A 57,671-nucleotide genomic window follows, 5' to 3' on the forward strand; every position below is an offset into this window, starting at 1 on the left:
CTTTTATCGCTTCCTTTTCCTCAAATTCGGTATCAGGTTGGATAGAAAATCGTGAACCACTTTTCTGGTTAGTCATAAGTAGTGGAACAGCACCCACTTTAGAGTGAATCTGAAATGCTTCACCATTTTTACCAAATGCTCCATGCGCCATGTAGTTTCTTACCTGCTTTTTAATCAAACCTAACTTATCATAATGTGGTCTAATCAACTTGTTTTGAACATCTAAACAAGCTTTAAATTTGTTTGCCCAGTTATCTTGAGCAAGTCGTTCTACATCTTCTCCTGTTAATAAAGAACCTTTTAATATTGCAGCATGAATAAATATATGTTCAGTAAAACTATAGAACGCATCAATGGCTGATAACGCTAACCACTGTTTCTCCTTTTTAAGCTTTTGAGAATCTGAATACACACTGAAGTAGTTTTCAAAATTCCATGACTCTTGTACTGTGTTGTTATGAGATATACTTTCTTGCTCTTTTCTTTTGTACTCTTCAATAAGAAAGGTATATCTATCATATAACTTCAGACTATGATTTAACACGTTGAGCTGAGAGTCCTTTGCAGCTTCATTTGCAACCCAATCGAAATATGGTTTAGCTACTTTCACAGCATTATTTATTTTTCTAACAATCTCTTGGCATTCCTTTTTTTGACTTTCCTTGTCTGCTACAAAGAGTCCCATCCCTAGTTTCCTATGTTCTAAAACATAAGCAACTCCGTTATAATCAATTGGTATCGACCAAGCAACTTTTTCAAATCGACCTAAGTTTTTGAAACCCAGTAAGTCAACGAAAAGAAAGTATATTAAGTAGTAAGGAGGTAAGTCATCTCCTACGTCTGCTCGAACAGCCTTAAAAAGAAAGTCCTTATCTGCTTTAGTGCCTTTTTCAACAGCACAATCAATAGGGTTAAGAATTTTTTGAATTTTATTTTTTAAAATATCTATATCATTCGGTAATGTCATCACGTTTTTTAGCTCCTAATTAGTTCTACTCTATTTAATTACCAAACACAAAAACCTTAGTCACTAAATTACCTTAATTTAGTATAGCTAAATACAGCTTTGGTTTTTACATTTACCTCATTAATTCGCTGGACTAAAAGCTCAGCCTACGACTGATCATGCTACTAAGAAAATCCCATCATCGTTAGGTTGGGTAAGCAAGAAAGGACTGCTGACTCCAGTAGAAGGCTTTCATTTAGGGCTGGATTTGAGACAGTATGTCACTGAAGTGAAAGATTTTTTAGGTGGTTTGCTCGTATCATAAAGGGGTGTTTGTTCATTATCGGCTATCCGTCAAGAGCTTACTAAGAGTGCGTTTTGATTTTTGGCATGGTTGAGGCAACGTGTGAATTGGCTCAAGGGTAAAGCTAAAAGGCTGATCTACGTTAAACACCCAATAATTTCCTATTAATTTACCATCTGTCGTTTGCAGATTATCTCGTGGTACATGGTTGATAGAGAAATGATTTTTATCAGCGTTATACCAGATACCCATCGCGCGCAAATCTTTCTCATCGTTATAACTTAGCGTTAGCTGTGGCTGAATTTGGTTGTTTACCGTTGCTAGCGTTATCGTCTTACTAGGAAAAGGCGCTAATGCTTTTGCCCAGCCAGTACCCTGCTGTGAGTGAGCAGATACGCTAGCCCACTGTTGTCTGACGTAGGTTGCATCTATATCCGAGTGGACAATAGCAAATAAGTCTTATTGAGTGATTTCTATTATTTGGCGCCGAGGGTATACCGTCACAGTCGTTTTATCGGCCGCAATGGTATTGTTTTCCATTCCCAAAAAAGAAGTCAGTGCAAAGAAAATAATGGCGATTTGTTCCATGAGTTACTCTACTTTTTTAACGGATCAACTTTAAATAGCTACCTCTAAAATGCTAAGGCTAAGATGCAAATATCTACACAAGATCAAGATATCAGCAGACTAAAAGTTAACCTTCCATCTCACCAACCAACCACTGTTCAAAATCATTCACCTGCGCTGCCAATTCAGATTGCGCTTTTGCTAGTTCAGCGAGCGCATGTTTTATCTCATGCTTATTATATTTAACACCAGTCAATGTATTTTTAAGCAGGTCGATAAGCTCAATATTTAGCGCATCAGAGAAGATGACAACTTCGGTAATCACGGCTTGCTTCACATCCATATGCACATCCATCATGCCCCAATCAAAGCGCGTCTCAATATGATGAGTAAATTCAGGCGTTTTACCAAAGCGCCAATCCCAATCCGCCATTTGTTGATAGTAAGCGTTTAGCGTCGGTTGCTTAGCAAGGCTAGCCTCATCTAATTGCTCGACCTGTGTAGTCTCTCCATGATATTCACAAAACGCTTCGATAATCGCCTCAGACAATGTCTCGTGATTGATAGCCTCATTAAAATCTACCAAGTTTGCCACACGAGCGCGCACAGATTTGATGCCTTTCGCTTTTAGCTTTAGCGGATGCGGGTTTAGATAGTCGCCAAGCTTTTGCATGTTGGCATTGACCAGCAATGTGCCATGATGAAAGCTGCGATCGGCGGCATGTCTAAATGCGCTGCCCGATATTTTGCGGTCGCCGACCTGCATATCGTTACGACCAGACAGCGTGGCGTCTATGCCGAGTTTTTTAAGTGCATTGATGATGATAGTGAAGTTTGCTTCTTGATCGTAAGCATCACTGGGCGATAAAAAGGTAAAGTTGGTGTTACCCAAGTCATGGAATACTGCGCCGCCGCCGCTCTGACGCCGTGCTAAAAATACATCGTCTGCGTCCATCTTATCGGTTTTGCACTCTACCCATGGATTTTGTGAGCGTCCAATGACCACGGTCTCAGAGTTACGCCATAAAAATAGGGTATGTGAGTCGGGATTGAGCGTATTAAATATCCAATCTTCGGTGGCAAGATTAAACCAAGGATTGGTCACAGCAGATTTTAGGATGCGCAGTTTCATGTATTTGACTCTTTAATAAACTGGGTTGGTGAGTAGGTTTTATGAATAGGTAGCATCATTCTTACCGATGCAGGGTTGTAATTCAATGGCTGTCTAACAGGAAGGTTGATTTTATCAGTGGCTTTGACAGTAGTGAAGACGTTGAGCATATAGAGAAAACGGTGAAAAAATTTTATAGAGGATGGGGCTAAGGTTGATGCTTCAGTTTTTAGCAGGCGGCAATAAAAGCCAAGCAAAACGCTCAGCTTTATTGCACTATAAATTGCCAGAGTATTTTGTTCTATTTAGCACAAATCTCCCACTGCGATTTTGTACTAAGATAACATTGCATAACCGCTTTACCAGACTGCGCATAGGCATCACTGACGATACGCTGATTGGTTGGCAGACGATATCTGATGATTGCTGGCTCGTCATTGACGGTGGTCGTCCATCCAGTCACTTCATTACGGTCATTATAATTTGCACTGGTAGAGGTTGCCATTTTGCCAAATCCTGGCAGGTTATAGGAGACCTGTCTAAAACTATAACTCATCGCTGCACCCTCAGCGCCCTCATACTGACAGTTTAGCTTTTTTTGCAGTTTATCTTGTTTATAAACATAGCAGGTGGTCTCATCTGAGAACTGACCAACCCCGCAAAAACCTGCCGTTGCAACTGACATCATACCGACAAATAACGCTATCCTTTTCATAATCATTCCTCAATAATTTATAAATCCTACTAATGATGTTTGCCATCTATTTTTTGTATTGCCAAATACTAACCAATACCTTTTAGATAGTAGAAAATTAGTAAACAAATATCAACTAATATATTTTGAGAAAATCTTGAATTGATTTATCAGAGCTACTTTTAACATCAGTATTATTAAGAGTAGCTGTTATAAGGTAGTGCTATAAGCAGGATTTGCTATGATCGTGAATCTGTTTTTATAGGTATTGAACGGATGACTTACTTAAGGGTGACTTTGGAGTTCTTTAGTATGTGAATAGAAAGGTGCTGGGATAGGCTAAAGTATAAGAAATATAGGATAGGCGCTGCTTACTGCATGGTGCTCAATAAAAGGGATTTGTCCAAATTTACAGATTATCAAAAAGGTGAAAGTCTTAAAGCTGTGCTAGAAAAATTAATAAGCGGATAAAAACTCACTATAAATTTTATAAAAAATTACCCATCAAACAATTAAAAAGTTATCATCATGAATTTTTAATCACATGATAGTTTTTACAACGCATCAGACGCTTATGACCGACACGAGTTGGCAAACGCAGTCTAAGCGCTTAATAGGATTACCCAATGACCAACCGTGATCTCATCATCTTTGTGACACTCTCTTTTATGTGGTCACTCTCCTTCGTTTTTTATCGTATCGGCGTGCCTGAGTTTGGCTCATTGGCATTCGCCAGTTTGCGTGTGATATTCGCCGGATTGGTCATGTTGGTCTTTGTATTATTAAATAAGAAAAACAGAGTCGGCATCAAGGAGCATTGGAAAATGCTGGCGCTCGTTGGCTTGTTTTCAGCAGCGCTGCCTTTTGTGTTGTTCTCGTTTTCCGCGCAATCAGTGAACGCAGGCGTGCTAGCCGTGCTAAATGCTTCTGTACCGATGATGAGTGGTTTTATCGCTAGAGTCTTCTTTAAAGATAGGCTATCAAAAAAACAAGCACTCGGTTTGGTCATTGGGGTGATTGGGGTAATCGTACTGATGAGCGAAAGCTTGTTTGGTGGCGGCGAGCCAGGCAAAGGATTGATCGAAGGACTCCTACCGATGGGCTACGCGCTACTAGCCTGTGTAGGTTATGCGCTTGGGGCCAACATCACCAAGAACTATCTGTACGAAGTATCGCCAGTCGCTATCACTGCAGGCTCGCTCATTATCGGTAGTATTATTATGCTGCCTGTGGCTTTTAATGAGTTCCCTTATGGTAAAGATGTCAGCATAAAGGCGTGGGTATCCGTGATCTGTATCGGTGTATTTTCGACCGCCATTGCGCTTATCTTTATGAATCAGCTGATTAAAAATATTGGCCCGACGCGCGCCACCAGTATTACTTTAGTCATCCCAATTTTTGCTATTATTTTAGGGTATCTATTGCTTGGCGAGGCGCTAAATATACAAGCTATCATTGGTTCGATTGTGATATTGATCGGCACATATCTGTCATTAGAGCTATCAATTAAGAAAATGCTAAAGCCAAAAGACAAGACCCAGACGAACAGTATTTAAGGCTTAGTAAACAGTCTTCGTAGTAAACAGATACGAATATTTGTATAGGTGAATATTGTTGTATCTGTTTGTAAATATTGCTTGGAATAATGAAATCTATCCCCTATAAATGTAGGCGCTAAACGTAGATTTACTAATGATATTATAAGTTTTTCTAAACAGCATTCGATAATAATCAGTATGAATGATGGTTGCTATAACTAAAGATCATAAATAGCGACAATAACCAATAGGACAGATTATGGCACACGATATTTTATTTGAGCCTGTAAAAATGGGCACACAAACGCTAAAAAACCGCATTATGATGGCCCCACTGACACGTCTGCGTGCCGTTGAGCCAGGCGATGTCCCTATCACATGGGCAGCAGAGTACTACTCGCAGCGTGCAGGGGCGGGCCTTGTCATCACTGAGGCAACGCAAGTATCGTTTCAAGCAAAAGGCTATGCAGGCGCACCAGGGCTACATACTCAAGATCAAGTCACTGCATGGAAAGCCATCGTTGACAATGTCCATGCCAAAGGTGGCAAGATCGTCGTCCAGCTATGGCACACAGGACTTGTCTCACATGAAAGCGTACAACCTGAACGCCGTGCGCCAATTTCAGCCTCAGATGTCGATGTAGGTATCCGTACCTCATTGCGTGATAGTGACAACCAAGCCATTCGCGCGGATGCCACGCCGCCGCGCCCAGCCAGTCTTGATGAGATTCAGCAAGTGGTTACTGACTTTGCGCATGCAACCAAGTGCGCGCAGGAAGCGGGGTTTGATGGTATTGAGATTCATGGCGCGCATGGTTATTTGCTGCATCAGTTTTGGGCCGAGCATACCAATCAGCGTGACGATGAGTACGGTGGTAGCCGCGAAAACCGCGCGCGTCTAACCTTGGACGTGATTGATGCTTGCGTAGAGGCATGGGATGCTGATCACGTGGGTATTCGTATTTCACCACTTGGCACGTTCAACAATGTTGAGGGAGGCTACGAAGAAGACGATAACATTTGGCTGATTGAACAAATCAATAAGCGTGGTCTAATGTATTTGCATCTGTCAGAGCCAGACTGGGCAGGGGGTACGCCGTATAGCGAAGACTTCCGTAAGCGTGTGCGTGCTGCTTTTGATCAGACCATCATCGCGGCGGGTGGCTATGATGCGGACAAAGCTGAGAAGAACATCAAAGCAGGCTATATCGATGCGGTAGCATTCGGTCGTGATTATATTGCCAACCCTGATCTCGCTGAACGTATTCAAGAGGGCGCACCGCTCAACGAGCAGCATCCAGAGAGCTTCTATGGTGGCAGCACGGTTGGCTACACTGATTATCCGTTTCTAAAGCAGGCGCAGTAATCTAGTCATCAGTTTTGATGATTAAGTAATTACTGACGTATAAAAGAAGCCACCTGACGATAGCCGTTAGGTGGCTTCTTTTTGCGTAAGCGTTAAGGTTTATCAGAACGTCTTATTTAGTAGAAATGTTTATTCACATTGGTTTTTTACTTACCAAAGTTGCCGATCTGATAATCGCGAAAAGTCTGTCGTAGCTCTTCCTGCGTATTCATCACAAAGGGGCCATAACCTGCGACGGGTTCTCCAATAGGCTCGCCGCTTAGCAGTAGCAGTTTGACACCTCCCTGCGCGTCTCTAGAGTAGGTGAGCTCAATGCTATCAGTAGTCGAATGAGAGGGAGTTTTAGATTCTGTATTGATATGGATAGGCGCTGAAAACTGAATCAAGTCGCCCGCACTGACGGCTGTGCCATTGACCAGTAGCTGACCTTCTTGTATCAGTAGCAGCGTATTGTGTGTATTTGGAACTTGTATCGAGGTCGTGCCTGCGGTATGTAGCGCGACATCCCACATATTAATCGGGGTAAATGTCGTTGCCGCACCTGTTATACCGTGCCAGTCACCGGCAATGATAGCAACTTGGCCTATAATGGTTTGTTTCTGAGCGTCTTGATCATTGATATCTTGATCGTCTATCAACTCGATGATAGGTATGTCGGCCCGTTTGATAGACTGATATTTGGGGTCAGTCAGCTTGTGCTTACTTGGCAGATTGACCCACAGCTGCACCATACTGAAGATGCCACCGCGCTGCCCAAATGCCTCAGAGTGAAACTCTTCATGCAAGATACCGCGTCCAGCAGTCATCCACTGTACATCACCTTCTAAAATATCACCGCGCCCACCTGTCGAATCTACATGACTAATCTCACCTGCATAAGCAATGGTGACAGTTTCAAAACCTTTATGTGGGTGTTGACCAACGCCATGTGGCTGCATTTTATAAGCGGGGTTGGGTGAAAACGTTGTTGGCTTGGCATAGTCTAATAATAAGAAAGGATCAGTACGGCTATAATCAAGGTCTGGATTGTCATCTAGATGACTGATCAGAGTTTTTACAAAAAAGCCGTCACCTACCCAGTGCGACTCTTTTTCACCGTGAATGTGTTTAATTGAACGCATGGGTCACCTCATTAGTCTAATTAGAATTACTATCAATAGAAAAGCTATTATTAAGTAATACTACTATGAATATAAGAGTAGATTGTATGAGTTTTTATTACTATTTCATTCCTAGGGCTGTCAGCAGCGATTAAGCAAATGTTAAACACTTATAAGTGTCCATGATTAGACGGTCTCACCACTCACAAAACCACTTGCCCATGCCCACTGAAAATTATAACCACCAAGCCAGCCGGTCACATCAAGCACTTCACCGATAAAGTATAAGCCGTCTTGTAAATTGCTTTGCATCGTTTTTGAAGAAACCTCATCAGTTTTGACGCCGCCGCGTGTGACCTCAGCGGTACGGTAGCCTTCCGTGCCAGAAGGTTTGAGCTGCCAACCATTAAGGGTAATACCAAGCTCTGTGAGACGTTCGTCTTTAATATTAGCAAGCTCCGTATCTTTGATGTCTTCCCACAGATGCGTCTGTAGTGCTGCTAATAGCTTCTTGGGTAATGCATTATCTGTGTTTTCTGCCAATACGGTACGAATAAGCTGGCGTGGATGTGACTTTTTGCGAGCAAGTAAAAGCTCAGTGACGTCTATTTCAGGCAACAAATTGATACTGATGGTTTCCCCAGTCTGCCAATAGTTGGAGAGCTGTAGCATGGCAGGGCCAGAGAGACCACGATGGGTAAATAGGACGGGCAATTTAAAAGAGATACGCTCATTACTGGCAATAACTGGCAAACTGATACCAGCCAAAGCACGAATAAGATCGCCTGTTTTGTCAGTGAAGGTAAAGGGTACAAGGCTAGCGTCAGTTGGCACAAGAGTATGCCCGAACTGCTGCGCCAACTCATAGCCGATACCACTTGCTCCCATGGTCGGGATAGATAGTCCACCAGTGGCGATGACTAAAGACTCACAGCTATAGCCTGTTTGCGAAGATTGAGTGCCGTTCGCAATGTCTTTTTTACCAAGCTTTTTACTCGTCGTTAGATAAAAGCGTTCGCCTTTATCATGAGCAGCAGTTTTAACGTGATCAATCTGAGCATTAAGCTTTACTTGTACGCCTACAGCCGTGCATTCATCTAGCAGCATAGACAAGATATCTTGTGCCGAGTCGTCACAGAACAGCTGACCGTGTTCGCGTTCATGGTAGGCAATCTTATGCGACTCTACCATGCCGATAAACTCCCAACTTGGGTAACGACTTAGCGCTGATTTGCAGAAGTGGGGATTGGCACCAATAAAGTGCTCAGGCTCTACAAAGTAATTGGTGAAGTTGCAGCGACCACCACCTGACATCAAAATCTTTTTACCAGCTTTATTGGCATGATCCAAAACCAATACGCGGCGACCGCGCCGTCCGGCAGTCAGTGCACAGTACAACCCTGAAGCGCCAGCACCAATAATAACGACATCATAGTGAGTATGGTTTTGTGCATTGCGTTGATTAGTCATTGCGGTCTCGTAAAACGATGGGGTGAAAAAAGTATAACCAGGCCAAGCATTGTTTTTATTAAAAACGCGGCTGACATTTTGTTAAATGAAGCAGTATGTTTAGTGTAGCTATTGTCCATATTTCACTAAAGGTTACAAGGATTAAATGCCCTAAGCCATACGCTGTTACCGTGTGATCACAACCAGCTGTCATTTTAGTACTATCGTTATGATAGCTGCCCCTATAAATAGCATTATACGTACCAGTATAAGTACTAATATAATTATCTAAACATACAGATGTACAGTGAAATTGTTATGTTTGGCTTTTGATGTCTTGCAACGGTCACGCTTATTTGTCAAACTAACGATGAGCGTCACACATTATGGAAGATGACTCTTATCGCTTACATGGGGCGCGTCATAGACGTTTATCCGTGTAGGTCATAATAATTAAAAGGGACCCAACACTATGACTCAGAAATCATTTCCTATCTCAGCCGAGTTTATGGCTGCTGCCAATACCACACCTGAACAGTACCTCAAAGACTACGGACAATCCATCGAATCAACAGAAGCAAGTGATGCTTTTTGGGCGAAGCGCGCTGAGCTAATCGATTGGATAAAGAAACCGACCAAAGTCAGTAATGTCAATTATGACTTAGACGATTTTAGCATTAAATGGTTTGAGGATGGTGAGCTGAATATTTCAGTCAACTGTCTCGACCGTCACCTCGAAGAAAACCCATACAAGCCTGCTATCATCTGGGAAGGCGATCACCCTTCGTTGCACAAAATTATTTCTTTTAAAGAATTGCACGAAGCTGTCTGCCGCTTAGGTAATTCATTGCGCAAGCTTGGCGTTGTAAAAGGTGACCGCGTAACTTTATATATGCCGATGATACCGGAAGCCATGGTAGCGATGCTGGCATGTGCGCGTATCGGTGCGGTACATTCAGTGGTGTTTGGTGGTTTTTCTGCCGAGAGTTTGGGTAATCGCTTGATAGACAGTCGCTCAAAAGTTGTTATTACCGCTGACGAAGGTTTACGCGGCGGCAAGCACACACCGCTCAAAGCCAATGTCGATCACGCACTCGACATGGATGGCACTGAGAGTGTCGAAAAAGTCATTGTCGTTCATCGTACGGGTAACTCTATACCGATGAGTGGGCGCCGTGATGTGTGGTATCACAATTTGGTCGATGGTCAATCAGAGATCTGCGAGCCTGAAGTTATGAATGCCGAAGACCCACTATTTTTATTATATACTTCTGGCTCGACTGGTAAGCCAAAAGGTGTAGTGCATACTACAGGCGGCTATATCACCTATGCTATCTCAACGTTCCGTGATGTTTTTGATATCAAAGAAGATGACGTCTACTGGTGTACGGCAGATGTAGGCTGGATTACTGGCCACACGTACTCAACCTATGCACCATTGGCCAATGGCACGACAACGGTAATGTTTGAAGGTGTACCAGAGCATCCAACATGGGCGCGTATCGGTCATATCATTGATAAGCATGACGTGACTATTTTATACACTGCACCGACAGCCATTCGCGCGATGATGAAAGAGGGCGACGCTTTCGTTCGAGAGTCGGATCGTTCTAGTTTGCGTCTGCTAGGGTCGGTCGGTGAGCCGATCAACCCAGAAGCGTGGGACTGGTACTACAATGTCGTCGGTGATGGTAAATGTCCTATCGTCGATACATGGTGGCAGACCGAGACTGGTGGCATCTTAATGGCACCAATACCAGGCACGGTCGATCTCAAACCGGGCGCGGCAATGACACCACTATATGGCGTCAAACCAGAAGTCGTCGATAGTGATGGTGCGATTTTAGAAGGCCCTGCAGAAGGCAATTTGGTGATCAGTAGCGGCTGGCCAGGGCAGATGCGTACTATCTACAATGACCATCCACGTTTCTTAAAGACCTACTTTAGCGATTATCCGGGTCATTATTTCACGGGTGATGGCGCTCAACGTGATGAAGATGGGCATTACTGGATTACTGGTCGTGTCGACGATGTACTCAACGTGGCAGGGCATCGCTTGGGCACAGCAGAGATCGAGAGCGCCGTGGTTGCGCACCCTGCAACTGCTGAAGCTGCGATTGTCGGTATGCCGCATGAGATACGCGGTACCGGCATCTGTGCATTTATCATTCTAAAGTCAGGTGAAGAAAAGACCGACGATCTAAAAGCAGAATTAAAACGCCATGTGCGTGCCGAGATTGGACCAATTGCGACGTTAGATGCCATCTATATGGTTGATGCACTACCAAAAACGCGCTCAGGAAAAATCATGCGCCGTATCTTGCGTAACCTTGCAGCAGGTCAATATGTAGGACTGGGCGACCTATCTACGCTTGCCGATAGCTCAGTGATTAATGACTTGGTTGAAGAAGTCAAAGCGGGCCGTGGAGAGTAAGTCTGCTAACGACCCTGTAGTTTTAAGGATAGTTATTCAGTACTAGCCATTGATATTTGCATATCGAAGTTGAATAAAGGCCATGTTATCGAGAATAGCATGGCTTTTTTACGTAGACGATATTGATATTGGCTTATTTTGAAGGTTCAATAATGCTAACAAAACAATATTATTATTATATTAATTGGTGAGACACTCAGTACTTACTAGGCTAGCTAATTAATATAGTAGCGATTCATAAATACTTCATAAGGTCTACTGTCATCATGACTAATCATACTTCGTGCTCAACTGTTCTATCTGCCCCAAAAATCGCTATCATCGGTGGTGGCCTAACGGGATTGCTTACCGCAACACTATTAGAGCGCGCGTCAAACCAGACAGGCTCGTCATCTAACAGCCCGCAAATCACTATCTTTGAAAAATCACGTAGTGTAGGCCGTTTAGCGACCCGCTATCGCAGCGATAGTGAGACTGGTAAAAACTGGCAATGGTCGTTCGGCGCACAGTTTTTTACTGCGAAAACTGCTGACTTTCAACAATTTATCGCGCCTTGGTTAGATACAGGGTTGCTACAGCCGTGGTGTGCCGAAGTGGTTGAGTTAACGCCAGAAAGTGACAATGGTCAGTCACCTAATATCAAAAGCAAAGAGCAATGGGATGCAGTGCATGCACGCTACATTAGCACACCAAAAATGACCAGTTGGGGCCGTGAATTGGCCGCCGCGCTCAAGTATACGACCATAGTATTTAAGACCCGTGTCGCACCGCTCGCTCAGTATTTGCACCATCAAAACCCGCAGCAGTCTCAGCATCAGATCCAGAACCAGACTCATAATCAAGACAGCAAGCAAACTGAGCTATTTGACGAAACTGGCGCCAGTCTGGGCTGGTTTGATTGGGTTATTTGCACAGCGCCAAATGGTCAGGCGGTAGAGTTGATGGCAGATAGTAAGTTTAGTCAGCAAGACAAAATTACTAAACCGCAAATGCAAGCCTGCTATACGTTGATGCTTGGTTGGGATGATGTCCAAAAGCTACCTGAGACATTAAAGGGTCAGCTAGTACCGCAATGGGATGTCGCTTATTTAAATAGCGCTGTTCTCGATAGGATATTTATTGAGCATCAAAAACCTGCTCGTGATGAGCTACTACCAAGTGTCACCATTCATGCACGTAATGACTGGTCAGAAGCCCACGTCGATGACGATATTGAGTTGGTAAAAGAACAATTATTACAGGCGGCAAAACAAGCATTAAATTGGAATGAAGACAGCGCACCTAGCCAAACAGATTGTCATCGTTGGCGCTATGCAGCTACTATCGTAAATAAGGATGCTGAAGAGCTAGGCATCTTAATCGATGCAACCAAACAATGGATCGTCAGTGGTGATTGGTGTGCAAAAGGTAATATAGAAAGCTGCTATCGAATGGCGCAGCAAACTGTTAAGGCAATCATGTAAACTCGGCAAGCGTAATATCTATGCTCATTATTTTGCATTGTTTAACGATATTTAGGTTTAGCAAAACTTAGGCAAAAAAAGGCCCACAGAGGAGGTACTGTGGGCTGAGGAAAACGGGTCATGTATTAGCTACACAGGCCGTGGTCAAGAGTTGTTGTAATTATTGGTGCTCTCTACTGTTATTTATAAGGGTAATAATTATCAATACAATAGGTGGAGATATTTACTTAGCTATTTACATCTACTGATTTAAGTGTACAAGTGTTCTGGTACAGTCGCTATGATAGCGCAATTGAGTGCTGTCTGGCGGTTTTGGTTACAGTATATTACGTTGTAAAAATCCAAAAGACGCAAAGACTGGTATGAAGCACTGATATTTAGAGCAAGTAGCGGAGCTTTATGATGCAATCATTCATAAAGGCTCTCAATAATTTCAATACCTTATGTCGATAGAAGGTCATCTAGTCAGCCTTGATACCTTTCTTGATATCTTTCTTGATACCTTTGATAACTCAATCGCTGCAGAGATGGCATGACGCCTTGTCCGAAAAATGCTAAGCTATCTGCCATTATTATGTTCATATTAAACTGGGTTTGCCATGACTGACAGCACGCATTTGCATACGCAGGAAGAACCGCCAAGTTCGCAAAATACCAAGAGTATTTTTAACTTGCCTAACAACCTTACGATTGCGCGTATCTTGATGATTCCGCTATTTGTCGCGATTGCCTATTGGCCGCCAGCTATGGGTATTGGTATGCCTGCGATTTCAGACAATGTCATTGCGCGCGTTGGGATGAGCGAGTTTAGCGATAGTTTGTTGCGCCATTTATTATTGACTGGCGTCTTTATTATTGCCGCAATTACCGATTGGCTTGATGGATATTTTGCTCGTAAACTTAATGTCATGTCAGCCTTTGGTCGCTTTTTGGACCCTGTTGCTGATAAATTGATGGTAGCTGTAGCGCTCATTGTCCTTGTACAGTGGCATCCCAATATCATTATGGCGATAGCGGCTATCGTCATTATCTCGCGTGAAATCGCAGTATCAGCGTTACGTGAGTGGATGGCAGAGTTGGGTAAAAGCACTAGCGTCGCGGTATCTTATGTGGGCAAACTAAAGACCACGTTTCAGATGGTAGCGATTACCGTACTACTGCTTAATTGGCAGTCGCTTGAAACCATCGGTTATGTATTAATGGTCGCCGCTGTGATACTTACCTTATGGTCGATGATGATTTATCTAAAAGCTGCTTGGCCTTATTTAAAGCAAAGCGGTTAACTCCATAAGACAAAAGTAATCAGCGTAAAACTTAGACAATAAAAAACGCCAGTCGCATTAGCCACTGGCGTTTTTGTTTTTACTGATTATAAATCAGACAACTTATAGTGTGACCGAGTTGTTTTCGCCTAAGTTAGTCGCTTTTTTGCCATCCATTACTGCAGCAGTGGTCATCTTAAACATATTGACTACTGAGCTACCGCTTAGCCAGTATTCGGCACCATGTGGGACAACTTTGATTAACTGTACATTTGGATCTTCTTTACCTTGCTCATAAAAAGCATTATAAACTGGCGACCATAGCTCATCTAACTTCTCTTGGTCTTCAACCAGCTCGGCTTTACCGTTGATTGAGACATAGTTTTTGGCATCTTGACTGACATAAGCCAAGTTCACTTGGGGATTTCTCTCGATATCTTTGACAGTTTCTGTGGTTTTATCACCGATAAACCAAATCTCTTTTGCACCCAAACTGGTTTCGCTAGTGGTCATGGGGCAGGCATGCAAATGGTCTTCGTGGGTACGAGTGGTCATCATGGCGAATTTAACGTCTTTTACCAACTCTTGAACTTTATCGATGTGGTCTTGTCTACTCATAATAAGTGTCCTTTTTCATTATAGTGATTGAGTTTATGCTCATTGATTATTGTTATTGACTCAGTTTTTATTTCATTGAATCTCTAGTTTAGACGAGTAAGCATTTAACTCGCCGGCAACTGCTATCTAGAGTAACGATTAGCCGTAGGCAATTTATATAGATTGCCCGTAATGCGATGTGAGTGTTTGTAAGGACTATAAGGGTTGCGTAAAAATTGTGACACTAAGTGCCAAGTTTTTCTATTATAAAAAGCGATTGTGTAATGTCTGCAATTTGATAAGCAGGACTAAAAGGGCTGTTAGCAAGGTAATTGTAAGGGTAGTTAAAAACGCTGCTTAAAACGTGACTTAAAATAACTCAGAACAGTTATCTAGTAACTGCTATTTATAGCTATTGTTAGCTTGATAACTGACTGATTAACTAAGTAACTAACTGTACTTTTCAGCAATTTATTTGGTTTTGACCTGCTTATTATGGGGCTTCTTGTTATAATACGCGGACCATTTACTTTGCATGGCAGAGATGCCTTGATCTTACGGATTATGCCTTTATGATGACCATCGCCGGACAACCGTTTCTTACCGATTTTCAGACGCAGCAACTCATCAGTCAGTTTCAGCAAAAAACCGAGCTAAATGTCAGCCACATCCATACTCAGCAAGTTTATGTGCTATCACGAGAACTAAAAGGTGATGAGCATAAAAAAGCGCTGGACTTGTTTGGTATTAAAGAAGATACCCAACTTGCCGCCCCGCAAGACAACCAATTACAAGTCATCGTGAGCCCGCGTTTTGGGACGATTTCGCCATGGGCAAGTAAAGCGACCGATATCTTTAATAACTGTGATATTAAGATTAACCGTGTCGAGCGTGTCATTGTTTATACCCTAACCATCGATGAAAAAGCAGACGGCAAAGTGGGTGCAACGCTACCTAAAGCCGCTGAGCAATTATTGTTTGATCGTATGACCCAAAGCTTGGTTTACGATTTAAACGATGTGAATAAACTGTTCGATGATGAGCAGCCAGCATCACTCAATCATATCGACGTGATTGGTCAAGGTCAGTCAGCATTAGAATCGGCCAATACAGAGTTTGGTTTTGCGCTATCGAGCGAAGACATTGATTATCTGATGAATGCGTACGTCAATGAGCTCAAGCGTAATCCAACGGACGTTGAGCTAATGATGTTTGCTCAGGCCAACTCAGAGCATTGCCGTCATAAAATTTTTAACGCTGAGTGGACGGTGGATGGTGCAGTACAGCCAAAATCACTGTTCCAAATGATTAAGAATACTTATAAAGCCAATCCGCAAGGCATCTTGTCGGCTTATAAAGACAACGCTGCGGTAATGGCTGGAGCAGAGGGAATGCGTTTTTACTCGATTCCTACCGACGCCCAAGATGCTAATTCTGCCCATCCTTACGATTTCCATCAAGAAGAAATCGATATCTTAATGAAAGTCGAAACCCATAACCATCCAACCGCGATTGCTCCTTATGCGGGTGCGGCGACGGGCGCGGGCGGTGAGATTCGTGATGAAGGCGCAACGGGTCGTGGCGGTAAGCCCAAAGCAGGTCTCACAGGTTTCCACGTTTCACATTTACATATTCCAGAGCTTGCTGAGAAGTGGGAGCAGTCAGGTCAATTAAGTACGCAGGATTATGGTACGCCGGATCGTATGGCCACTAGCCTTGAGATTATGACGGAAGCGCCACTAGGTTCAGCCAACTTCTCAAACGAATTTGGTCGTCCAAACCTATGCGGTTATTTCCGCAGTTTCCAATTGGATACTTCAGCGGCAAAAGACGGTAGCCAAATGCGCGGCTATCATAAGCCAATCATGCTGGCAGGCGGTTACGGCAATATCAAACGCAATCTGATTGAAAAAAATGCAATCACAAAAGGCGATTTGCTAATCGTCCTTGGTGGCCCTGCGATGCAAATCGGTCTGGGCGGCGGTGCCGCATCGTCAGTCGATAGTGGTGACCTTGATGAAGGTTTAGACTTTGCCTCAGTTCAGCGCGATAACGCTGAGATGGAGCGTCGTTGCCAAGAAGTCCTTGATCGCTGTTGGGCACTAGCGGGCGATGATGTCGATGTAAGTAATAACAGTAAAGACGGCAACCCAATCGTTTCATTACATGATGTAGGGGCAGGTGGTCTGTCTAATGCTATGCCAGAGCTGGTCAATGACCATGAAATGGGCGCGCATCTGAACTTGCGTAAGATTCCATCGTTAGAAGCTGGCATGTCGCCAATGGCCATCTGGTCAAACGAAGCGCAAGAGCGTTATGTGCTAGCAATTCGCCCAGAGAGCAAAGATCAGTTCGATGCTATCTGTGCCCGTGAGCGCTGCCCATATGCCATCTTGGGCGAGGCGACGGATATCCGTCAGCTAATCGTTGATGATGAGCTATTAACTGAGCAACCAGTCGATATGCCGATGCAAGTACTGCTCGGCGGTACACCGAAAATGCAACGCAGCTTTGAGCGTACCGAGAGCACGTTACCAGCATTAGAGCTTGGCGATGTCAACTTAGCCGAGTCAATCACCGATGTATTGCGTCACCCAACCGTGGCGAGCAAATCGTTCTTGATTAGCATTGGTGACCGCTCTATCACGGGTATGGTCGTGCGTGATCAGTATGTGGGTCGCTATCAAGTGCCTGTGTCAGATTGCGCAGTAACGGCGTCAGGCTTGGTTGCGCTAGATGGTCAGCCAATGACTGGTGAAGCCATGAGTGTCGGCGAGCGTACGCCTGTTGCGCTGATTAGTCCAAAAGCTTCTGCGCGTCTAGCAGTCGGTGAAGCGATTACTAACATCGCGGGCGCACGTATTAATCAGCTATCAGATATCACGATGTCAGCGAACTGGATGGCCGCCTGTGGTGAAGACGCGGAAGATGCGGCGTTGTTTGACGCGGTACATGCCGTTGGCGAAGAGCTATGCCCAGCACTCGGTATCGCTATCCCAGTCGGTAAAGACTCGCTATCGATGCGTGCTAACTGGACAGATAATGATAATGGTGAAAACCAAGACAAATCAGTCGTGTCGCCAATGAGTTTGGTCGTGACGGCATTTGCCCCTGTCGTTGACGTCGCAAAAACGCTAACCCCTGAGCTAATCAATGGCGACAGCGCGTTCTACCGTATCGATTTGTCTAAAGGCAAGCTACGTCTAGGCGGTTCGATCCTTGCGCAAACGCTTAGCCAACTAGGTAACGACTGCCCAGATTTAGCGCAGCCGAGCGATTTAATCGATTTCTTTAACTTTATCCAAGCGGGCAATGCGCAAGGCGTCATTAGCGCTTATCACGATATTGGTGATGGTGGGCTATTAGCAACTATCGCTGAGATGCAATTCACCAGCCGCCAAGGTATCAAGCTGTCATTAACTGATGATAACTTACTCGGTCAGCTGTTCAGTGAAGAGCTGGGTGCGGTCATCCAAGTCTTGCCTGAAAACGTCGCCGCATTAATGCAATTGGCAGAAGAATTTAACGTCAGCGATATGCTCAGCCTAGTTGGTCAAAGCTCGGAAGAAGACAGCTTAATTATCCAAACGCCTTTGCACATGGGTAATGAAACTCTAAGCTTTAGCCGTAGCGAATTACAACAAGAATGGAGTCAGGTCAGCTATCAAATCGCGCGTCGTCGTGACAATCCAGCTTGCGTACAGCAAGAATATGACTTGATTAGCGATGCTAGCCATCAAGGTCTGATCGCTGCGCCAAACTTTGATCTCAATCAGAAAGTTGAAGAGCCTTACCTCAACAGTCGCGAGAATAAACCAAGAGTCGCTATCTTGCGCGAGCAAGGCGTCAATGGTCAGACAGAAATGGCAGCAGGCTTTACCCAAGCTGGCTTTGAAGCGGTCGATGTACACATGAGCGATCTACTGAGTGGTCGCATCAATCTACGTGACTTCGACGGTCTGGTCGCTTGTGGTGGCTTTAGTTATGGTGACGTACTGGGCGCTGGCTCTGGTTGGGCGAACTCTATCTTGTTCCATGACGAGCTACGCATGCAGTTTGTCCGCTTCTTTGCCCGTCCTGATACCTTCTCACTAGGTGTCTGTAACGGCTGTCAGATGATGGCTCAGTTAAAAGACCTCATCCCAGGTGCAGAAAACTTCCCACGTTTCGTCGCCAACCAATCGGCTCGATTTGAAGCGCGTACGGTCAACGTAAAAGTTGAGCGTACCAAGTCGATCCTGTTCAAAGGTATGCAAGACAGTATCTTGCCAATCGCGGTGGCGCATGGTGAAGGCTATGCTACGCTGAATAATACCGAAATCGACGGTATGGCAAACCACGGTCAGCTCGCCATGCGTTATGTCGATAGCCAAGGTCATCCAACCGAGACCTATCCGCTCAATCCAAACGGTTCGCTCGGCGGTGTCACGGGTCTATGTAGCACCGATGGTCGCGTCACTATCATGATGCCGCATCCTGAGCGTAACCTAAAAGCGTATAACCACAGCTGGAAACCAGAAGAGTGGGATGAGGACGGCGCGTGGATGCGTATGTTCCGTAACGCTCGTGCTTGGTTTAGATAGGCTAAGTTAGTTTAGAATATTATTGTAAGCATAAAAAAAGGTGGGCGTAATGCTCACCTTTTTTGTGTTTTGAGTAATGCTTTTAGAGTAACTTCAGTCTAGGCTTAGTATTTTCACTAATTAACTTGAACGTTATATCATCTAAAATTTGATAGCCAAAATCAATATTCTCATAAAAATTCCTACCTTCTTTTTCTAAGAGAACCTTAATAATCTTATTAAGTAGAATCGGTCGTTCACGTTCAATAGGTTCAGGTTCTAACTTATTATATCCTTGTTTACTAAACTCGATACAATTAGAACGATAAAGCCAATCAGTTAATAATCCATTAGTGTGTAAGTTATAGTTCATAGCTGCAAGAGACACTTTCCAGTATTTTTTATAGCTGATTAGATTCGGCAGATTTAGATTGTTTGGAGCCATAACTACAAATGCTTCTTTCGGCATTAAAAAACTGGAAGCAAACCTATCAGCTTCGTGCTCTTTGTCCTTCATATTTTCAAGTACATTTTTATCATCACTGTGCAGAACTAAGTGACCAAGTTCATGAGCAGCATCGAAGCGCATTCTTTCTGCTGACTTCGCTGTATTCAAAAATACTATAGGTCGCCCATCATGATAAAAAGAGAATGCATCAACTTCTTTTACTTCCATTGGCAAACGGAATACTGCAATACCATGTGATTCGAGTAGGGCAATAATGTTTTTAATCGGTAGAATACCTAATTGCCAATCGCCACGAAGTGTTAAAGCAGCTTTTTCAGGCTCATTAACCAAAGTATCAATATCGAAGCCTTGGAAAATGGGAAGATTAGATATTGTTTTGTCAAAATACTCCAAGGTTTGAATTGCAAACTCACTGTAAGCAAGTGCAGAGTTTCTGTACTGAGCTTTTATACGGCTATATGAACGAAAGAAAATTTGCTCATCTACTACTTGTGTTTTGAAAGTGGAGTTAAAGAAGTCAAAAGGTAGGTTTAATGACTCACTTAACTTAACTACTTTTTCGAAATCAGGTACTGAAGGTTTATTTTCGTTCAAATAATTTGAAATTGTAGCTTCGGTACATGACAGTATATTTGCTAGATCTTTATTTGTTTTCCCCTTTAAGTCTTTAGCTATTTTTAGACGGCGCTTATTGAATTCAGAGTTACTCTTCATTGCTCGCATTTTTATACCCAATTTCAAACGAGTCCTCGTTCACTGATTCATCAGCAAACTCACTCATATATGACTGAACCTCATTTTCTGAATCTGAAGAAAACATCAATCTACAATCATGGTCAGTTGGAAAAATTTTTCCATCATCCATTACTATATAAGACATTGGTCTTGCAAGTTCATAAATTAGACTTGGAGCATCATCCTGATAAATTTCGTGTTTTCTTGAAGGATAATATAGAACCCAAGTTTCTAGTTTCTCGCTAGTCATATTTCTATATTTATTTATATCAATTTTGTGTTTCGTCTCAATACCTTTTGAACAGTTGGAGGAAATCGGCAAATTCATATTACCTAAAGCGTCATTACTGGACATGATAATAATTTGAATATTGTTATCAACGATGGTTAATGTAGGTTGTCCTTGACCTCGGCTAAATTCGATTTCGTTAGAAATTAATTGTAGGGCTATGTTTTCCCCAATGTCACCCCAACGTGCTATACCGCTTGCACAGTTTACCTTAGTTTTCATATTGAAATTTTGATCAGCTTTTTGAATAGCATCGAAAATGACTTGAGGAGTAAAACCGAATTTATTCTTCAAAATTTCCACAGCTTCGCTATTGTTTATAAGCTCACCATCTGTGTTGCGGCTATCTAGGTCGCTGAAGATTTCATACTGTGGTGCTTGGTACATATTAGTTTCATCCATGTAATTTTTATAAATTATAACATCATATGATGTGTTAAAAAATAAAAATATCGATTAAGATCATTTTTTTATACAGAATGATTTAATCAAAATTACTTATCCTCTAAATGCTCTTCACACTTCAGCAGTCAACTCATAAATCTTATCACTTTCCATTACCCAAAAAAAACGGCACTGAAATCAGTACCGTTTTATCAGCCGTGATAATGTAAACCCTAACCACGACTCTTCAAATGCTAAATCGCCAAAATCAATCCCAGCTTAAAATTACCTTACCGCATTGTCCACTTTCCATGATATCAAAGCCTTCTTGAAACTCATCAATGTGCATGCGATGGGTAATGATTGGCGACAGATCAATACCGCTAATCAGCATTTGCTCCATCTGATACCACGTCTCCCACATCTCACGCCCATAAATACCTTTTAGGGTTAGCGCCTTAAAAATAATCTTGCTCCAATCCACCGTGGTGGTGTTAGGCAAAATACCCAAGAGCGCGATTTTAGAGCCGTTATACATGTTCGTAATCATCGAATCAAAGGCCTGAGGCGAGCCTGACATCTCAAGTCCGATATCGAAGCCGTGCATTTTCAAGGTATCGATAGCGCCTTCGATGGTTTCACCTTTGGCTGGGTTGATGGTCATCGTCGCACCCATTTTTTTGGCAAGCTCCAAGCGATAGTCACTGATATCACTGACCACAATATTACGCGCCCCTGCGAAGCGGCAAATCGCTGTCGCCATAGAACCAATCAGCCCCGCACCCGTAATCAGCACATCCTCACCAAGGACAGGAAATGAAAGGGCCGTATGCGTGGCATTGCCAAAGGGATCCATGATGGCTGCCATCTCATCACTGATACGCTCATCGAGTTTGATGACATTATCGGCAGGTATCACCAAATATTCGGCAAACGCGCCATCGCGGTCAACGCCTACGCCTATAGTATTTTCGCACACATGCAGCTTACCACGGCGGCAGTTACGGCAATGCCCGCAAGCGATATGGCCTTCGCCTGTGACTCGGTCACCTATTTCAAGATGCTTGACGCCATCGCCCATTTCACTAATGGCACCGACGTATTCATGTCCGATAATCATCGGCGTGTTTATGGTCTTTTGTGACCACTCATCCCACTTATAAATGTGTAAATCTGTCCCACAGATGGCAGTTTTTTTAATTTTAATTTTAACGTCATTGATGCCGACCGTAGGTTCTGGTATGTCTTGCATCCAGATGCCTTTTTCGGCATGAGCTTTAACCAGTGCTTTCATAGTTTTCTCTTATTTAGCTGTGTTGTACTTAATTATTGAATCTAGGGTGTGTCCTCATTTTAAAAATGGTGATAAAAATGAGATAAATTGCCGTCAAACGAGGAAAATAGTGCAGATAATATCGAGATATTGACCAACTATTTGACGATGTTTGGCAAAATTTAGCTATTTTTAGCCCATTTAGAGAACACTCGTTTGAATTGAGGACACGCCCTAGATAAATACCGAACGACGCTTAATCAATCACCTTCATTTGCTTGGCGACTTTGATAAAGGCGGCGATACACTGGTCGAGCTGCGCGCGAGTATGAGCAGCAGAGAGCTGCACACGAATGCGAGCTTCATTTTTGGGTACGACAGGATAGAAGAAGCCAATCACATAAATGCCCTCGCTAAGCAGCGCCTCTGCCATTTGCTGGGAGACATTGGCATCATAGAGCATCACCGCACAAATAGCTGATTCAGTAGGCTTGATATCGAAGCCTGCATCTTGCATTTGCTTCACAAAATAGGCGGTATTTTCATGCAATTGGTCTTGTAAGGCATTGTCTTGCGATAGCATGTCAAACGCTTTTACCCCAGCGGCAGCCACCATAGGAGGAATAGAGTTTGAAAACAGATACGGGCGTGAGCGTTGACGCAGCATCTCAATCATTTCTTTTTTGCCCGTGGTAAAGCCGCCAATAGCACCGCCAAATGCCTTGCCCAAGGTACCAGTGATCAGCTCAACATCGCCACGCAGATCAAACAATTCAGTCACGCCGCCACCAGTGCGACCGACCACACCTGCTGAATGCGATTCGTCAATCATGACCATGGCATCATATTTTTGTGCCAACGCATAAATCTCATCCATTGGCGCCACGTTACCATCCATTGAAAACACACCATCGGTGACAATCAAACGAAAACGCTGCGCTTGCGCCGCTTGTAATTGCGTTTCTAAATCTTGCATATCCGCATTGGCATAGCGATAACGCGCGGCTTTACACAGGCGCACACCGTCGATGATTGAAGCATGATTTAACGAATCAGAAATAATCGCATCTTCACTGGTCAGCAGTGGCTCAAAGGCACCACCATTGGCATCGAAACAGGCCGCATAAAGAATCGTATCTTCGGTATTAAAAAACTTAGAAATTGCTGCCTCTAATTGCTTATGCAAATCTTGCGTACCACAAATAAACCGCACTGATGACATGCCGTAACCTGAGTTTTCAATGGCTTTGATCGCCGCCTTTTTAATCTCAGGATGGTCAGACAATCCAAGATAATTATTGGCACAGAAGTTAAGCATCTCACGACCATCGGCAATCTTGATGAGTGCATCTTGCGGAGAAGTAATAACGCGCTCGTTTTTATACAGGCCTGCCTCGCGTATATCGCTGATTTCTTGTTGTAGGTGTTTTTGAAAGGCTTGATACATAAATATTCCTTTTTTAGTATTATTGGTGTTCGTTTGATAATAAAAATATTGAGACTGGTCATAGAACTAGGCTATCAAAGCCAAGTTATCAAAGCCATGCAGCATCCTAGCCATCATTAAAATCAACGATAAAAACAACAATGCGGGAAGCCAACGAGATGGTGCGAACAGTGATACTATCTATAACCCTGTGAGCGGTGATTTTATCATTAGCCTATCGCAATAAATAGCCTAAATAGCTGGTAGATAAGCCTTCTTTTATAAAGTGATATAGCATTGTTTAGTTGTGATATTGGATTCATAGCGGCTTAGCTATGTCTCAAAACATAAGAAATCAACTTGCGCATTTTTATATACTTGATTGGTAAGTACTGTCTATCCAGTTATTCATCTTTGGGGCGCTTCTGAGCCTCAGCGATCAACTCATGAATCTTAGCGCTTTCTTTTAGCACACAAGCATCATAGGCAGAAAGTGGCTCAGGTTCTTGCTTACATTCCTCCTCCTGCTCTTGCTTGGCTTTTTCTTCTAGATACTTTTGTAGATCGTCTTGCTCATTTTTTTGAGAGTTATTCATGGCTTATGTCTCCTGATAGTCTGTATTCTTTAATAAAAATCATCCCGACCAGCATACTTCTTATTTAGCGCCTGCAATATCGCATAGGTCTCGCTATCCATATTACCCGTTGGCTGCTGAGCCCTAAAGTGCAGCTGAAACGCATAGACGACATCGCGACTGGCTTTGTCCCACGTATCAGTATCGTTGATTTGATAGCCATACTTGCGAAACGCTTGCTTGATTTCAGGTATCGTGGCCGACGCAAATCCATCTTGATTCATAAAGAATTGCTTATCAAATTCATCATACCAAGCGCCGATACCGTAATCGAAATACAGTCGCTCCCACGGGAACTTTGCACCAGGGTCTATCTTGCGCGAGGGTGCCATATCGGAGTGACCAATGATATTCTTCGGTGAGATGTCATAGCGCGTGGTGATATCTTGCACCAGTTGTGCGACTTTTTTAATCTGCAACTCATCAAATGCCACATAGTGCTCATAAGGGTGATAGTCGAGCGTGCCATTTTTTAGTGCGTCTCGATATTCAGGCTTGATACCGCTATTGACGATCTCGATACCGATAGAGGTATCATTTAATATCGTCCGTCCTGCAAAGCCGCCATCACCTGCATGCCATGCGCGCTCGCTCTCTGGTACGAGGTTATAGATTCTATTGTCATCGTTGTCTAATACTAAATAGTGCGCGCTCACATTGCCTGTGGTCAATGTCTTTATCGAGCGCTCATTATCAGAGACTGTATAGTGCAGGACGATGGTTTTGATGCGCTCGCTTTTGCCAGTTGCTTGGTAGCTATCGCTATCGATTACATACTGCGGCGTTGACGTCGTTACGCAGCCAACGAGCGATAGCATAGAGGATGATATTAATACTGATGCCAATGCAATCGAGGAAATGTTTTTTGCCATGAAATGCTCTATATAGGAAGAGTTGCGGTTATAGCTTCGTTTGCGTTTGCGTTTGCGTTTGATGCTACTGGTGTCTATCTCTCTCGACAGGTAAATGCTATTTGCCGTTAATTAATGACAGAATCAACGTTGGAATTGACTGCGATTTTTTTATAACCAATTGCCCCAAGCAGAATAAAGAATCCTAGCAAGACATAAGCATTAAATGACAGCGCTGCTGGTGAAAATGGTAGCAGTAATAACGATATAAAGACCACACTGATTAATACAGAGAGATAATTTAGCAAACTTGCCTGTTTCTTTTTTCGCTCATTGATGAGGTCAGCGGTCGTGACGTAAGCGAAGCCAACGGTTATACCCAAAGACGCCATTGTCACGATATCGAGTAGGTAGTTTCTACCCAGCCAAGGAGAGAGTAGGCACACCAAGCATATCAATATAACGGTCTTCTGCTTACTGAATTGGTTGTGTTTATCTGTAAATACGCTGGGCAATAATGACGTGTCGCCCATAGACTCTAAGAGTTTAACCGATGACAATATAAAGCCGTTGATACCGCTCATTATCGAGCCAATCATAGCGATCGATAGCAGCCAGATGCCAATGCTACCAATCCGATTGTCTATGCCTTCACCTGTCGCCCAGTGGCTGTCTTTGATCGCTTGATAGTCAAAGCTCATGTTTAGCGCGGTAAAGTAGTTGATTAAAAAGTAAAACAACACACCAGCGATGAGTGAAACTAGGATAATACTTTTGGTCTTGGTTTTTGAATCACTAATCGCTTTTGAAATCTGCGGTGTGGTCTCAAAACCAACATACGCCCACGGTATAACGGCCAAGATAGGTAACCATGCCAGACTGGTAATAGAGCCGCTAGACATATCAGTTGGCAGAAACGCTTGGTTCGTTGGTGTCATCCAAAGTGAGGCAAAAAACAGCGCGGTGACTGATAGAATCATAAAGAGGGCGATATAGAGTTGGATTTTTGCGCCGACTCGTACACCTTTTAGATTGATATAACTGAATAAAATAATAGCCGCGCTGCATAGAGACACTTCACTGGCGTAGACTTCCCAACCAGCAATCGTATACAGATAGCCTAATTGTAAGCCGCTAGGTAACAGATAGCGCAGTAGCAAAGCGACGGCTGATATATTGAGCGCGATAATAGAGATATAGCCTATCGTGACGCCCCAACCATAGATATAGGCATGCTTGCGATTGATGTATTTTTCAATCCAATAGATACCGCCTGACTCGTTCTCTGGCGTTTGAGTCAGCAAATTAATATAGGCACGCGCAACCATATAGATGGCTAAAGTACCGATAATAATAGCAACAGAAGAGCCTAATAGCTGTGACTGTGGCAAAAACAAATCGCCTGGCATGACATAAGCGCCCCAGCCGATGATCGCACCAACGCTAATCGCTATCGCTTGTAGGTAGCTGATACTTCCTGTCTGTTCACTCATGGAGTGCTCCTTCACGATCAAAGATGTAGAAGGAGAGAGTGTTTATTATGGAACTGACATAGAACATGAAAAACCTTGTGACGCCATTACGCAGGGTAGTGGCTATCTTTTATAAATAGAAAAGTCATATTAAAGGTTTTTGTTGAGTGTTACCTTTTCAATCCTGTTGGATTTTTTTAGCCAGAACCTTTTTCCAACTGTCCTCTAAACAGTCAATCGCGAGCCACGGTTCAATAGTATCTGCATCATATTTCTCTTTAGAATTGGCCAATTGCCATAACGTCTTTAATGTCGCAAACGGATAAGGGCGCTCAATCAAATATACGGGTAAATCAGCTTCTATAATGCCATCACGGACGACTTGGAAATACCAGCCAGAGATACCTTGCTTGCTGACCCATGCCGCGATATTTGGTACTTTGGTAAATTGGCCGATTTGGTCATTGATTTTGTAGCAGGGGCGTCGTGGTTGGACGATACGTAACTGAACGCTAGCATCATCATTACTAGTGTCTTGAACACTTTCAAAATCCCCACCGTATTGAAAAACATCACCAATACAAACCGTAGATTCGGTCATTTCAGGCAGACCATTAATAGCTTCAGTCGTTAGGTTTTCTCCTAGCGTACCGACGCGCACTTTCAGGCCAAACTCTGCATTGATTTTTGCATACGTCGCAGGCGCTAGCTGATGCACGGCTTTTAATGGGCCACCATGATGCTTACGGTCAGCTTGTTCATCAGTGGTTAAGCCCATAAAGTTGACGGTGACAGGAGATTTGATAGGTGCTTTATCAATGGCGCTCATTTCCTCACGGGCAAATGGCATAGATTTGCCAGCGCGAACACAAGTGAGGGTAGCGATATGTAAGGGCAAGTCTTGGTTAAAGTCTGTTAGGGTTTGCTCAGGCGATTTTGTTAAGGTTTGCTCAGGTGATGACGTGTTCGATTCTGCGCTCATAAGGTTTCCTAATAGGTAAAATGAATAGGCTAAGGCGGCTTAATTTTGACGGTTTAATTTTAGTGGCTAATAAATATTGATACGAAATGAGCTTATCTGTACTCAATGATGTATTTGATTATACTGGTTCATCACCATAAAATTTACATAAAAAAAGACCAGGATAAGTATTCTGGTCTTTTTGGCGGTACGTTTTTCAATGTTGAACGAATATCGTCACTGACAATCTTATTTGTTTTTGTTACGACGACCCGCAGTTTTCTTTTCGCGCGGCGTAGCAACTAGTTCAGCCAATTGCTCAGGTGATGACCATAGGCCTTCTAGGTCATAAAACTCGCGTGCTTGCGGCGTCATCATATGGACGACAACCGCGCCCAAATCGATCAACGTCCAATCAGAGTCGATGCCGCCTTCACGGCCAAGTGGCATAAAACCAGCTTGCTTAGCTTCAGCGCCGACGCTATCAGCCATCGCACGTACATGACGCTTTGAGGTACCATCAGCGATGATGATGCGCTCTGTTACGTCAGTCAAATCTTCTACATTCATTACAGTGATGTTCTTTGCTTTCATATCATCTAGAGCGCTTTGTACTAGGGTCAAGCATTCTGTTAGGCGTTCTGCAGTCATGGTGTTGGTCATAAATTTTAATCTCTTGAATCGTAAATATGTAAAATAAAGGGGTAAAACGTCAATTTGTCTTATCCGACTGATCATATGTCGTCAGTCACGCATAGAGACAGGATAGGCAAAATGACATAGATAAGGCGATTTTAACGGAATTGAGCAGCAGAATATAGCTGATGGGCGATAATATATTGATAAACAGCAGGATTTAGCCATTTAGCTAATGGATTAGATTCAGTATTGCTAATGATATCATTTATTGATGCTATAGATGCGATTTGCCGTTGAGCGACTGGCATTTTATTTGTTTGATCGTCTAATTTCAGTAGCTGCTCGCGTATTTGTGTGCTTGATACCGCAGTAATAGGTCGCGAATCTATATAAATGCGTCCTTGATTGGCGTTTTTCAAGTCAGTGTTATTTGGGTCAGTGTTATTTGGGTCAGGGCTAGTCGGATCAGTGTTATTTGAGTTTAAGCTATTTGTCGAGTGATGAATAGGTGGAGTTAACAGCTCGATAGGTGAGTCTGTTATATGGGACTGCAATGACAAAGGCAATTGCGATTTTAAGAAATTAACATCTTCCGTAGTCGCTGTACTATTTTTAGAAGATATAATACTGTCAGAAAATTTATCGCTAATGCCATCACTCACATCGGTACTGCTCTGACGATTAAATACCCATAGATTGACATGGTCAGTGAGACGCAATCCATCTTTCCATTTATCCAAACTATGGGCGCTGTCCATACCCATGATAAATATCAAACTGTCATTAGGATATTGCTGTCTTAATGTGCGTACGCTGTCGATCGTATAGACAGGCGGCGCTTGCCATAGCTCCAGCTCATTAATCTGTATCGGTGTATTCTCTGTCGCCAGCTTTAACATCGCTAAACGATGGTTAGGGTCTGTACTTTGCGTCTTAAATGGCGAGCGTGCATTGGGTAATAAGGACACATGCAGTGTGCGCTGTAGCTGCTTGGCTATTGGTAGTAGGTGCTTATAGACAAACATTGCGACTTCTAAATGACCATTATGTACGGGATCGAACGAGCCGCCAAGATAGGCACGAATGGCAGGTTCAGGTGTTTTTTCTTGAGGGCTGTTGCTCATATTTGGCATAAATAAATGTATAAAAGTAGGTATGGCGCAAGTAGTCGTTGATGCACTTTGCTCTTTTACTGGCTGGCCTTTTTAGGGTAAATAACTTGATGATAGCGCTATTGTAGAGGGCAGACGAGCATCTGTCATCATTGTCTGACCCTCCAGTACCAATAAAAAACCGACCATCATAATGATAGTCGGCTTGGTATAGGACTTTAACGGGTAAGTATTACAGCAATTAAATTAGATCGCTATACGCTTGGATAGCGGTTAACGCGATGGTATAGACAATATCGTCGACCAAGGCACCACGTGATAAATCATTCACAGGTTTATTCAGACCCTGTAGCATAGGGCCGACACTGACGACGTTGGCACTACGCTGTACTGCTTTATACGTCGTGTTACCAGTATTGAGGTCAGGGAAGATAAAGACGTTGGCTTGTCCAGCGACAGGTGAGTCAGGTGCTTTTTGCTTACCGACGCTCATGACAGACGCCGCATCATACTGTAGCGGGCCATCGACCTTGAGGTCGGGTGCGCGCTCACGAACTATTTGGGTTGCACGGGCGACTTTTTCGACATCTGCGCCTGCGCCTGATGAGCCAGTAGAGTAGCTGATCATCGCAACTTTTGGATCGATACCAAAGGCAGCAGCAGACTGTGCTGATTGAATAGCAATCTCAGCCAGCTCTTCAGCGTTAGGATCTGGATTAATCGCACAGTCACCATAGACGACCACTTGCTCAGGCAACAGCATAAAGAACACTGATGACACGAGTGAGTATTGCGGTGCGGTCTTGATTAGCTGGAATGCTGGGCGTACTGTATTGGCAGTGGTATGAATCGCACCTGAGACCAGACCGTCGACTTCGTCTAGTTGGAGCATGATAGTACCTAGATAGACCGTGTCTTTTAGGTATTCAGCAGCGACTTCTGCAGTGGTTTTGCCTTTACGGCGCTCTACGACAGCAGCGATATATTTGCTCATATCGAGGTTGTCAGGATCGATAATTTCTAACCCTTCAGGCAGCGTTAGATCACGGTTTTTGGCCACTTGCTCAACGTCACTACGTTTAGCAAGTAATACGCAGTTGGCGATACCACGACTCTGACAGATACAGGCCGCTTCGACCGTACGTGGTTCCGCGCCTTCTGGCAGCACAATACGTTTTTTGGCGTGCTGTGATTTTTTGACCAACTGATGGCGAAATGCTGATGGTGACAGACGCGGCTCATGATTGCGGCTGAAGTATTCTTTAATCCAGCTCAGATCCAAATGCGCTGCCACATAACGAGCCACTTCATCAGCACGTTCTGTATCATCACTCGGAATCTCAGAGCTCATGTGCATCAGACTCTGTACTGTCTCGTAGCTGTCGCTTTCGACACTCATGACAGGGATGCCAGTTTTGAGCGCTGACTGCCAAAGCTCAGCAACTGTATCGCTTGGGGTAATGCCACCTGTCAATACTAGACCTGCCAATGGAATTCCATTGATACAGGCCAATCCAGCGGCTAATAGCAAGTCATCACGATCGCCAGGCACGACCATTAACGTACCACGCTTAAAGACTTCATTGACGCGCGCCACTGAACGAGCGGTTAGGCTGATACGATTGATACGTCGTGTCTTCGCTTCGCCAACATTTAGCCAAGTCGCATCGAGCTCTGTTGCGATATCCCATGTGCGTGGCACAGATAGAGAGTTACTAAAAGGCACTACCCCGATAAGACGGAATACTTCGGTATTAAACGAAGGCGATAGACGCTGAACCTCTTGCAGGAAGTTTGGATCTAAGCTGACAACGGCCTCACCCGGCGCGACAGGTTGATTATCAAACGTGTTCGGCACGTCTTGTACCCGCATCAATATCACACCCAATGTACGTGAATCGATGACACCGCCAAACTCACGGGCATGGACATCCAGTTTGTCTGCTAAATAAGCAGGTTTGCTGATATCAGCGGTACTGACAAATATAATCTTGGCGTCTAGCGCGTGAGCAAGTGCACGGTTGATTTGTGAAGCATAAGAGGTCTCAGTGGTTGGCACCAGACCTTCACAGATAATCACGTCATGACCATCATCGATCGTATGAAAATTGGCAATCACTTCTTCCATCAAGTCATCAAGATTGTCATCGCCTAGCATACGCTCGACGTGTTGACGGCTGATAGAGTCAGGCGGATTTAGTCCAAATGCGTGCATGGTCAATGCGCTTGAGCTGTCTAAGCTGTGCTGTTTGTCTAGCGTATCATCTTGCAAAAACGGCTTCATAAAGCCCGCTTTGATACCGTTATAATCAAAGGCACGAATTAGCCCTAGCGCGGCTGATGTCACACCGATACCGCGACTAATGGGAACAAGTAAAATGGTTTGCATAATGTGTCCTACAATTTATTTTATTTTAGACGTCGAGTCATTTTGAGCAGCATAAGCAATGCAGTATAGAAATGCCAAGCGCTTTATCTTATTTGTTTTCAGCTTTTTAAAAGCGTTTAGAACGATAAGCGCTAGGCATTATAATCAATCGTCTTATACTAATTTCAATGCTTGACGAGTCTCTTGAGCGATACGGTATTCTTCATCTGTAGGAATAACCCACAGCTCGACACTGCTACCTTCTGCTTGGAAGCTGCCTTCTTGACCACCGTACAATCCAGTGTTCTTTTCAGCGTCCATCTTGATACCGAAATGACGCATGACGGCTAAAATACTTGCGCGCGTGGTGACAGAGTTTTCGCCGATACCACCAGTGAATACAATACCGGTAAATTCAGGCAGTGCACAGCTTAAGCTGGCGAGGTATTTACCAGCGCGGTAGCAAAACATCTCGATGGCGAGCTGCGCATCTTTATGGCCTTCGCTCGCGGCTTGCTCAATAGTACGCAAATCATTTGATAGGCCAGAAATACCAAGCAGACCGCTTTCACTATTCAGCATCTTATCCGTTTCTTCTAGACTAATACCGAGCTGACGTTTCAGATGCATATGTAAGCTTGGGTCGACATCGCCGCTACGTGTGCCCATCATCAGTCCCTCAAGCGGGGTCAGGCCCATGCTGGTATCGAGACTTTTGCCATCATATACGGCAGTTGCTGAGCAACCATTGCCTAGATGCGCGGTAATCCAACCATGAGGACCTTTCGCTTCAGTGATTTTGCTAGCACGTTCTGAGACATAAGCATGAGACGTACCATGGAAGCCATAACGACGGATTTTGTGCTCTTCGTATAGATATTTTGGTAACGCATAGCGGAAGGCGACCGGTGGCATAGTTTGGTGAAAGGCGGTATCAAATACCACAACTTGTGGAATGTCAGGATAAATAGCTTGCACCGCTTCAATACCCAAAGCATTTGCAGGGTTATGCAGTGGAGCCAATATCTTTAGACGTTTTACTTCCTCTAACGCATGTTGATCAACACGAACAGCTTGAGAGTATTCACGGCCGCCATGTACCACGCGGTGCCCGACTGCGATAAAGTGATATTGCTCTAGTAGCTCTAGAATTTTTTGTAAGGCGAGTTTGTGACTACCACCAGGAATAGAGATCTCTAACTTATCGCCATTTAGCGTGGTGTGTTTGATACGCGCTGTATCAAGACCTAAGTTTTCGGCAAGACCGGTGATACGAGTAGAGTTGTCATCGCTGATCAACGCGTATTTGATAGAAGACGAACCGCAGTTGAGGACTAAAGTGGGGCTAGTTAGGGTTGATGTTTCGCTGTTCTTATCATCAAAAGTGGTACTTAGGTTGGCGCTCATACTCTATCCTTAGATTGGTTTTTATAAAGGGCAAATCAATTATATCGTTCGTTCGATACAAAAAAGACGTCTATTGCCACGTCCTGTTTTATTATCATCAAATGCTACATCGCTGATATCTCAAATGCTGTAGTAAAGGTCACTGAGACATGATGTCATTATTATATGGAATTGATGAAGTTGATAACCGCCGAGTAAATGAAAATCAGCCATATCTATGCTGATAATATCAAGCAAATATATTGGCGATTTTGTTTATACTTGGGCTACTGTTTCTGACAGTGCTATGCATCCATGCTCATGAGGTAATGCGTATGCATCTCAGGCTAACATCCTATTACCGCCGCAAACTGGGAATATAATGTAACACATTTTTGTTTCTACACCACGACAGGGGTAAGGTTTAAAATGTATGATTAATAAATGGCTAAATATGAAATAAATCAATTATATTCAGTGAGTTATAGAACTGTAAGTGGATAACTTGTATGGGCTACATAGCAGGGCTATGACTCACGAAATTGTAAGAAATGTTGTCGATACACTCATGTGTCATACATTCATATCTAAGCTCGCAGACGATATTACTATAAAAATTCGACTAATGTTTTAGAAAATATCCAACATCACGCAAATTTATTCACCAATCATATTCAGTATTCGTACAGCTTTATGTAATAATGCTATGATGAAAATGGTCATAACGACAGTGCTTTCGTTGCTGGTTTGGCTGTCCATCTATTTTTTATTTATCACGATTTACTATCGTCATTATGCCGTCGTAAGCTCATAGGTTATCTATTATATGTCTACTATACACAGTCCCTCAGCAGCTAAGCATGCTCGCTCGTTTGCTCGTACCAGTCGTCAGGCTGTTGCCACCTTATTTATTGGCAGTGTAGTTATGCTAGGATTCTCAGGCTGCGGGCAAAAAGGCGATCTATATCTGGCAGATGCTAGTAATCAAACGATAGAGGGCAGTGCGTCTGTGCTTGATAGTACTAGCCACCCACAGGATGCAGCCTTTGCAGGTATCGACGATGACAATTATCAAAAAAACCGCTACCTAGAAGAGCAAATGGTGCTACCTGAGCCTAGTACTGATCCCAACGACTATTAATTGCTAAGCTAAGCCAATAGTTAGCGGTTAGATGCTTGTTAATTAACAATTTAACTAATGGTCGATTATTTACTACTGAATTGGCTAAGCAGCTTTGCTACCTAAATTTAAATTTCACCCTTGTTAATCTGATTATATTAGAGATGTTTATATGAGTCATTCTGAACTACCTGCTGACTTAACCGATTCTACTACTGGCGAATCCGTTACTATCCAAACTGAGCAAGGGCTATATGTTGACCCGAAAGCGTTGAGTGCTCACTTGCCAGCGCTAAGCTATCGCGGCGATGCATTGTATATGGAGCAGGTCAGTATTGATGAGCTAGCAAAACAATATGGCACACCATGCTACGTGTATTCAAAGCAAGCAATATTGGATGTTTATCAAGCTTATACTGATAGCTTCGCCAGTCTGAATCATCAAGTATGCTATGCCGTAAAAGCAAACTCTAACCTTGCCGTGCTTGGTGTCTTGGCACAGGCAGGCGCTGGGTTTGACATTGTCTCTCGCGGTGAGCTTATGCGTGTGTTAGCGGCAGGTGGCGCAGCATCACGTGTGGTATTCTCAGGCGTTGGCAAAACATACAGTGATATCGAGTATGCGCTGACTCAAGGTATCGGCTGTTTTAATGTTGAGTCTATTAGCGAGCTGACTTTAATCAATGAAGTGGCAAAGTCACTTGATAAGCCTGCGCCAATCTCGTTACGCGTCAACCCTAACGTCGATGCCAAAACCCATCCATATATTTCAACAGGTCTTAAAGACAACAAGTTCGGCATCACTCACGAAGACGCACTAGCGGTCTATCAGCAAGCGGCCGATTTATCACATATAGATATCGTTGGTATTGATTGTCATATTGGCTCGCAGTTGACTGAGGTAGAGCCATTTGTTGCAGCGTTAGATAAAGTTATTGAGCTGATACATAGCCTGCGTGACGCTGGTATTGAGTTGCAGCATGTTGATTTGGGTGGTGGTTTAGGTGTGCGCTATATTGATGAGACGCCTGTGTCTATCGATGAGTTTGCCCAAGCATTATTGCCAAAACTTAGCGAGCTTGGTTTGACTGTGTTCTTTGAGCCAGGTCGTAGTATCGTTGCCAATGCTGGCGTGCTATTGACTCAAGTTGACGTACTCAAGCCGACTGAGCATAAAAACTTTGCTATCGTTGATGCCGCTATGAATGACTTGATTCGTCCTGCTTTATATCAAGCTGAGATGGCGGTGATTCCAAGTGTACTACCTAGTGCCGGTATCGATACAGATGGTACACAGCCGTGGGATATCGTTGGCGCGATTTGCGAGACGGGTGATTTCTTGGCAAAAGACCGCCTACTGTCATTGGCTACAGGCGATGTACTGGCCATCACAGGTGCAGGTGCTTACGGCTTTACCATGAGTAGTAACTATAACTCACGCCCACGTGCTAGCGAAGTGATGGTGTCTGGCGATAGTCATCAGCTTATTCGCAAGCGCGAAACGATTGAAGCATTATATGCAGATGAAGCATTGTGGCAGGGTAAATAGTATTATAAGAAGCTTTGATGGATGTTGATATGGTCATCGATGGCTGTTTTAATTAAATAGCTTTTTGCTCATAGCTTTATTGATTGAAGAGAACCTATTGTGATAATGACAATGGGTTTTTTTATGACTGGATTTTGAGGAAAGTGTTTTTTAATTAAAGCTGATTCTTAATTGAAGGCAACACCAATCCCAAAAATTAGAGTAGCAAGGAAAACGAGTGCAAGTACTACTCACTGTAGACTAAACAAGTTTGACACCGCTAATCGTATTTTTGGGGATTGGTATTATTATGATTGTATCTGACAGCGTGCTAATATAAGGCATACATAAAAATAGGATAGGACATCAAAGATATGCTAATAGAGTTTACTAAAATGCATGGGTTGGGTAATGATTTCATGGTCATTGATTTAGTGACCCAGCGCTTAGATTTGACCAAGGATTTGGTGCAGTTATTGGGCGATCGTCACCTAGGCATTGGTTTTGATCAATTGCTCGTGGTTGAGCCACCCATGCGCCCTGATGTCGATTTCAGTTATCGTATCTTTAATACTGATGGCACCGAAGTCGAACAATGCGGCAATGGCGCGCGTTGTTTCGCACGCTTTGTGCAAGCACGTAAACTGTCATTTAAGCAGCGTCTACGCGTTGAGACGGCCAGCGGTATTATTTCTCTGACCACTGATCGTTACGGTTGGGTAGATGTCGATATGGGCAAACCTAAATTTGAGCCAGATGAGATTCCATTTAGCCCAAGAGCGACGACCAAAATCCAAAACACCTATCATCTTGATGTAAATGGTACGCCTGTGCAGCTGTACGTTGCCAATATGGGCAATCCGCACGCTGTGATAAAAGTCGATGACGTACTCGATGCTGAGGTCGAGACTCTAGGCAAGGCAATTGAGTCGCATCCGGCATTTCCAGAGCGCGTCAATGTGGGCTTTATGCAAGTGATGAATCAGCGCCATATTCGTTTGCGTGTGTACGAGCGCGGTGTGGGTGAGACGCAAGCTTGTGGAACGGGCGCGTGTGCAGCAGTAGCCGTTGGTATACGTGAAGGCTGGCTCGATGAGGGTGAGGAAGTTCGCGCGCAGCTCTATGGTGGCAGTATGATTATCAAATGGCAGCCAGGCTATTCAGTCACGATGACGGGTCCGACCGCTTTCGTCTATGAAGGTGTATTTAGTCCAGATGGCCTGATGGCACAAGCGGGACTTAAACCCAATGCTGAAGGCTGATAACTGTTGTTAGGCCAATCGTATAAATGCCAAGGATGGTTCTAGTATGGCTATGTCTAATAATAAAGGCAATCAGGCAGCGAACTCAGCACCTTGGCTATCTACTGAGCTGGCCGCCAATATAGAGTCAGACGCTGCCTTACGAGAGCTACTCGCACCTGTGCATCGTTGGCTCAATACATTGTCTGTGCGCAACCATTCGCCGCATACTCTGACCGCTTATTTTGCTGGTTTGAATCAACTGGCGTTATTTTTGCGTGGTAAGCGTTTGACATGGACGCGCTGTGATAAACGGCAACTTGCCCAGCACATCAGTCAACGTCTTGATGAAGACAAGTTAGCGCTTGCCAGTGTCCAGCAAGAGTTGTCTGCGATTCGGCATTTTTATGGTTGGATGATTGAAGAAGAGTTAGCACGTATCAACCCAACCACTGGCTATCAACTTAAACGTAGTCCTAGACCGCTGCCTTCTATCGCTGATGTCGATTTACTGACTCAACTACTCGATCAAGAGATTCCTGATACGCCAGAGCAAGCGCGCTTATGGTTGCGTGACAAGGCCATGTTTGAATTGCTTTACAGTAGCGGCTTGCGTGTTGGGGAATTGGTCGCACTCGATATGGCAGATGTAGATTTGTCTGAGTTACGGGTACGAGTCACGGGTAAAGGAAATAAAACACGCCTAGTGCCATTAGGGATAAAGGCTGCAGAAGCGATTAGTCGCTACCTACCGCATCGTAACCTGTGGGTAGAGCAGATGGATAGCGCATTATTCATCAGTGAAAAGCTTGGCACCAGATTATCAACACGGGCAGTGCAGCAGCGTTTAAAAGTCGCTGCCACTCGTGCAGGTATCGCACAGAATATGTATCCCCATCTATTGCGTCATTGTTTTGCATCACATATGCTGTCAGGCAGTGGTGACTTGCGCGCCGTACAAGAGATGCTCGGGCATAGTGATATTAGCACCACGCAAATTTATACCCACGTTGACTTTGCAAAATTAACGCAGGTTTATGATCGTGCCCATCCACGAGCAACTCATGCTCAAAATGAAGACTCGCTCTAGCAATTAGGCACGAAATCCACTGAATTCCATAATCTATGCCAAACGATGGCAATCAAAAATAGGTAGTTTTTGGCGGCCTTGCTCTTGCGCTTGTTTGTCTAATGACGCCATGATGACGGCATATTGTTTATCCAGTCCACTATCGTCATAGCTTGCGATAACACTACTATCAAACGCTGTAATAGCTGCATGTCCCCATGTCTGACGCGTACTACCATCTTTATAGAGATGATCACCACCTTGCGCTGCGCCAATGACCATACATTGACTATCTAGAGCACGCGCTCGTAACAGCAGCGACCAGTGCGCTTGCCCAGTTAAGTAAGTAAAGGCAGAAGGGGCACTCAATAGTTCAGCACCTGCTTGTCGCAGACGCTGCGCCAATGCTGGGAAGCGCAAATCAAAACATACCATCATGCCGAGTTGATAGACTGTATCGCCTACTGCTAGTGGCGCAATTACGGTCTGCGTACCCGGCTCAAAGGTCGCCGCTTCGTTATAGCTGCCATGCTTATCGGCCACAGTTGCGGTAAACAGATGAATCTTGTCGTAGCGTGCGACACGGGTACCATCTGGTGCAAACAGCTGGCTCACTTGGCGCAATCTACCATCAGGAACGACAGTACCATTAGGGCGATAATGGCAGGGTAACGAGCCTGCTAGTACATGGATACCAGCGGTGCGGGCGTAGTCTGCTATCGTCGCTGATAAGTCGTCAAAACGCTCAGCAGTAGCAGATTGCTGCCCCATGCTGCAGCAGTTCTCAGGCAATACAACAAGCTCAGCCCCTCGGCCTTGTGCATCTATGATAGCGGCTTTGATATCTGCTAAATTATCCTCAACATTCTGCTGGCTGTTCATTTGAATAGCAGCGACGTTAAGTTGATGGTTACTTGAATTCATGACAATATTCCTATTGGGTATGAGCTGTATTGGTCATTTGCCGTAATTTATTTATTATAATATTTTCGCGGTAATGAACAGACTGCTCGTATTTATGGATTGCTCATCCTTGTCAAGATGGTAGTCTACTAGCGATAGCAAACCAAACGTATCCGGACAAAACATAAATTATCATAGCAAAATTGTGGCAAAAAATGCTATCGTCATGTCCTGATAAGATTTATGTCGTTACCTTTACTGACAGAATAAACACAATATCACTAAGATCGGAGTGCAATAAGCCGCCCATGAGTATGTCGTTCGGATTGGCGACCACGCTGAGCAACTCACAAAAGCTAACACCGCAAATGCAGCAAGCCATAAAATTGCTGCAGCTCTCTAGTCTTGAGCTCGCACAAGAGGTTCAGGCAAAGCTAGATAGTAATCCATTACTTGAACGTATCGAAAACGATGACGAATACGACAGTGGTGACGATGAAATAGAGGAGTGGAGCGAGCCGTTGACGCTTGATAGCTGGAATCAAAGTAGCAGTGACTCATTTGACTCAGTACCTACTACCAGTACAGAGTACAGCGGCGATAGTAGCGATAGCTTCAGTGATAGTTTGGATAAGTTACAACAGCCTAATATCGATGATAGTGCAATAGATGTAGATAGCTATAGCAGTTCTGATGCCGATAGCTTTGATATAGGTAGCTTTGACACGGGTAACTATGCCTCCACCGCCACGGGCTCTGGCAATAGTAGGGGTGATGAAGATTTTGATAGTTACCAAGGCGGTACTTCGTCCACCATTCAAGATCATGTGCGCTGGCAGCTGAACTTTAAGCGTCTATCAGAGGCCGATACGCTGATTGCAGAGTATTTAATAGACTCCATGGATGACATGGGCTTTATTCGAATTGATATAGATGAGCTGCTACAGAGCTTTGATACGATGGCAAGTTTCTATCAATGGGATGAGCGCGTTGAAAAAGAAGAAGTCTTGACGGTATTACGTATTATCCAGTCCTGTGATCCAGTTGGCGTAGGGGCGCGTCATTTAAGCGAGTGCTTATCGATTCAGCTATCTAAGCTAGATGCCCGCACCGAATACCTACAAGAAGCCCAAGCGCTGCTATCAGCGAGCGAGCATTTAGTCAGTAATAATATTAAAGCACTGACTGAACGCACAGGGCTTGTACCAGAATACATCACACCTGCACTTACGCTACTACGTACCTTGAACGCTTCGCCAGGGCTGCTGTTTCAGTCTAGCCAGCCTGACTATGCTCAGCCGCCTGAGAGCTATGATATTCCAGATGTGTTGGTCACACCTATTAGAAACAATAAGGCGACAAGTAACTCTGAAGCAGAAGAAGATGGTTGGTATGTACGCCTCAATCCAGACACCCTACCAAAGCTACGCGTAAACCAAGAATATGCCAATCTAGTCAAGCGCGGCGATGACAGCCCTGACAATCAATATCTGCGCGAAAACCTCACCGATGCTCGACTGTTTATTCGTAGTATCGAAGAGCGCAATCAAAACTTACTCAAAGTAGCGACTAGCATTGTACGCTATCAACAAGAGTTCCTGCAGCATGGTGCAACCGCCATGCAACCCCTAATATTAAAGGCAATTGCTGAAGAAGTTGACTTGCATGAGTCGACAGTCTCACGCCTTACCACCAGTAAAACCATCTTGACGCCGCAAGGATTGTTTTCTTTGAAACACTTTTTCTCCTCTCACGTAAGTAGTGCTGATGGAGATATCTCATCGACCGCTATCAGTGCCATGATCAAAAAGCTCATCGCTGACGAAGACCCCAAAAAGCCATTATCAGACAGTCGTATCAAAGATGAGCTGTTAGCAGATGGTATCGATATAGCCAGAAGAACCGTCGCCAAATATCGTGAAGCAATGAATATTGGCTCGTCTACTCAGCGCAAACAGAAATATTAATTATCTAAGATCATCTTTCTACAAGGTTAATGGCTACCTGTCTGTATAGTGTAAACCAGATATAAAAAATAAAATTTTTTGATTATATAGAAACCAAGTAGAAATAATAGGTATTGTTACACTTAATTACAATTTAACAGCTTGCTACTGAGCGATTTTCATGACAAATTAGAGTCATACCAACAACGAACACCAAACGCCGATTTATAGTATTTATTTACAACTAATAAAGGAGACGATAAAAGGATACGTCGACACATTACTAGAGGCGTTGGGATAGTTAGTGGTAAGGCAGGATGACAAGAGCAAGAATGCTATCTCATCTGTTGATTGTAAGTTACAAATAAAAGGACAACAATATGAATGTTTCTATCAGTGGTCATCATATCAGCGTTACAGAAGCTATGGACACAGCAGTACGCGAGAAGCTTGAAAAAGTAGAGCGTCACTTCGATCAGATACAAAGTATTCAAGTGATTTTATCGTTAGACAATAGCGGTGCTAGCGACGGCGGTAAAAAGAGCCATAAAGCTGAAGCAATTATGCGTGTCTCGGGTCAAGAAATGTTTGTCCAAGCGTATGAAGATGATATGTATAAAGCCATTAACGAGATGGCAGACAAGCTAGATAGACAAGTACGTAAATATAAAACCCGTCAAGAGCGCAAAAAGACTCAGGGTGCAGGACGCGATAGTCGCTATCAGGATCTAACCCCTGCAGAAGCAGTACCAGCAGCATAGTTCGAGTCTAAACTTTGAACATTATCGTTACAATCTAGTGAAAGTAGACTAAGAGAATAAAAAATTTATAAGTAGCTACTGCATTAGTTTGTAATTGACGTAAAAAAAGACCTTAACGTGTAATACGTTTAGGTCTTTTTTATCATTAGTAAACTTAGTTAGTAAACTTAGAACGAAAATGAACTAGCTGTCAGCTCAAGCTTATCCGTCTAAACATTATTAACCACCGCCGACGGCTTGTACTACTTCTATATTCATACCTTCTACAATACGTAGTTGAGCAAGCTCGCTTTTTGGCATCAGATCGCCGTCGACTTCTACAGCGTAACGACCCTGACTAAGACCAAGCTCATTGATAACCAGTTGTACAGTCTGATGAGTGGTTTGCAAGCTTTTACCATTGACAGTAATGGTGCTCATATTAAATACTCCCTACTAAATTAAAATTCCTGTTCATTCGCTACGTATCTTTTGCTTTATTACTGATAGTTCGTTGCAGCTGATGCAAAGAGCTAAAAACCACAATGACTATTGAACAGCTCAGTTAACTGAGTCCTTCAATCGAAAAGCGGAAACGGCCAACCATAGCCAACCTGCAATCATAAGAACGCCGCCAATAGGCGTAATCGCACCGAACCAACGCGGTGCACCAAGCGTCATTGCATATAAGCTACCAGCAAAAATGACAATGCCAATTTGTAGTAACCAGGCGGTTGTCTGAGTAATATATTTCAAACGAATCAGTAAGCCAACAAGCAATAATCCTAGCGCATGTACGAACAAATACAGCGTTGCCGTATGCCACCATTCAATCTGCTGCATGCTGACACGGCCTTCTAAACCATGCGCACCAAACGCGCCCAGAGCAACAGCAATAGCCATATTAATTGCTGCAATACCGATCCAATTTAACATTGAACAACTCGTATCATCTTAAGGCTACTGAATATCATCTGGCAAAATCACACTATCAATAGTCATCGCATCACGAATCTTGTCCATGGCATTTTTCTCAATCTGACGGACTCGCTCAGCTGAGATAGAGTAAACCGCAGCTAACTCATGCAAGGTGGATTTTTGCTCAGATAACCAACGCTGCTCGACGATATCGCGTGAACGATCATCTAAAGTGCCCATAGCCGCAATGAGTGCTGATGAGTTGTTTTCTTCCCAATCCGCTTCCTCTAACTGCTCAGCTGGATCAATCCCATCTTCCAAAAATAGCTGAGGGGCATAGCGGCCATCATCATCGTCGCTTGACTGCGCCTCAAACGAAGCATCATAAGAAGTCAGACGTGATTCCATCTCTAACACTTGCTTGCGCGTAACATTCAAGTCATTAGCAATAGCGTCCGCTTCTTCTAGTGTCAGCTGATTATTGGTCTTCTTAAGGCTACGCAAGTTAAAGAACAGTTTACGATGAGCCTTGGTAGTCGCAACTTTCACAATACGCCAGTTGCGAATCACAAACTCATGAATTTCAGCTTTAATCCAATGTACGGCAAAGGATACTAGACGTACGCCTTTATTCGGGTCAAAACGTTTGACGGCTTTCATCAATCCTAAGTTACCTTCTTGGATTAAATCTGCTTGCGGCAATCCATAGCCCGAGTAACTACGTGCGATATGAATCACAAAACGTAAATGCGACATCACCAGTAGACGAGCGGCTTCAACATCACCTTCATCATAATAGCGATGCGCCAACTCTTGCTCTTGTACCGGCGTCAAAATAGGAATTTGATGGACAGTATTGATATACGCACCCAAGTTGACCCCTGGCGCTGACAAGTGAGTTGGCATAGCTGGTACTAAATCGCGCGTACTGGTATTGCCCAATGTACTCGCGTCATAAGGTGGTCGCTGAGCAGCGGCCTTTAATGCAGCATCGCGTGCATCATTTTTTGTAGGAGCTGAGCCATCTTTTTTATTTGTATTTACAGCATCAGTAGAAGTATTAGCCATATTCTTGACCTTGGTTAAATAGTTAAGCAAATAGTCAGATAAAAATCTTTATGATTTAATTGTAAAGGATAGCAGCGCTTAGTTGCTATCAGTTTTGGTAATGATGAAGTGATATATTGTAGCGAAACGCTGTAATGATGTGCCATCAACTGACGAGTGGTCAGTAACTTCATTGACCACTAGCTTTAAATAATCTGCCGACTGTGATTGCTGACTTTGTCGACAGAACGCTGTGATATCAGCTTGCGAGTTAGGGTCAGTTGCAACCACATACAGTGATTCGCCAACTGTTACGTCACGTAATGCGACCTTAGTTTTTAACAATGGCATCGGGCATGCAAGACCGCGTCCATCAACGAAACCTTTTATATTTAGTTCAGATTGCGCTGTAGCTACATTATCTGAGTTATGACTTTCAATCGGTAGCAGCTCTAGTAAACCCGCAATATCGTTCTGCTGTGCAGCAGTTAAATTCGCTGATAACTGTATAGAATGCGATACACGTTCGATAACTAATTTACTAGCAGCGGGCATAACTTAAACCTTGTAGATATCTATATTTTAATTTGTTTTATTAGCAATAGGCTCTGATACTGAGTACGAACATAATCTATCAATCATAACTTAGGAGGTCGGTATCACAGTCATCTAAACCTACTATCATTGTTGCTTATTATACCAAATAGATAATGTATAGTTGCAGTTGAATATAATCAACGCTGTGTTCGGTTCACTAGAATCATATAACCAAGAGTTGCACGATTAGCAATTGGCCTATTAGTAGTTATACGATTGAGACTTACTGCATAAATAATGGCCCAATGAATAATTACACAGCCATGTTGCGCAATCGTGACGGGTGGCTAAGTTATTGGTAGTTAAGTTCATTGTAGAATTGACCTTGTATAAACAAGCTCGTATAGTCGAAAAGACGTCGTTAACCATCTTATAGGATATGCACTTGTACCACGCTCATAGAACGAAGCGACCTAACAGCAACAGCTCTTTAGTAGCCAAAAAATCTGTAGGCTTGCCACTTATGCTGTCTAAGCAAAAAGGTAAACGTCATTTCATGAGTTTAGCTTTGCCAAATAGTATCAAGGTAGGACTATCAATGATGCTGCTAGCCATGGCCAGCGGTGCATATAGTCGTGAGAGCCAAATGCTGCCATTGGCTGATAGCTCGTGGCAAGTCACAGATCCGCAAACACTAGAGCTACCAAATCTGCGCGGGCAAGGCTTGAGCTTTGCTGAGCAATATCAGAATAAAATGCTTGGCGAATGGTCATTACAGAATATCAATGGCCGCGTCAGAATGGAGCATGATCCTTGGGTACAAGAAACGATAAAAGACATGACATGGCGTCTCAATGCCCAAGCTCGTCAGCAAGCACCGCTTGGCGTTGTTATCATTGATAATCCTAGTATTAATGCCTTTGCAGCGCCTGGTGGCGTAATCGGTATCAATACTGGGACGATACTGTCAGCTAGTAGCATGGATGAGCTGGCAAGCGTTGTCGCGCATGAAGTTGCGCATATCAGTCAACGGCATTACGAAAGCGGCGCTGACGAACGTAAAAAAGCCTTGCTGATGCAGCTAGGCGGTATGCTAGCTGCGATTGCTGCCTCAGCTGTCGATGGTGATGCCGCTGCGGCTGTGATGATGGGCAGTCAGACAGCCTCTATGAATAGCAGCATGGCGTTTAGCCGTAGTAACGAACGCGAGGCTGACCGAGTAGGGATGCAGATTATGACCCAAGCGGGTTATGATCCTCGGGCGATGCCACGGTTCTTTGCCACGATGAATCAACAGAGTCAGTTAAATCAAGTTGAGAATCAATTCTTACCGAGTTTTGTACGCTCACATCCTCTGAGTAACGAGAGGTTGAGCGAGTCACAAAGTCGCGCCCAGCAGCATCCAGCGCTCTCATTGAGCCAGCAGCAGCGCCATCAAGCATTGTTTGATTTACTGTATTGGCGTGTGCAAGTGACTGGTAAACACGCATCCGAAGTGACGTTGACAACGGCCGCCAAAAACAGTCTTGGGGCCAAACTTGCGCTAATGCATTGGTATGGAGAGCAGCAGCGTTTTACAGATGCCAACAAGGTATTGGCCGAGATAAATGCGTTATCAAGCACGCAGCGTCAAAATTTAGAACCTTTATTGTCGATTACCCACAGTCAGCTATTGAGTGAACAAGGTAAATGGCAACAAACCGTAGATGTATTGGAGAGCCAACAGCGCCTATATCCTGAGCGCCGTGATTTACGTCTTTATCTGGCCGAAGCGCTGACTAATAGTAATCAACCGATAAAAGCACAAGCGCTGTTGAAGCCACTAACAGAACAGCAGCCAAGCGACCGTTATGCATGGCAAAGCTTGCAACTCGCCAATGAAAAACTTGCTAAGACAACCACCTCACCACAGTTAGCCAATATCGCGACGATTAATGCATTGCGCTATCGCAGTTATGATCAGCTATGGAATGGACGCTATGAGAGTGCGCTGACCTCTTTGACGCAAGCCAAACAATTGACGGAAAATCTGCAAACCACAGATCAGGCCAATAGTGCGCGTCCGTTATTGGCCAATATTAATGCAGAACTCAAAGCAATAAAAACCGCCCAAGACTTTAAGCCTTAGACGGTTATTTGTACAGATTAGCCTGCCAATCAATAGCAAGTGCTAGCCTTGTAGCGCTTCTTTGACCATTTTAGAAATCAAAGCAGGATCAGCACGGCCAGCTGTTTTATTCTTCAACACACCCATGACGCTGCCCATATCGCGCATAGACGTCGCACCTTGCTCAGCGATTTCAGCATTTACCAATGCCATGATCTCGTCTTGATTCATTTGCTGCGGCATAAACTCGTTGATGATATCAATCTCAAACTGCTCTTTGGTGGCTAAGTCATCACGGCCATTTTCTGTAAAAATAGTTAGTGACTCTTGGCGCTGCTTTAGCTGTTTTTGCAAAACTTCTAATACTTGGGCATCATCAAGTTCTGTTTGACGGTCAATCTCGATTTGTTTCACTACTGACTGTACGTTGCGCAGTACTTTGACGCGCTCAAGCTCACGAGCTTTCATTGAAACTTTGATATTATCTGATAACGTCTGTTTAAGTTGGCTCACTGCTATTATCCTTATCGATCTGTTAAATGCTATTCGTTAGAGGTCGTTTGTTAAATTTTTAGAACAAAACCTGCTGATAGTGGTTTTAATAAAAAATTATGTCAGCAGTAATAACAAAAATTGTAGCATAAAAAACGCCACTGATATCGATTGATAACAGTGGCGTTAGTGTAGCGCTTGTACTTAGCTAATCAGATTACTGATTAGTACATACGAGTGGTACGAATAGTTTCGCGTTGTAACTTCTTCTTATAACGCTTTACGGCAGCAGCTTTTTTACGCTTACGTACTTGCGTTGGTTTTTCATAAAACTCACGCTTACGTACGTCTGATAATACACCAGCTTTTTCACAAGCACGTTTGAAACGACGGATAGCGATATCAACTGGTTCGTTTTCTTTAACCTTAACTGCAGGCATGAAGACTCCTCGATTAGGATGAGATATAAGGGCATTAGTTTGGCTGTGTATTAGTATTTAGCCGTAATATCTCAAGATTACAGGCATCAGCTCAAACTAGGACAATTCTCACGCATTAGCGTAAGGGCAGGTATTTTAATAAAAAATACCAACAAAGTCAATGATTTTAAGCGTTTATTGCCGATAAGGTATTCAATTAGATAGCTATTTGAATTTGGCTCTCAAACTATGAATTCGACATATATACAACGCTTTATCAATAAAAAATCCCTACCGTCTATAACGGTTTGATTGGAGTTTATGCTATGATAATTCCCATATTATAGGGTCTATTGAACATTCAAATATTAGGACTGCTGATGGCTAAAGTTACACCAAACTAGGCGAAAACCGACGATAATGTCGAGACCTTAGCTAGGTTTTCAACAACGGTTGGGGTAATTTTAGCATCAGCCTTTCAGGGCAGTACTCTTTTTTGTCAATATATGGCGAAATAGTTTGACCTAGAATGACTAGGCTTCAACAATTTTACTGCATTTTGTCTAAAAAATAGTGACTGCCAGCACCCCATTTGAAAGTTCAATAGACCCTAGTAAGCCTATGAACCGTTTTGTGTGTATTTTATTGAGGATGTTGGAATGAAAAAAACAGTATTTAACACGGCATTAAGCACCGCACTTATCGTAGCTTTAGGTGTGAGCGTGAGCGCTTGTAGTGGCGGCGAAGAGCATGAAGAAGTAATGGCAATCGATCGCGTTGACGAAGCTGCTGAACTTGCCATCAAAAATGCGCCACCAGCTGAAGAAATGGAATTCCCAGAGACAGCACTAATGCCAGCGGCTGATGCAGCGGGTACAGAAGCTGACGGTACAGCTACTGCTGAAGCAGGAACGGCTGACGCTGATACTGCAGAAGCAGCAGCTACCGATAATGCGGATACTACCGCTGCTCCTACTGACAGCGCTGATATGGCGGCTACTGACGATACAGCTGCAGCCATTGCTGAATAATTTAGTGGTTAATGGACTATTAACTCAATGGACTATTAAACAGTCGTTGGTCGTATATGTAAGTAATTTAAGCTGATATAACGTATCACTAATTGATTGCAGACTGACTAAGTAAGGGTAAAACCATGATTGATATACAACCGTATATGAACAAACTGAAATTGTCTGTAATCAGCATGAGCGTGGTATTTGCAGTGAGTGCTTGTAGCGGTGATAACACAGCTACGGAAGAGTCGACAGCAGCCAATGAACCAGCTACCGCTGTAGAAGAAACAGCTGTAGCAGAAACCGAAGGCACGATACCTGAGTCTGTGGTTGATCCAGAAACAGATACAGAGTCAAAAGTAGCAACAGAATCTGCTGACATAGTAGATGACGCAGTGGCAACACCTGAAACTGATTCTGAGCCTGAAATGTTGGCAGCAGATGCAGGTGCTAAACTGTATGAATCAAACTGTCAGGTTTGTCATGCTGCAGGTTTGCTCGATGCGCCAAAATATGGTGATACAGCGGCTTGGTCAGCTCGTCTAACCAAAGATAAAGAGACGCTATATATGCACTCGGCTAAAGGCTTTAATAAAATGCCAGCACAAGCGGTGAATGGTGTGACCGAAGCACAAGTTAAAGCAGCGGTTGATTATATGCTAGCGTCGGTAAGCTGATACGCTATATTAGAGTATGTCAGCTATTGAAATTTGCTAAACTGGCCGTCATTGTGACTGACAATGACGGTTTTTTTATGCACGTTTTTTGTCATGCCAGTCTGAGAATATACAGCTGTATCAAGCGAATTCGAGATAGTGTGTGGCTGACTGTATTATAGTCGGTGAACTACTAAACCGCTACGGCGTTACCCTCCTTAGATGTACTACTTGTACAATCTGCAGTCGGCTGCCTTGTACTCATTTTAGAGTTCTTTGACTATAGTTATCCAATTTCTCAAAATGATGTAAGATAAAAGTGCGATAAAAATAGCACGAAAACGAAAGTATAAAGGCAAAAGTATGAAAGTATTGGGCTTAGAGACTTCTTGTGATGAGACGGGGCTGGCGATTTTTGATAGTGAGCAAATAAATAGCGACAACCAAGGTTTGGTCGGGCAAGTACTGTACTCTCAGATTGAGCTGCATGCGCTCTATGGTGGCGTTGTGCCTGAGCTTGCCAGTCGCGATCATATTCGCAAGCTAGTGCCATTACTCAACGAGCTGCTAGAACAATGCGATATGAAGAAAAGCGAGATCGATGCGATTGCCTATACCAAGGGGCCTGGTCTTATTGGTGCATTGATGACAGGCGCACTATTTGGTCGTAGCTTAGCTTATGGTTTGGATATTCCAGCGATTGGTATTCATCATATGGAAGGGCATCTTTTGGCACCGCTTATGGGTGCAAACCCTCCGGCGTTTCCTTTTGTCTCGCTACTAGTATCTGGTGGGCACACGCTACTGATTGCTGCTCACGGTGTGGGACAGTATGAAATCTTGGGTGAGTCGATCGATGACGCGGCGGGTGAGTGCTTTGATAAAGCGGCTAAGATGCTAGGCTTACCTTATCCCGGTGGGCCTAATGTTGCCAAACTGGCAGAAGCTGGCAATCCTGATGCTTACGCACTGCCAAGACCGATGCTTCATCGAGGTTTGGACTTTTCATTCAGCGGTATGAAAACAGCGGTACATAACCTGATTAAAGACACTGCTGGCTCTGATAGTGATCCGCAAGTTCGCGCGGATATCGCCGCGAGCTTCCAGCATGCGGTGGTCGATACCTTAGTGAAAAAATGTGTCAAAGCACTCAAGCAAGTAGGTATGAGCCGTCTGGTTATTGCAGGCGGCGTCAGTGCCAACACGCATCTGCGCGAGATGTTAGAGGCTGAACTGGCTAAGATCAATGCAACGGTTCATTATGCACCGCCTGCGCTATGTACGGATAATGGCGCGATGATTGCTTATGCAGGTTTTGAGCGCTTGCAAGCAGGACAGTCTGATGATCTGGCCGTTAGCTGTATTCCGCGCTGGCCAATGACAGAATTACCAGCCGTATAATTGAGCCTTTTGTCCACCAAACCTATTTGAACTAAGGACAGTCTATGCAGTGGCTTGCTATTGGTCTGGGAGCAGCATTCGGTGCTTGTCTTCGAGCTTGGCTATCGCGTTTTAATGCCTTGCACGGTTGGGTGCCACTCGGTACTTTGAGCGCAAACATCCTTGGCGGACTATTAATTGGGCTTGCGCTAGTATGGTTTGAGCGCATGGGTAGCAACTTATCTGATCATGTGCGTGTCTTTGTGATTACTGGCTTTTTGGGCGGGTTAACTACCTTTAGTACGTTTAGTGCAGAGGTATTTGGCTTTATTCATGACGGGCGGCTGCTGGCAGGCTTAGCGCTCATCGGCTTGCATGTTGGACTGACATTATTAGCAACCGCGCTTGGCTTTTATTTCTTTAAGTGCGTACTTTGAGCTTGTATCGATATCACCTGCTTAATGAGTGGTCTGATTTAAGTGGTTACCGAAATACAGTCTGTTTTAAATGGTCTGTTAATGAGTCTAGAGGGCATAATGACTGGTTCCGCTGGGGTATGATTGGGTAAACCAGATGCTACGTCATTAAGGCAAGGTAAATCTAATAGCATCCATAACAAATTTAAGACGATTGTAGAGGTTTTTAGGTGGCTGATAAAAGTAGTTACAATGAAATAGATCTTGAAAATATCGCCAATTTCAATGAACTAATAGGAACAAATCACTCTTTTAAAGACGGTGATGTTTCAGTCTATTTTAGAGGGTTAAAAGATAGGTTAATATCTGAGATTAACAATTCAGAGATGGTTCTTGGCGCAGTAGCATGGCTCACGGATTATGATTTATTAGAAGCTATGTCTAAAAAACCTTGTCAAATAGTACTGCAAAAAGAGGATTTTTTACGACCAGATATGGAAGTAATATTAAGCCGTAGTTCGAAATTAAAGTTAAGAGAAGCCTATAATAATCTTTCATTCGAATATACATCTGTAAGCTTTTCTAATAAAATCTTTGAATTATCCTATGATGAGATTTTTGATATTGAACCTGTAAGGTGTTTTGGTCTTCTTACTGAAAAAATGAAACATTGCTCTCCGAAAATGCATAATAAATTCTTAATATTTTGCGAATTTGATACTAATACAAATAAAATAAAGCCTAAAAAAGTTTGGAGTGGATCAGCGAATTTAACAGAAATGTCAATGTACTCTTTAGAAAATGCTATTTTAATAGATAATGAAACCATAGCATTACAGTATCTTAAGGAGTATGAATATATTTATTATTTATCAGAAAGTTTAAACTGGGACTCCACTTGGGTTTCTCCATTTAATAATAAGTAATTCAAGGATTAGTTATGAAAAATAGACCACTTATAACTGAGCAAAAAACGGTTAAAAAAGAAGATAGACCACTTAGAAATATATATAGTATTGAAGCACTAAGAAAGAAAATCGGGTGTGCCTCATACGATGACCTAAAGCCGTTGGGCTATGACGTTGACGGTTATTTTTCTCGAAAGGAAGAAGAGAGGCTAAGAGCAATTACAGATCCATATGTACCAACAGACTACGATAGTAATGGGTGTTACTGGGGGACGTAACAAAGAATTGGGACTAGATGGTGGATTGTCTATTTAGTGCCAGACGTGTTTGGCAGCTTGCAACTTGCCCACTCTGCTAATCCACTAGCCTGTGCTTCGTTTCCTTGATGCCTTGCTGCTCTAAGTCTTTTTAACGTTTTACGAGTTGGGTGTACATTATAATATGATACACCTACACCTGTAATAACAGCGCGACCATTATTTTTATCTTGCAGCCTGATTTTATTGGTATTAAGTTTAAAATTGAAGTAGTTGCATATTTTAATAACCTCGCTGATTATAAAATGAACTTTTTCTTTTTCATCAAAGCTAAAAGTTAAGTCATCTGCATATCGGCTGTAAATAATATTACTATCGAAAGATCTCAGGTTTTCAACAATCATGCGATCCAGTTCTATTACTGCAATGTTAGCGGCATAGGGACTTGTAGGGTAGCCTTGAGGTAGCCTACTCTTAATTAGAATAAAATATAAAATATCTTCTGAAATATATTTTTCTAGATGCTTTGAGGTAATATTATCAAAGAAGTCTTTGATATCTAAACTTAAGATATAGCGGTTTTTAAGGTGACAAGAAGCATTCGTGACACAGTTTCTACCCTTAAAAAAAGCATGATCACAGTCATAAATATGTTTTTTTTCATATATATATGCGAGAGGTTTTAATAAAGTATTAAGATGTCTTTTAAAAGATTCATCAGGAATATATATGTCTCTGAACTTACCATTTTTTTTAGATAACTTTATTTTTCGATAAGTATAAACCTTTTCTTTTTTAGCCAAAATTTACACCTCAAATTTCATACCACCGAAATAATGTAAAACCCTATCGAAGTTACGTATCTCCAATCTGCCGCAGGTAGATTAGAGTTTTTCCAAGTACCTGCATGATCCAAGTTTTAAGCGGACGAAACGTCTACGCCAAGATCATGCCATAGCTAACTATGATAGGGCAAATAAGATGCTACTTCATTTCAATGCAAATGTAAATTAGAGTCTTTATTGGATTGACGACAGCAAAAAATATCCTGGTTAATTAGCGGTGAATTGACCCGATAATTAAGCGCATTCAGATGGACATTAATTCAACCTAAAATCCCACATGCATTGAAGTTAATTGGCTACTTCCAAATTTTCAAGCACTCACTAGGGAACCATGCTTTGTTCGTACAACGAGTGTTATGACAAATAAAGCTCTAAACCGGCTTCACAATCCCTTCTAACAAACTCGCAAAACCCTGCATATAAGCAATGTCTTGACTAGAAGTACGCGTCGCCGCATACAACTGACAATGTACGCCATCACCTAATGGTCGCGAGACGACCCAGCCTTTTTTCTCATATTCAGCAACCACCCAATCAGGCAATGCTGCTACGCCGCGTTCACTGGCGACCAACTGAATTAGCATCGCGGTCAGCTCTGTCGTACGAACACTTTCAAAGCTTACTTGTGCTGGCGTCATAAAATTGGCAATGATGTCGAGACGCTTGGCCTCTACGGGATAGGCAATCAATGTCTCGTTAATCAAATCATTGGGGTCAATAAATTTTTGAGTAGCTAAATCATGTGTTGGTGAAAGTACCAAACGACTCTCGTACTCAAACAATGGCTGATAGCTGATACCATCGAGCGGCAAATCGCTGGTCGTAATGAGTAGATCAATATCACCTTCCATTAGCAAATGGTGCGGCTCTGGCTCAAACCCTGTGGCAAAGTCGAGCTCGACATCCGACCACTCACGGCGATAGTGATTGAGTATCGGCATGAGCCAATCAAAGCAACTGTGACACTCTGATGCCAGTCGCAACCTGCCTGCTTGACCGTGTGCTAAGCGCTTGAGGTTGGATTTGGTGCGAGTCACTTGCGGTAAAATACTGTCTGCTAATGATAAAACCGCCTTGCCCGCTGGCGTAAAGCTAAGCGGACGAGTTCGGCGATTGACCAAGCTGATATCGTAATAGTTCTCAAGCTCTTTTAGCTGATGCGAAACGGCAGAGGCGGTGACATGTAGCTCGTCTGCTGCTGCCGCAAGTGAACCATGCGCACGCAGCGCGGTTAATGTATTAAGATGACGCAACTCAAGCATGATATTACCCAACCGCTATCGTGAGAAAAATTCATTATAATCAATATAGCGCTGACTTTCACTCACAGCCCATTATTAATGAGCAATTAATAAGCAATCAACATTTAGCGCTTACGTAATAACAGCTGTGAGATAACCACCAATACTAGTGAAGCAACCAACAATAACGTACCAATCGCATTGACCTCTGGTTTTAGACCGACGCGCACCATAGAGTAAATGCGCAGCGGTAAAATCTCATAGCTAGGCCCTGTGACAAAGGTCGAAACCACTACATCATCTAGCGATAGGGTAAAGGCAAGCAACCAACCCGCCATGACTGCTGGCAAGATAACTGGGATCAATACTGTACGCACCATGGTTGATTCGTTAGCACCCAAGTCGCGTGCCGCTTCCATTAAACGTTCATCTAAACTACTCAATCGTGCAAAGACGGTAATGACAACAAAGGGTAGGCAAAAAGTAATGTGCGCCAATAGCAGCGAGACGAAGCCCAGCTGCAAACCAATCAGTAAGAATAATGCTAATAATGAGATAGCGAGTACAATCTCAGGCGACATCATCAGGACAAATAGCAATCCATTTAATAAGCCTTTACCACGAAAATTATAACGATGTAAGGCTAGGGCAGTGAGTGTACCTATCAAAGTCGAGACAGTGGCCGCCACCAATCCCAAGACAATAGAATGCCAAAATGCATCGAGCATCGCTTGGTTATTGAATAATGATTCGTACCACTTTAAGCTAAAACCGCCCCAGTTATAGCCAATTTTTGATTTGTTAAAGGACATCACTACCAAGACGATGATGGGCAAATACAGTAGGGCATAAATCAGGCCAAGATAGCCTTTGGCGGCGATACTGCCAATCTTAAGCGTACGAGCTTTTTTTGTCGGTGCACTATAAGACATTAGGCCACCTCATTAAAGTCGGTCTTGCCAATACGGCGGCTACTGGCACGATAGGCGATTAATAGTACGGCCATCGCAAGGGTCAATAATACGCTGGCTGCTGCACCGAATGGCCAATCACGCGCATCCAGAAATTGGTTTTTAATAATATTACCGACCAATAAATTACGAGAACCACCCAAGATGTCTGCCACATAAAACATGCCCATCGCAGGCAATAGCACGAGCAGTACACCAGAGATAATCCCTGGTGTCGTTAATGGCAATACCACATGCCAAAAGGTTTGTGTTCTGGATGCGCCCAAATCTTGCGAGGCCAATAGCATATCATTGCGTAAGTCGGTAAATACTGCATATAGCGGTAGCACCATAAACGGGAATAACAAATACGTTAAGCCGGCTATCACCGCGCCTTGAGTGTATAAAATATCAATAGGGGCATCGATGACGCCTATCGCTAGTAGGGTTTTATTAATCAAACCGTTATTGGCAAATAGCAATTTTAGTGCATAAGTCCGTACCAAAGAGTTGGTCCAAAATGGCAGTATCAGTAGTAGCATCAGTAACGGCTGCCAACGTACTTTTGCTTTGGAAATCAGCCATGCAAAAGGATAGCCAAGCAGTAGGCAGATAACCGTTGTGATACCTGCCATCCATAATGAGTGGACAAATACCTCAAAATACAACGGGTCAATCATCCGCACATAACTGTCGATGCTGACAGGTAAGCTAATAAAGGCACTGCTATCACGGGTCAAAAAACTGACAGCGATGACTAGAATATTTGGCAATAGTGCGAATATCAGTAGCCAACCCCAGATTAGCCAAAGCGTGGCGGTACGAAATGGACTTTTACTGCCTAAGTGGTTGCGAGCCATCAGCTACCATCCTTTTGTGCAGTTATGTCTGACGTAGCTTCAGAGTCTTCTGGCAATACCCATTCCCAGCCATCTACCCATGAGACTTTGACGCCTTCGTTTAGTTTGTAATCGAAGCTTGGGTCGTCCTCGTCAAAGAACTCAGAAGCCTTAATGATATGACCATTTGCCAGTTCGATAATCGAATCTAAGGTGCTACCTTTATAGTTACTTTCGATGACACGGCCTAACAGTCCGCTATGCTCATTGTCTTTTGGATCGTATATTCGTAAATCTTCGGGGCGAAGTAGTAAATTGACGATATCGCCCACTTGCACATCATTGGCAAAATTGGGACGACGTAAGTTGCGTAATGTGGTTGGCCCTTCTTGCGCTTGCGCTTCACAGACTTCGACCTCGATGCGTCCGTTAGTCACTTTGCCATCGCGATCTGGCTGGTCTGGATGGACACCTTTGACCTCAGCTTTGAACAGATTGGTTTCGCCGATAAATTTTGCAGTAAATAGGTTGGCAGGGGTTTCATAAATCCCGATAGGCGTACCGATTTGTTGGAACGTGCCGTCTTTCATCACGGCAATACGGTCTGACATCGAGAGCGCTTCTTCTTGGTCATGAGTCACGAAAACAAAGGTAATGCCAAGTTCACGTTGCAGACGCTTGAGTTCAGATTGCATTTGCAGGCGCAGTTTATGATCGAGCGCGGATAATGGCTCATCAAGTAATAGCAGTTTAGGGCGGTTAATCACTGCGCGTGCAATCGCAACTCGCTGCTGCTGACCACCAGACAAATCTTGCGGCTTGCGGTTGGCCAAATGCTCTAGCTGTACCATCGCTAGCATCTCGCTAACACGTCTTTGGATTTCATCTTTTGGTACTTTTTTTAGCTTTAGGCCATAAGCCACGTTTTGGGCGACGCTCATATGAGGGAACAATGCATATTGCTGAAATACGGTATTGACCGGACGTTTATCAGCGGATAAGCCTGCCATCTGTACACCATCCAAATATATCGCTCCAGCATTAGGCTGCTCAAAGCCTGCAATCAAGCGTAGTAATGTCGTCTTACCACAGCCTGATGGGCCAAGCAGCGTCAAAAACTCACCATGTTTGATATCAAGGTTGATGTCTTTTAGGACTTCGGTTTGATCATAGGTTTTTTTTAGACCAGTCAGTTGCAGCAGCACCTGATCATCATGAGGTGACGCAGAGGTGTTATGCGTATTTTGAGATAAATCGGTCATAATATCTGTTCCTAAGCGTCCAATTTCTGTATACAGCTGACTGTCATTATAGGGATTGGCATGAGCGTAAGCGCGGTCTGAATGCTGCCTGAGTGCTGCGTATTATAACAAACCCTTGGTATAAGTCAGTGCAAGTTCATTATAAGTTACGCGAGTAATACTGTCGTAGCAGCGATATATACAGCTATATTTTTAAATGTGACTACATTCACCTAGCGATATTTAGACAAATTTTTTTACCGTTTTTGGGTTTTTATTCCTATACAATCACGTTATGGCTGACAAATATTATTAGCCTGATAGTTTGACGATAATTAGTCAGTCTGTGCTGGAATACATGTATGCAAAACAGCTTATAACTCTAATATTATTGATGATAAAGGATCTCTCATGCCTACCGATATACGTCCAACCACAGGTCAAGAAGCACTTGAGCTTTTA

Annotated in this window: 51 protein-coding genes (1 of these 51 running past the window's edge); 20 read left to right on the forward strand and 31 right to left on the reverse strand. The window is 43.5% G+C overall.

Annotation, left to right across the window (positions count from 1 at the left end; all coding sequences use genetic code 11):
* From CXF62_RS12645 to CXF62_RS12665, 4 genes are all read right to left on the reverse strand, one after another.
* On the reverse strand, nucleotides 1–967 hold a 967-nt coding region (locus tag CXF62_RS12645), incomplete at its 3' end, for a hypothetical protein (protein ID WP_102094641.1).
* Between the two features lie 742 nt (nucleotides 968–1,709).
* Nucleotides 1,710–1,838 (reverse strand): hypothetical protein, encoded by a 129-nt coding sequence (locus CXF62_RS14950; RefSeq protein ID WP_265734918.1) that lies wholly within the window; start codon nucleotides 1,836–1,838, stop codon nucleotides 1,710–1,712.
* A 106-nt stretch (nucleotides 1,839–1,944) separates the two neighbouring features.
* Nucleotides 1,945–2,949 carry a lipoate--protein ligase gene (locus tag CXF62_RS12660; RefSeq protein ID WP_102094643.1) on the reverse strand — a complete coding sequence of 335 codons (1,005 nt, stop codon included), beginning with the start codon at nucleotides 2,947–2,949 and terminating at the stop codon, nucleotides 1,945–1,947.
* Nucleotides 2,950–3,229: 280 nt separating this feature from the next.
* The gene (locus CXF62_RS12665) at nucleotides 3,230–3,643 is read right to left on the reverse strand and encodes a hypothetical protein (protein ID WP_102094644.1); all 414 of its coding nucleotides are present in this window, start codon (nucleotides 3,641–3,643) and stop codon (nucleotides 3,230–3,232) included.
* Nucleotides 3,644–4,248: 605 nt separating this feature from the next.
* On the opposite strand from CXF62_RS12665, the gene CXF62_RS12670 reads away from it, so the two are divergent.
* Nucleotides 4,249–5,178 (forward strand): DMT family transporter, encoded by a 930-nt coding sequence (locus CXF62_RS12670; protein WP_102094645.1) that lies wholly within the window; start codon nucleotides 4,249–4,251, stop codon nucleotides 5,176–5,178.
* Nucleotides 5,179–5,419: 241 nt separating this feature from the next.
* The gene (locus tag CXF62_RS12675; RefSeq protein ID WP_102094646.1) at nucleotides 5,420–6,526 is read left to right on the forward strand and encodes an alkene reductase; all 1,107 of its coding nucleotides are present in this window, start codon (nucleotides 5,420–5,422) and stop codon (nucleotides 6,524–6,526) included.
* A 146-nt stretch (nucleotides 6,527–6,672) separates the two neighbouring features.
* On the opposite strand, the gene CXF62_RS12680 is transcribed toward CXF62_RS12675, so the two are convergent.
* Together CXF62_RS12680 and CXF62_RS12685 are read right to left on the reverse strand one after the other, a co-directional pair.
* Complete coding sequence (locus CXF62_RS12680; protein ID WP_102094647.1) at nucleotides 6,673–7,647, reverse strand: pirin family protein; 975 nt, start codon at nucleotides 7,645–7,647, stop codon at nucleotides 6,673–6,675.
* 165 nt (nucleotides 7,648–7,812) lie between these two features.
* Nucleotides 7,813–9,096, reverse strand: coding sequence for a BaiN/RdsA family NAD(P)/FAD-dependent oxidoreductase (locus CXF62_RS12685; RefSeq protein ID WP_102094648.1), 1,284 nt, complete (start codon nucleotides 9,094–9,096; stop codon nucleotides 7,813–7,815).
* Between the two features lie 451 nt (nucleotides 9,097–9,547).
* On the opposite strand from CXF62_RS12685, the gene acs reads away from it, so the two are divergent.
* The 3 genes from acs (at nucleotide 9,548) to pgsA (ending at nucleotide 14,255) form a co-directional block, all read left to right on the forward strand.
* Nucleotides 9,548–11,509, forward strand: coding sequence for an acetate--CoA ligase (gene acs, locus CXF62_RS12690; protein ID WP_102094649.1), 1,962 nt, complete (start codon nucleotides 9,548–9,550; stop codon nucleotides 11,507–11,509).
* A gap of 266 nt (nucleotides 11,510–11,775) precedes the next feature.
* Entirely contained in the window at nucleotides 11,776–12,972 is a 1,197-nt protein-coding gene (locus CXF62_RS12695) for an NAD(P)/FAD-dependent oxidoreductase (protein ID WP_102094650.1), read from the forward strand.
* A 599-nt stretch (nucleotides 12,973–13,571) separates the two neighbouring features.
* A complete protein-coding gene (gene pgsA, locus CXF62_RS12700; RefSeq protein ID WP_057758088.1) occupies nucleotides 13,572–14,255 on the forward strand; it encodes a CDP-diacylglycerol--glycerol-3-phosphate 3-phosphatidyltransferase in 684 nt (227 codons plus the stop codon).
* Between the two features lie 102 nt (nucleotides 14,256–14,357).
* Here pgsA and CXF62_RS12705 read toward each other — a convergent pair whose 3' ends face one another.
* Nucleotides 14,358–14,852, reverse strand: coding sequence for a pyridoxamine 5'-phosphate oxidase family protein (locus CXF62_RS12705; protein ID WP_102094651.1), 495 nt, complete (start codon nucleotides 14,850–14,852; stop codon nucleotides 14,358–14,360).
* A gap of 551 nt (nucleotides 14,853–15,403) precedes the next feature.
* Between CXF62_RS12705 and purL the strand changes: the two genes are divergently transcribed.
* Complete coding sequence (gene purL / locus CXF62_RS12710; RefSeq protein ID WP_102094652.1) at nucleotides 15,404–19,414, forward strand: phosphoribosylformylglycinamidine synthase; 4,011 nt, start codon at nucleotides 15,404–15,406, stop codon at nucleotides 19,412–19,414.
* Nucleotides 19,415–19,496: 82 nt separating this feature from the next.
* Here the strand turns inward: purL and CXF62_RS12715 are convergent, their stop codons facing one another.
* The 12 genes from CXF62_RS12715 to CXF62_RS12770 all read right to left on the reverse strand — a co-directional run bounded on the left by CXF62_RS12715 (nucleotide 19,497) and on the right by CXF62_RS12770 (nucleotide 33,414).
* Nucleotides 19,497–20,585 (reverse strand): XRE family transcriptional regulator, encoded by a 1,089-nt coding sequence (locus tag CXF62_RS12715; RefSeq protein WP_102094653.1) that lies wholly within the window; start codon nucleotides 20,583–20,585, stop codon nucleotides 19,497–19,499.
* The gene (locus tag CXF62_RS12720; RefSeq protein WP_087814541.1) at nucleotides 20,566–21,273 is read right to left on the reverse strand and encodes a hypothetical protein; all 708 of its coding nucleotides are present in this window, start codon (nucleotides 21,271–21,273) and stop codon (nucleotides 20,566–20,568) included. Before CXF62_RS12720 ends, CXF62_RS12715 begins: the two co-directional genes overlap by 20 nt.
* Nucleotides 21,274–21,538: 265 nt before the next feature.
* Nucleotides 21,539–22,564 carry an L-threonine 3-dehydrogenase gene (tdh, locus tag CXF62_RS12725; RefSeq protein ID WP_102094654.1) on the reverse strand — a complete coding sequence of 342 codons (1,026 nt, stop codon included), beginning with the start codon at nucleotides 22,562–22,564 and terminating at the stop codon, nucleotides 21,539–21,541.
* A gap of 235 nt (nucleotides 22,565–22,799) precedes the next feature.
* On the reverse strand, nucleotides 22,800–23,990 hold the full coding sequence (kbl, locus tag CXF62_RS12730; RefSeq protein WP_102094655.1) for a glycine C-acetyltransferase: 1,191 nt from the start codon (nucleotides 23,988–23,990) through the stop codon (nucleotides 22,800–22,802).
* A 383-nt stretch (nucleotides 23,991–24,373) separates the two neighbouring features.
* Entirely contained in the window at nucleotides 24,374–24,565 is a 192-nt protein-coding gene (locus CXF62_RS12735; RefSeq protein WP_102094656.1) for a hypothetical protein, read from the reverse strand.
* Between the two features lie 29 nt (nucleotides 24,566–24,594).
* Nucleotides 24,595–25,476, reverse strand: coding sequence for an N-acetylmuramoyl-L-alanine amidase (locus tag CXF62_RS12740; protein WP_102094657.1), 882 nt, complete (start codon nucleotides 25,474–25,476; stop codon nucleotides 24,595–24,597).
* 107 nt (nucleotides 25,477–25,583) lie between these two features.
* Nucleotides 25,584–26,948: an APC family permease gene (locus CXF62_RS12745; RefSeq protein ID WP_102094658.1), complete on the reverse strand. Its 1,365-nt coding sequence runs from the start codon at nucleotides 26,946–26,948 to the stop codon at nucleotides 25,584–25,586.
* A gap of 157 nt (nucleotides 26,949–27,105) precedes the next feature.
* On the reverse strand, nucleotides 27,106–27,777 hold the full coding sequence (locus tag CXF62_RS12750; RefSeq protein WP_228153248.1) for an MOSC domain-containing protein: 672 nt from the start codon (nucleotides 27,775–27,777) through the stop codon (nucleotides 27,106–27,108).
* Between the two features lie 360 nt (nucleotides 27,778–28,137).
* Nucleotides 28,138–28,551: a ribosome silencing factor gene (rsfS, locus tag CXF62_RS12755; protein WP_102094660.1), complete on the reverse strand. Its 414-nt coding sequence runs from the start codon at nucleotides 28,549–28,551 to the stop codon at nucleotides 28,138–28,140.
* A 131-nt stretch (nucleotides 28,552–28,682) separates the two neighbouring features.
* Nucleotides 28,683–29,651, reverse strand: a complete 969-nt coding sequence (locus tag CXF62_RS12760; protein ID WP_228153240.1) for a nicotinate-nicotinamide nucleotide adenylyltransferase — start codon at nucleotides 29,649–29,651, stop codon at nucleotides 28,683–28,685.
* A gap of 229 nt (nucleotides 29,652–29,880) precedes the next feature.
* Nucleotides 29,881–32,028, reverse strand: a complete 2,148-nt coding sequence (gene pta / locus CXF62_RS12765) for a phosphate acetyltransferase (RefSeq protein ID WP_102094662.1) — start codon at nucleotides 32,026–32,028, stop codon at nucleotides 29,881–29,883.
* 153 nt (nucleotides 32,029–32,181) lie between these two features.
* Complete coding sequence (locus tag CXF62_RS12770; RefSeq protein WP_102094663.1) at nucleotides 32,182–33,414, reverse strand: acetate/propionate family kinase; 1,233 nt, start codon at nucleotides 33,412–33,414, stop codon at nucleotides 32,182–32,184.
* Between the two features lie 805 nt (nucleotides 33,415–34,219).
* On the opposite strand from CXF62_RS12770, the gene lptM reads away from it, so the two are divergent.
* The 4 genes from lptM (at nucleotide 34,220) to CXF62_RS12790 (ending at nucleotide 38,372) form a co-directional block, all read left to right on the forward strand.
* Nucleotides 34,220–34,534, forward strand: coding sequence for an LPS translocon maturation chaperone LptM (lptM, locus tag CXF62_RS12775; protein ID WP_102094664.1), 315 nt, complete (start codon nucleotides 34,220–34,222; stop codon nucleotides 34,532–34,534).
* A 298-nt stretch (nucleotides 34,535–34,832) separates the two neighbouring features.
* Nucleotides 34,833–36,062, forward strand: coding sequence for a diaminopimelate decarboxylase (gene lysA, locus CXF62_RS12780; protein WP_185156662.1), 1,230 nt, complete (start codon nucleotides 34,833–34,835; stop codon nucleotides 36,060–36,062).
* A 353-nt stretch (nucleotides 36,063–36,415) separates the two neighbouring features.
* A complete protein-coding gene (gene dapF, locus CXF62_RS12785; protein ID WP_102094666.1) occupies nucleotides 36,416–37,303 on the forward strand; it encodes a diaminopimelate epimerase in 888 nt (295 codons plus the stop codon).
* A 46-nt stretch (nucleotides 37,304–37,349) separates the two neighbouring features.
* The gene (locus tag CXF62_RS12790) at nucleotides 37,350–38,372 is read left to right on the forward strand and encodes a tyrosine recombinase XerC (protein ID WP_102094667.1); all 1,023 of its coding nucleotides are present in this window, start codon (nucleotides 37,350–37,352) and stop codon (nucleotides 38,370–38,372) included.
* Between the two features lie 33 nt (nucleotides 38,373–38,405).
* Here CXF62_RS12790 and CXF62_RS12795 read toward each other — a convergent pair whose 3' ends face one another.
* Nucleotides 38,406–39,275 carry a nitrilase-related carbon-nitrogen hydrolase gene (locus CXF62_RS12795; RefSeq protein ID WP_102094668.1) on the reverse strand — a complete coding sequence of 290 codons (870 nt, stop codon included), beginning with the start codon at nucleotides 39,273–39,275 and terminating at the stop codon, nucleotides 38,406–38,408.
* Nucleotides 39,276–39,562: 287 nt separating this feature from the next.
* Between CXF62_RS12795 and rpoN the strand changes: the two genes are divergently transcribed.
* Both rpoN and hpf read left to right on the forward strand, forming a co-directional pair.
* Nucleotides 39,563–41,221 (forward strand): RNA polymerase factor sigma-54, encoded by a 1,659-nt coding sequence (gene rpoN / locus CXF62_RS12800; RefSeq protein ID WP_102094669.1) that lies wholly within the window; start codon nucleotides 39,563–39,565, stop codon nucleotides 41,219–41,221.
* Between the two features lie 359 nt (nucleotides 41,222–41,580).
* Nucleotides 41,581–41,961 (forward strand): ribosome hibernation-promoting factor, HPF/YfiA family, encoded by a 381-nt coding sequence (gene hpf, locus CXF62_RS12805; protein WP_057758130.1) that lies wholly within the window; start codon nucleotides 41,581–41,583, stop codon nucleotides 41,959–41,961.
* 219 nt (nucleotides 41,962–42,180) lie between these two features.
* On the opposite strand, the gene thiS is transcribed toward hpf, so the two are convergent.
* From thiS to CXF62_RS12825, 4 genes are all read right to left on the reverse strand, one after another.
* Entirely contained in the window at nucleotides 42,181–42,381 is a 201-nt protein-coding gene (gene thiS, locus CXF62_RS12810; RefSeq protein WP_102090834.1) for a sulfur carrier protein ThiS, read from the reverse strand.
* 120 nt (nucleotides 42,382–42,501) lie between these two features.
* A complete protein-coding gene (locus CXF62_RS12815; RefSeq protein WP_102094670.1) occupies nucleotides 42,502–42,876 on the reverse strand; it encodes a DUF423 domain-containing protein in 375 nt (124 codons plus the stop codon).
* A 24-nt stretch (nucleotides 42,877–42,900) separates the two neighbouring features.
* On the reverse strand, nucleotides 42,901–43,764 hold the full coding sequence (gene rpoH / locus CXF62_RS12820) for an RNA polymerase sigma factor RpoH (protein WP_197099889.1): 864 nt from the start codon (nucleotides 43,762–43,764) through the stop codon (nucleotides 42,901–42,903).
* 240 nt (nucleotides 43,765–44,004) lie between these two features.
* On the reverse strand, nucleotides 44,005–44,460 hold the full coding sequence (locus tag CXF62_RS12825; protein WP_102094671.1) for a sulfurtransferase TusA family protein: 456 nt from the start codon (nucleotides 44,458–44,460) through the stop codon (nucleotides 44,005–44,007).
* Between the two features lie 427 nt (nucleotides 44,461–44,887).
* Between CXF62_RS12825 and CXF62_RS12830 the strand changes: the two genes are divergently transcribed.
* On the forward strand, nucleotides 44,888–46,570 hold the full coding sequence (locus CXF62_RS12830) for a M48 family metalloprotease (RefSeq protein ID WP_228153241.1): 1,683 nt from the start codon (nucleotides 44,888–44,890) through the stop codon (nucleotides 46,568–46,570).
* 42 nt (nucleotides 46,571–46,612) lie between these two features.
* On the opposite strand, the gene CXF62_RS12835 is transcribed toward CXF62_RS12830, so the two are convergent.
* Together CXF62_RS12835 and rpsU are read right to left on the reverse strand one after the other, a co-directional pair.
* Nucleotides 46,613–47,062: a GatB/YqeY domain-containing protein gene (locus CXF62_RS12835; RefSeq protein ID WP_102094673.1), complete on the reverse strand. Its 450-nt coding sequence runs from the start codon at nucleotides 47,060–47,062 to the stop codon at nucleotides 46,613–46,615.
* A gap of 203 nt (nucleotides 47,063–47,265) precedes the next feature.
* Nucleotides 47,266–47,481 carry a 30S ribosomal protein S21 gene (rpsU, locus tag CXF62_RS12840; RefSeq protein WP_010195908.1) on the reverse strand — a complete coding sequence of 72 codons (216 nt, stop codon included), beginning with the start codon at nucleotides 47,479–47,481 and terminating at the stop codon, nucleotides 47,266–47,268.
* Between the two features lie 638 nt (nucleotides 47,482–48,119).
* Between rpsU and CXF62_RS12845 the strand changes: the two genes are divergently transcribed.
* The 6 genes from CXF62_RS12845 (at nucleotide 48,120) to CXF62_RS12870 (ending at nucleotide 52,114) form a co-directional block, all read left to right on the forward strand.
* Nucleotides 48,120–48,491 (forward strand): hypothetical protein, encoded by a 372-nt coding sequence (locus CXF62_RS12845; protein ID WP_102094674.1) that lies wholly within the window; start codon nucleotides 48,120–48,122, stop codon nucleotides 48,489–48,491.
* A gap of 125 nt (nucleotides 48,492–48,616) precedes the next feature.
* On the forward strand, nucleotides 48,617–49,153 hold the full coding sequence (locus CXF62_RS12850; RefSeq protein WP_102094675.1) for a c-type cytochrome: 537 nt from the start codon (nucleotides 48,617–48,619) through the stop codon (nucleotides 49,151–49,153).
* A gap of 342 nt (nucleotides 49,154–49,495) precedes the next feature.
* Nucleotides 49,496–50,533 (forward strand): tRNA (adenosine(37)-N6)-threonylcarbamoyltransferase complex transferase subunit TsaD, encoded by a 1,038-nt coding sequence (tsaD, locus tag CXF62_RS12855; protein WP_102094676.1) that lies wholly within the window; start codon nucleotides 49,496–49,498, stop codon nucleotides 50,531–50,533.
* A 44-nt stretch (nucleotides 50,534–50,577) separates the two neighbouring features.
* Nucleotides 50,578–50,949 carry a fluoride efflux transporter CrcB gene (gene crcB, locus CXF62_RS12860; protein WP_101205094.1) on the forward strand — a complete coding sequence of 124 codons (372 nt, stop codon included), beginning with the start codon at nucleotides 50,578–50,580 and terminating at the stop codon, nucleotides 50,947–50,949.
* Between the two features lie 209 nt (nucleotides 50,950–51,158).
* Nucleotides 51,159–51,854: a phospholipase D-like domain-containing protein gene (locus CXF62_RS12865; RefSeq protein WP_102094677.1), complete on the forward strand. Its 696-nt coding sequence runs from the start codon at nucleotides 51,159–51,161 to the stop codon at nucleotides 51,852–51,854.
* A 14-nt stretch (nucleotides 51,855–51,868) separates the two neighbouring features.
* A complete protein-coding gene (locus tag CXF62_RS12870) occupies nucleotides 51,869–52,114 on the forward strand; it encodes a hypothetical protein (RefSeq protein ID WP_102094678.1) in 246 nt (81 codons plus the stop codon).
* Between the two features lie 29 nt (nucleotides 52,115–52,143).
* On the opposite strand, the gene CXF62_RS12875 is transcribed toward CXF62_RS12870, so the two are convergent.
* The 5 genes from CXF62_RS12875 to potA form a co-directional block, all read right to left on the reverse strand.
* The gene (locus tag CXF62_RS12875; RefSeq protein ID WP_102094679.1) at nucleotides 52,144–52,896 is read right to left on the reverse strand and encodes a reverse transcriptase family protein; all 753 of its coding nucleotides are present in this window, start codon (nucleotides 52,894–52,896) and stop codon (nucleotides 52,144–52,146) included.
* A 413-nt stretch (nucleotides 52,897–53,309) separates the two neighbouring features.
* The gene (locus CXF62_RS12880) at nucleotides 53,310–54,200 is read right to left on the reverse strand and encodes a LysR family transcriptional regulator (RefSeq protein ID WP_102094680.1); all 891 of its coding nucleotides are present in this window, start codon (nucleotides 54,198–54,200) and stop codon (nucleotides 53,310–53,312) included.
* A gap of 104 nt (nucleotides 54,201–54,304) precedes the next feature.
* Entirely contained in the window at nucleotides 54,305–55,111 is an 807-nt protein-coding gene (potC, locus tag CXF62_RS12885) for a spermidine/putrescine ABC transporter permease PotC (protein WP_102094681.1), read from the reverse strand.
* Entirely contained in the window at nucleotides 55,111–55,989 is an 879-nt protein-coding gene (potB, locus tag CXF62_RS12890) for a spermidine/putrescine ABC transporter permease PotB (RefSeq protein WP_102094682.1), read from the reverse strand. The genes potC and potB overlap by 1 nt, the downstream gene beginning before the upstream one ends.
* Nucleotides 55,989–57,230: a spermidine/putrescine ABC transporter ATP-binding protein PotA gene (potA, locus tag CXF62_RS12895; RefSeq protein ID WP_102094683.1), complete on the reverse strand. Its 1,242-nt coding sequence runs from the start codon at nucleotides 57,228–57,230 to the stop codon at nucleotides 55,989–55,991. The genes potB and potA overlap by 1 nt, the downstream gene beginning before the upstream one ends.
* 390 nt (nucleotides 57,231–57,620) lie before the next feature.
* On the opposite strand from potA, the gene CXF62_RS12900 reads away from it, so the two are divergent.
* Nucleotides 57,621–57,671, forward strand: the 5' end (the start) of a protein-coding gene (locus CXF62_RS12900) for a carbonic anhydrase (protein WP_057758161.1). It continues 588 nt past the right edge of the window; the window shows 51 of its 639 coding nt (coding positions 1–51); the start codon lies at nucleotides 57,621–57,623; the stop codon falls past the right edge of the window.

The organism is Psychrobacter sp. MES7-P7E (assembly GCF_002863645.1).
In the GTDB taxonomy this organism is placed as follows: Bacteria; Pseudomonadota; Gammaproteobacteria; order Pseudomonadales; family Moraxellaceae; genus Psychrobacter.

Excerpts from the sequence above, each read along its gene's own strand:
- acs (WP_102094649.1), top strand. The coding sequence starts at position 9,548 with ATGACTCAGAAATCATTTCCTATCTCAGCCGAGTTTATGGCTGCTGCC.
- CXF62_RS12705 (WP_102094651.1), bottom strand. The coding sequence starts at position 14,852 with ATGAGTAGACAAGACCACATCGATAAAGTTCAAGAGTTGGTAAAAGAC.
- CXF62_RS12695 (WP_102094650.1), top strand. The coding sequence starts at position 11,776 with ATGACTAATCATACTTCGTGCTCAACTGTTCTATCTGCCCCAAAAATC.
- rpoH (WP_197099889.1), bottom strand. The coding sequence starts at position 43,764 with ATGCCAACTCACTTGTCAGCGCCAGGGGTCAACTTGGGTGCGTATATC.
- potA (WP_102094683.1), bottom strand. The coding sequence starts at position 57,230 with ATGACCGATTTATCTCAAAATACGCATAACACCTCTGCGTCACCTCAT.
- CXF62_RS12870 (WP_102094678.1), top strand. The coding sequence starts at position 51,869 with ATGAAAAATAGACCACTTATAACTGAGCAAAAAACGGTTAAAAAAGAA.
- CXF62_RS12795 (WP_102094668.1), bottom strand. The coding sequence starts at position 39,275 with ATGAATTCAAGTAACCATCAACTTAACGTCGCTGCTATTCAAATGAAC.
- CXF62_RS12735 (WP_102094656.1), bottom strand. The coding sequence starts at position 24,565 with ATGAATAACTCTCAAAAAAATGAGCAAGACGATCTACAAAAGTATCTA.
- CXF62_RS12665 (WP_102094644.1), bottom strand. The coding sequence starts at position 3,643 with ATGAAAAGGATAGCGTTATTTGTCGGTATGATGTCAGTTGCAACGGCA.
- CXF62_RS12770 (WP_102094663.1), bottom strand. The coding sequence starts at position 33,414 with ATGAGCGCCAACCTAAGTACCACTTTTGATGATAAGAACAGCGAAACA.
- CXF62_RS12680 (WP_102094647.1), bottom strand. The coding sequence starts at position 7,647 with ATGCGTTCAATTAAACACATTCACGGTGAAAAAGAGTCGCACTGGGTA.
- CXF62_RS12760 (WP_228153240.1), bottom strand. The coding sequence starts at position 29,651 with ATGAGCAACAGCCCTCAAGAAAAAACACCTGAACCTGCCATTCGTGCC.
- CXF62_RS12790 (WP_102094667.1), top strand. The coding sequence starts at position 37,350 with ATGGCTATGTCTAATAATAAAGGCAATCAGGCAGCGAACTCAGCACCT.
- purL (WP_102094652.1), top strand. The coding sequence starts at position 15,404 with ATGATGACCATCGCCGGACAACCGTTTCTTACCGATTTTCAGACGCAG.
- dapF (WP_102094666.1), top strand. The coding sequence starts at position 36,416 with ATGCTAATAGAGTTTACTAAAATGCATGGGTTGGGTAATGATTTCATG.
- pta (WP_102094662.1), bottom strand. The coding sequence starts at position 32,028 with ATGCAAACCATTTTACTTGTTCCCATTAGTCGCGGTATCGGTGTGACA.
- lptM (WP_102094664.1), top strand. The coding sequence starts at position 34,220 with ATGTCTACTATACACAGTCCCTCAGCAGCTAAGCATGCTCGCTCGTTT.
- CXF62_RS12850 (WP_102094675.1), top strand. The coding sequence starts at position 48,617 with ATGATTGATATACAACCGTATATGAACAAACTGAAATTGTCTGTAATC.
- rsfS (WP_102094660.1), bottom strand. The coding sequence starts at position 28,551 with ATGACCAACACCATGACTGCAGAACGCCTAACAGAATGCTTGACCCTA.
- CXF62_RS12660 (WP_102094643.1), bottom strand. The coding sequence starts at position 2,949 with ATGAAACTGCGCATCCTAAAATCTGCTGTGACCAATCCTTGGTTTAAT.
- rpoN (WP_102094669.1), top strand. The coding sequence starts at position 39,563 with ATGAGTATGTCGTTCGGATTGGCGACCACGCTGAGCAACTCACAAAAG.
- kbl (WP_102094655.1), bottom strand. The coding sequence starts at position 23,990 with ATGTATCAAGCCTTTCAAAAACACCTACAACAAGAAATCAGCGATATA.
- CXF62_RS12740 (WP_102094657.1), bottom strand. The coding sequence starts at position 25,476 with ATGGCAAAAAACATTTCCTCGATTGCATTGGCATCAGTATTAATATCA.
- lysA (WP_185156662.1), top strand. The coding sequence starts at position 34,833 with ATGGAGCAGGTCAGTATTGATGAGCTAGCAAAACAATATGGCACACCA.
- potC (WP_102094681.1), bottom strand. The coding sequence starts at position 55,111 with ATGTCTTATAGTGCACCGACAAAAAAAGCTCGTACGCTTAAGATTGGC.
- tsaD (WP_102094676.1), top strand. The coding sequence starts at position 49,496 with ATGAAAGTATTGGGCTTAGAGACTTCTTGTGATGAGACGGGGCTGGCG.
- CXF62_RS12715 (WP_102094653.1), bottom strand. The coding sequence starts at position 20,585 with ATGCGAGCAATGAAGAGTAACTCTGAATTCAATAAGCGCCGTCTAAAA.
- CXF62_RS12815 (WP_102094670.1), bottom strand. The coding sequence starts at position 42,876 with ATGTTAAATTGGATCGGTATTGCAGCAATTAATATGGCTATTGCTGTT.
- CXF62_RS12745 (WP_102094658.1), bottom strand. The coding sequence starts at position 26,948 with ATGAGTGAACAGACAGGAAGTATCAGCTACCTACAAGCGATAGCGATT.
- CXF62_RS12880 (WP_102094680.1), bottom strand. The coding sequence starts at position 54,200 with ATGCTTGAGTTGCGTCATCTTAATACATTAACCGCGCTGCGTGCGCAT.
- thiS (WP_102090834.1), bottom strand. The coding sequence starts at position 42,381 with ATGAGCACCATTACTGTCAATGGTAAAAGCTTGCAAACCACTCATCAG.
- CXF62_RS12825 (WP_102094671.1), bottom strand. The coding sequence starts at position 44,460 with ATGCCCGCTGCTAGTAAATTAGTTATCGAACGTGTATCGCATTCTATA.
- pgsA (WP_057758088.1), top strand. The coding sequence starts at position 13,572 with ATGACTGACAGCACGCATTTGCATACGCAGGAAGAACCGCCAAGTTCG.
- CXF62_RS12675 (WP_102094646.1), top strand. The coding sequence starts at position 5,420 with ATGGCACACGATATTTTATTTGAGCCTGTAAAAATGGGCACACAAACG.
- hpf (WP_057758130.1), top strand. The coding sequence starts at position 41,581 with ATGAATGTTTCTATCAGTGGTCATCATATCAGCGTTACAGAAGCTATG.
- CXF62_RS12750 (WP_228153248.1), bottom strand. The coding sequence starts at position 27,777 with ATGCCATTTGCCCGTGAGGAAATGAGCGCCATTGATAAAGCACCTATC.
- CXF62_RS14950 (WP_265734918.1), bottom strand. The coding sequence starts at position 1,838 with ATGGAACAAATCGCCATTATTTTCTTTGCACTGACTTCTTTTTTGGGA.
- potB (WP_102094682.1), bottom strand. The coding sequence starts at position 55,989 with ATGGCTCGCAACCACTTAGGCAGTAAAAGTCCATTTCGTACCGCCACG.
- CXF62_RS12720 (WP_087814541.1), bottom strand. The coding sequence starts at position 21,273 with ATGTACCAAGCACCACAGTATGAAATCTTCAGCGACCTAGATAGCCGC.
- crcB (WP_101205094.1), top strand. The coding sequence starts at position 50,578 with ATGCAGTGGCTTGCTATTGGTCTGGGAGCAGCATTCGGTGCTTGTCTT.
- tdh (WP_102094654.1), bottom strand. The coding sequence starts at position 22,564 with ATGAAAGCACTGGTTAAAGCTCATGCCGAAAAAGGCATCTGGATGCAA.
- CXF62_RS12685 (WP_102094648.1), bottom strand. The coding sequence starts at position 9,096 with ATGACTAATCAACGCAATGCACAAAACCATACTCACTATGATGTCGTT.
- rpsU (WP_010195908.1), bottom strand. The coding sequence starts at position 47,481 with ATGCCTGCAGTTAAGGTTAAAGAAAACGAACCAGTTGATATCGCTATC.
- CXF62_RS12845 (WP_102094674.1), top strand. The coding sequence starts at position 48,120 with ATGAAAAAAACAGTATTTAACACGGCATTAAGCACCGCACTTATCGTA.
- CXF62_RS12670 (WP_102094645.1), top strand. The coding sequence starts at position 4,249 with ATGACCAACCGTGATCTCATCATCTTTGTGACACTCTCTTTTATGTGG.